The following is a 56,873-nucleotide window of genomic DNA, read 5'->3' on the forward strand; positions in this document are numbered from 1 at the left end:
ACCGGGAGCCGCACCCGCCCCCGAGCTCAGGAGCCCTCATGTCCCTCACCGACGCCCAGACCGCGCGCACAGGTCAGGAGCTGCGCCGCCATCTCGAGGTCTCGGACCTGACGCGTCAGCAGCTGTGCGAGTGGCTCGACCTGCCACCGTCCGAGCTCGAGCACGTCCTGCAGATGGACGGCCACGCCCACCCCGTGACGACCTGGCTGGTCCGCGATGCGCTCGACCAGGCGGTCGCCGAGTCAGGTGCCGACGCCGGCGGCTGGTCGGTGCTCACGGCAGCCCGGCGCCGTGAGGCCCGCCTCTGGTTCCGCCTGCAGGACGTGCCGCCACGGCCCATGACCGGCCAGACATGAGCGGAGGGGGCCGAAAGCCCCAAGGACATGTATCAGCAGGAAAAGGATTGCGGCAGCTGGGGTCCGTCTGTAACTTGCAGCACAAGAAGACTCTTCTCCACCCAGCTGACCCTCGGCTCACGGCCTGATACTCCGGGCGCGGTGCCCGACGGCGGCGGAAAGCCTGATCCCCATGGCACAGGACCACCAACCACCTAGCAGCGTTGCCGCGGTCGGCCAGGCACCCTCTGCAACCCGGGAGCTCGCAGGCCGCCTGCGCACCCCCGAGGTCGCTGCGATATCCGTGGGCTTCATGGGCCCCGTCATGGCCATGAGCCTCAATGGGATCGGTGTCGCAGGCCTCGTGGGCGCAAGCGTCCCCTTCACATTCGCCGTCTCGTTCCTGGGCACCATGCTGGTGGCCTACGCCTTCATCCGGCTCACGGGCTACGTGACCCACGCTGGGTCGGTCTACGCGCTGTCCGGGGTGACCCTGGGCGCCCGAGCCGGCTTCTTCGGCGGCTTCGCGCTGCTGGGCACCTACCTGTTCTTCGCGGTGTGCATCGCCGGGGCCTGCGCCGTGTTCTTCCAGGCCATGATGGCGGAGCTCGGCCTGGCCTTCGCAGACGGGTTGTGGATCCTGATCCCGGTGGTGGTCGGCGCGCTCGTGCTGGTGCTCAACCTGCGCGAATCGGCCGTCACGGCCCGCACTCTGCTGGCCATCGGCATGATCGGCATCCTGGTGATGCTGATCCTGGGCGTCGTCATCGTCGTGCGCGTGGCCTCGGGGAGCGCCCCGGTGTCCACGGGGCTGGACCTGTCCACGCTCGCTCCTGGCGGAGCTCCGCTGTCGGCCATCATGACGGCCTCCGTGTTCGGCTTCCTGTCATGGGCCGGCTTCGAGTCGGGGACGTCGCTGTCCGAGGAGGCCGAGGACCCCAGGAAGACGATCCCCCGCGCACTGGGCGCAGCCGTGGTGCTGGCCGGCCTGATCTACACGTTCATGATGTTCGCCCAGACCATCGGCTTCGGCACCGACGAGGCCGGAGTCGCCGCCTTCGCGGGTGCCTCTTCGACCCTGACCACGCTGTCGTCGACCTACATCGGAGCGTGGTTCGCAGTCCTGATCTCCGTGATCGCGTTCCTGGTGGCCTTCGCCTCTCTGCTGTCCTCGACGGCCGCCGCGGCGCGCCTGCTCTTCGCCCTGGCCCGCGACGGCTTCGGCCCGGCCGTCTTCGCTCGGACCAGCCCGAGCACTGGCGTCCCCGGTCCGGCCGTCGTGCTGGTCACGGTGTTCACGGTCATCGTCGCCTGCCTCTCGGGCGTCCTGGGTGCCGGCTCCGTGGATGTCTACTACTGGTTCGCCACCATCGCCACGCTGTGCATGGTGGTGGCCTACGGCATGACAAGCGTGGGCATCATCCGCTTCATCCTGCGTCCGGGCAGCGCAGTCCCGCGCTGGGAACTCATCCTCCCGGCGCTCGGACTGGCCTACCTGGTCTTCGTCTACGCGGTGCAGATCATCGGCCAGGAGGCGCCGTACACCTGGTTCCCCTGGATGGCCGGGGCATGGTGCCTGATCGGTCTGATCATCGTGATCGCCCGCCCGGCGCTGGCCGAGCGCATCGGCAAGCGCATGACGGCCGAGTACCTGGTCTGAGGTCTCCGGCTGAGGATCTCAGCCGGAGAGCGGACCGCCTCGGCTGAGATCTCTTCAGCGGCAGCCCGGCGACGTCGGCTCACCAGCCCCCGAAGCCGGCCGCAGCCTGAAGGTCAATGCGTCCGTCTTCGACATCCGCGACGGCCTGCCCCAGCAGCTCGATCCCGTGCAGCAGCTGCTCGGCGGTGATCGTCAGCGCCGGGGTGAGCTCGATGATGTTCGACTCCGGACCCACCGGATAGGCCACCGCGCCCAGCTCGAAGGCCCGATGGACGACGGCCGCGGTCTCGGCATCGGCGGCCGACCCGTCTGCCCGGCGCAGCTCGATCCCGGCCACGATGCCGCGGCTGCGCACATCGTGGATCAGCTCGTGACGCCCGGCCAGCCCTGCGAGCGCCGCAGACAGCTCCCGCCCCAGCTCGCCCGCACGCCCGATCAGGCCCTCGGCCTCAAGCGTCTCGAGCACTGCCAGCCCCGCCGCCGCACACACCGGGTTGCCGGCCAGCGTCAGCAGCGAGGCGCCCGGCGCGGCCTCCCACACCTGCCGCGGGGCGATCGCCGCGGAGAGCGGCATGCCGCCACCGAGGCCCTTCCCTAGGGTCACCACGTCGGCGACGACCCCATCGCAGCCGCTGGCCAGCAGGGACCCGGTGCGGCCCATGCCGACCTTGACCTCATCGACCATCAGCAGCGTCCCCGTGCGATCGCACGCCTCTCGCAGCGCAGGCAGGAACGCAGGTGAGGGGACGATCAGCCCGCCGTCGGCCATGATCGGCTCGACCGCAGCGGCCGCGAAGCGCCCGGTCTCCAGCGCGGCCACGGCGGCCTCGACATCGCCGTAGGGCACCTGCTCGACCCCGGGATCCATCGCTATGCCGTCAGCGGCATAGAAGCCGGAAGCATGCTGCGCCGGTCCCAGTCCGCCGTGGTACGAGTTCTCGAAGACCAGGATCCCGGGCCGGTCCGACCAGGCCCGGATCGCCCGCAGGGCAGCGGAGTTGGCGTCGGATCCGCTCAGCCCCAAGTGCACGGCAGCCTGACCGCGCCCTGCGGACAGGGGCACGACCTCGAGCAGGTTCTCGGCCAGCCGCGTGCTCGCGGGGTTGGCGGCCGAGAGCACGCCCACACTGGGCATCCGCGCCGCTTCGGTCGCGATCGCCTCGACGACCCGGGGATGCGCGTAGCCCACCGCGGCTGCGCCCCAGCCCGCCGACAGGTCGATCAGCTCCCGACCCTCCGGGGAGCACAGCACGCTTCCGCGAGCGTCTTGGACCTCGAGCGGGAAGAACCGCAGGTGCTCGGAGACAGCGATGACCGCAGCGTCGCGCGCGTAGAGGGCTCCGTCGGTCAGGCCGACCTCCGTCGAATCCATGCTGCTGCGCGTCATCGTCGCTCCTTCCAGGGCCGGGGGCCCGCGATCAGCTGTGCGATTCAGCTCCCAGATCCATCTCGATCATCTGCGCGGCGGCGAGGTAGCCGGCGCACATGGCCTGGGCGACGTGGCGGACGTCGTCGTCGCCGGGAAGGAAGTCGCTCGTGTGCAGACCGCCACCGGCCCCCGTCCCCACGAACATCATCAGCGCCGGGATCTGCTCACCGTAGAACGAGAAGTCGTCCGAGCCCAGCGAGCGCAGGGAGTCCGAGATCGAATAGCCCCGACTCTCCAGGTGCACGCGCGAGAGCTCGGTGAGCCCCGGGTGGTTGTCCAGCACCGGCTCCCCCGGGGTGATCGTCACCTCGGCCCGGCAGCCATGGGCTGCGGCGACCCCGGTGGCCACGGACTGCAGCTGCTCGCGCAGCAGTCCGCGGGTCTGCGGATCCAGAGCCCGCAGGGTCCCTCGGGCGCGGGCGGTGCCGGGGATGACGTTGGCGGCCTCCCCCGCGATGATCGAGGAGACCCCCAGCACCGCCGAGCGCATGGGATCGACCATCCGGCTGACGACCGCCTGCAGCGCCACGACCACCTGGGCCGTTGTCAGCACCGGATCCACGGCCAGGTGCGGATAGGCGGCGTGACCGGGGGAGCCGGTGATCTCCACGACGAACTCGTCCGAGGCCGCATTGACGCCCCCGGGCACGCACGCCACCTGCTGGTGCCCCAGCGTCGGCTGGATGTGCGCGCCGATCATGGCTGCGCACTCCTGATCGCGCAGCACGCCGGCGGCCATGATGTCCTCCGCGCCGGAGGGATAGGTCTCCTCCCGAGGCTGGAGCACCGCCAGCAGCGAGTGCGGCACTCCGATCTCGTCGACGGCCCCGGCGAGGGCGACCAGAGCGGCCATGTGGACGTCGTGCGCGCACGCATGCATGACACCGCCGTTCCGCGACTCCCATTCCACGCCGGTGGTCTCATGGATCGGCAACGCGTCCATCTCACCGCGCACGCCGATCGCCGGGCCCGGCCTTCCGAGCCGCAGCACCGACCCGGTCCTTGCAACATCCGTTCTGGTCATCCCCTCGGGCAGGGCGGCGACGACGGCATCGCGCGTCGGGGCCTCCTCCCCGGAGAGGCTGGGACGCCGATGCAGCTCATGCCGCAGTTCCACGGCGGCGGGCAGGTGCCGCTCCAGCGCGTCCCACAGGGGTGCGGCGTCCATCGAAGCAGTGCGCTCCTCTCTCATGCGCGGGACTGGGCCTCGCGCGTCTCGTCCAGTCCGTAGACACGGCATGCGTTGTCCCGGCCGATCATCTGCAGGATGCGCTCGGGCTCCTCCTCGGGCCAGTCTCCCTGATCCACCCAGCGATCCATGACGGCGGCGGTGGCCCGACGCCACAGCAGGGAGCCCAGGTAGTGCAGCTCCGGGGGGCCCCAGGCATCGGAGGAGTACAGCAGCTTGGAGAACGGGGTCAGCTCCATGGACTCGGCGACGATCTGGCGGCTGGCCGCCCCCGAGTAGTTGATGCTCAGCCCCACGTCGCAGTAGACGTGCGGGAAGACCTGGGCCAGGTAGCCGGCATTGCGATGGAAGGGGTAGCAGTGCAGCAACATGATGCGGCTGCCCGAGCCCTCGATGTCGCGCAGCCAGCTGGTCAGCAACAGCGGATCGCAGCGGTGGAGGTCCAGATCGGGATCGCCGTAGCCGCAGTGCAGCTGGATCGGCAGCCCGGTGTCGCAGGCGACATAGAGCAGCCATCGCAGCAGCACCGGATCCTCCACGCGCAGCCCCTCGCCCTCGACGAGCTCGCCCAGCCACCGGCGCGCGGCAGCCAGGACCTCGTCGGGGCTGGGACGACGGGGCTCGAAGTCGAAGCCGAAGCGGTAGGCGATGATCGACTTCCAGCCTGCGGCCTTCTCGGCAGCTCGGGCCACAGCCGCCTCGAAGCTCTCCTGCAGCTGCTCCGGCTCGCAGTCCACAGCGACCTGCTCCAGCAGCGCCTCCAGACGCACGATCTCGTGGACGGAGCCGCTGAGGTGCCCGCGCATCTGCTCCGCGCTCCAGATGGAACCGGTGCCGAAGCCCGTGTCGACCACCCAGCCGGAGACGCCGGCGCCCTCCAGGAAGAGCTCGGCCAGCTCATCGGCCGTGCTCTGGCTGCGACGAGCCACGTAGGCCTCGGGCGAGGCCCCTGACTCAAGGCCCAGCAGCGGCGCACAGTGCTGGCGGATCGCGAAGCCCACCTGGGAGTCGAAGACCGTGGTCCCCTCCGGGATCGGGCGATCCGACTCGGTGAGCAGCATCTCGAGCTGCTCGCGCGTGACGTCGCCGGACAGGGGGCCATGCACGTGGTGATCCACGAGCCGGATGCGCTGTGCGGACTCCCAGGTGCCCCGCGGGCTCGCGGCCGAAGTCTCAGTACGCATCGGCGACCTTGGCGCACAGCTGCTCGTCGGTCAGACCCTCGACCGCCCGCAGCTCGGCATGCTTGATGTGCAGGTAGGTCTGCAGCAGATCGGGGTGGAACCACCCGGACGCGATCTCGTCGCTCGCGAGGCACTCAAGCGCCTCCGAGACCGAGGCAGGCAGCCGCGGGACGTCGGCCAGCTCCTCGCTGGCGGTCTCCTCCGGCCACACCCGTTCCGGCTCGTAGTCGCGGGTGATGCCCTCGAGACCCGCGCGCACCAGGGAGCCCAGCACGAGCCACGGGTTCGATGTGGCGTCGGCGGCACGGAACTCCAGGTTGAGCTGCTGGGTGGGATCGCCGCCCCCGATGGTCGAGGTAGGGCATATGCGCAGAAGCGACTCGCGGTTGCGCTCGCCCAGGAAGATCCCGCCCACGCTCCAAGTGTCCGGAGCCAGGCGCAGGTAGGAGTTCGGCCCGCAGGCGCTCAGCGCCGTGAGCGCCTTGGCGTGGCGCAGGATGCCAGCTGCGAACTTCTGACCGATCTGCGAGAGGTTCGCCGGGCCCTCGTCGTCGTACAGGACCGGCGCGCCCGTCTTGGCGTCATGCAGGGAGAGGTGGACGTGGACGCCGTTGCCGCCGGAATCCGGCGCAGACAGCGGCGCGAAGGTCACGCTGCGGCCGTGGCGCTGCGCGAGGTCGTGGATCAGGTCCCTGAGCAGGATCGCCCGATCTGCGGCGACGAGCCCCGGGGCCGGCTTGAGGGTGATCTCGTACTGCTGGGTCCCGTACTCGGGCAGCCAGTTCTCGGGATCGAGCCCCACGGCATCGAGCAGCTCCACGAGCTCGGTGCCGAACGGCTCCGCATCGCGGAAGCGGCGCAGGGAGAACGGGGCGCTGTCCGCGGCATCGCGGATCGTGAACTCGTGCTCGAAGGAGGCGATGATCTCCAGCCCCGTCCGCTCGGTGAAATCCTCGAGCGCCCTGCGGGCGAAAGTCCGGGGACAGCAGTGCCATTCCCTGCCGTCGGGGTGGCGCTGCTCGGCGAGCAGGAGACGGACCTCGGGCTTGTCCTGGCCTGCGGGGATGTCGATCCCCGTCGTCGCATCTGGTACGAGGCGCAGGTCGCCGGTCGAGCCGAAGACATTGCCGTCGGCGATGTGGCCGAAGCAATCGATCGCGAGATTAGCGGGGACCCACCCGACTCCGCGACGAAGGGCCCGAGTGGTGTCGGCGGAGGGCACCGCACGACCTCGGGTGTGCCCCACCAGGTCGTTGGTGGCGATGAAGGTCAGGGTCGGAGCAGCCATGGTTCCTCAGACGGGCCGGGGGTCCGGAACAGCATCCGGACCCATGGGTCATCCTGCGTTTCAGAACGACGTGATCTGTTTCATTCTGTTTCGCACGTTACATCCATTGCCGGTCCGCGTACAGCCCCAGGCCTCATCGGCCGCACCCGCCTCCAGCTCGGCCTGGGCCTCGAACTGCGCGACCCGCTGCATCCCGGCATCGCCCAGGATCTCCGTCACGGCCGCCACCAGGCTCTCGGTGAGCGCTGTGGCCGCCACCGCAGAGTCGAACGGGGAAGCACTCTCCACGCGCGCCGGCAGCACGTGCCGCGCCGCATCCGCGATCGGCGAGAGCCAGCTGTCCGTCATCAGCGCCACGGTCGCACCACGACGGCGCATCTCCGCGGCCAGCTCGTGACTGTCCTGCGAGTACCGGCGGTAGTCGTAGATGACGAGCAGGGTCGACGACGATGCCGAGAGCACCGCGTCTCGGCAGGCGATGACCTCCTGCGGCAGCAGCTGGACCCCCGGGCGCAGCAGCTGGAGGTGGCGGACCAGGTAGTCGGCCTGCAGCCCCGAGAAGCGCCCACCCGCCACCACGATCCGCTTGCCGGGGTCGGCGAGCATCTGGGCCACCGCCGTGAACTCTGATTCCGGCAGCTCGTCATACGTCCTCTGGACGGCCTCCAGCACGGTCCGCGCTGTTCGGGCCAGGACTCCATCACCGCCCTCCGCCGCGCGCTTCTGCTCGTACTGGCGCAAGGGGGAGCCATCGTCATTGAGCTCGGCGATCAGCGCCCGCTGTAAGTCTGCGAAGCCCGAGTAGCCCAACCTGCCGGCGAAGCGCAGCACGGTGGGGGCGCTGACCTGCGCCTCCCCCGCCAGCTGCGCGACAGTGGTCAGCCCAGCGCTCGGATACCGCGCCAGCAGCGCACGGGCGACCTTCCGCTCGGCATTGCTGAGGCTGTCCATGGAGTCCTGGATGCGGAGGCGGATCGATGGCGTGGCAACGGGCATGAGGCGAGACTATCCGCCCTCGGGCCCCTGCGATCTGCGGTGCACAGTCCCTCTCCGCCATGTTCCCGAACCGCGGGCAGCCCCTCCCGGCAGATCACCGGCCCCACGCGATCCACAGCAGCAGGAGCGTCAGCAGGAACCCCGTGACCATGTTCAGCCAAAGGAAGCGCCGCCAACCGCGGCGCGCCACCTCGCAGCGCTCATCAGGAACGTCATGGAACGGGAGGATGCTCACCAGGTACGGCACGGCCAGCAGCCCGGCCAGCGCTGCGGGCCATTCCGCCGCGGCCATCACGAGCCCGGCTGCGGCGTAGAGCCCGAGCGCCAGCCGGACAGTCCTGCGAGCGCCGAGAGCCGTGGCGATCGACCCGATCCCCGCGTCCCGGTCGGCGATCACATCCTGCACCGCCCCAAAGGCCTGGGACGCCATGCCCCACAGGAAGAACGCGAGCAGGGAGACGGCGGCCGTCGTCGTCAGGGGCGCGCCCGTGAGCGCCAGACCGAAGGCCGCCGGGCCCACGAAATGGGCGGACGACGTCATGGAGTCCACCACCGGACGCTCCTTGAACCGCATGCCAGGGGCGGAATATGCCACGACAGCCACCAGGGTGACCACCAGGACCGCCGCTGATGCCCAGGACCCCCACCAGAGCAGCGCGAGCACGAACGGAACCGGCAGCAGGCAGGCCCACCACAGCGTCAGTCGGTGCCAGCGGGAGGCCAGCACGATGCCTTCGACCCCGCCCTTGCGGGGATTGCGCAGATCCGATTCGTAGTCGAAGACGTCATTGATGCCGTACATCAGCAGGTTGTAGGGCACCAGGAAGAAGACGGTCCCCACCACCAGCTCGGCAGTGAGCCCCCCACCGGCCATCAGATAGGCGGCCGCGAACGGGTATGCGGTGTTGACCCAGCTCAGCGGCCGGGACGCACCCACGAGCTGCCGGGCCGCTGCTGCCGTCCCCTCAGTGCGTGTCATCGGCCGCTCCTCTCCCGTTCGCCGTCATCCGCCGGCCGAGCGAAGAGCTCCCACAGGGACGGCAGCAGCAGACCGGCCGCAATCGGCCAGGCCAGGTCCTCGATCGGGGCCAGGCCCACGAACCAGCCGTGCAGCTGCGCCTCGTCGTAGCGGAAGAGGTCCACCGCGATCATGAGGCTGTCGAACACGACGGTCAGCAGCAGCAGGCCGAGGATCGTCAGGGCCGTCGTCGCCCACCAGGCAGACCCGAGCCTGCGTCGCCAGGAGACCAGGACGGCGATGACGGCCGTCGCGGCCACGAACAGCGCGGCGAGGGCGGCATAGGTCATCGCGCACCCTCCTTCGGCAAGGCCCGAGAGCGATCGACGGCCAGCGCGATCAGTCCCCGCAGCACGAGCGTGAGGTAGCAGAGGAAAGTGATGAAGACGATCTCCTCCAGGGGCAGCTCGGGCGCCAGCATGAGCCCGGTCATCGGTCCCTGCCCCTTGCCGTAGTGCCCCGAGGCGATGGCCGCGAGATCCCACAGCAGGAAGACCGCGATCCCTGCGATGACAGTGAGCGCGCCGGCTCGCGGCGCCCGCCACAGCACCAGACGGAAGCGGCGGTCGAGCAGTGCCATGCAGCCGGTCGAGATCAGCAGGGCGCCCAGGTAGATCAGCCCCGTCATGACAGCTCCCGCGCGATCCGGTCTGCGACGATCTCGGCGCTGATCAGGCACATGGGCAGCCCGATCCCCGGGATCGTGCTCGACCCGGCGTAGTAGAGCCCGTCCACCTTCCGAGAGCGGTTGCCGGCGCGGAACATGGCGCTCTGGCCGAGGGTGTGCGCCGGACCGAGCATGCTGCCTCGCCAGGCCCCCAGGTCCTCGGAGAAGTCCGCAGGGCCCACGGTGCGCCGCACCACGATGCGCTGGGCCAGGTCCCCGTGGCCGGACCAGCGGGCCACCTGGTCGATCGCGGCATCGGCGATGGCCTCGATCCGCGGATCACCGCCGCCGTCGATCCCTCCACGTCCCAGCTGAGGGTCGGCGGGCATGGGCACGAGCACGAACAGGTTCTCCTGACCCGACGGCGCAGCCGACGGGTCGGTGGCCGAGGGCCGGCACACGTAGACCGACGCAGGCTCCGGCACTCGACCGTCCGCGATGGCGGCGAAGTTGCGCCGCCAGTCCCGCGTGAAGAACAGGCTGTGGTGCGGCATCCGCTCCAGCGCACCGTCCACACCCAGCATCACGAGCACCGCGCCCGGACCGCTGGTGCGCCGGGTCCACCAGGACTCGGGGTAGGTCTGCAGGTGCTCGGGCAGCATCGTGGTCTCCGTGCGGTGCAGATCGGCCGTGGACACGACGACGTCCGCCTCCAGAACGCGCTCGATGCCCTCGGCATCGCGGAATCGCACCCCCGCCGCCTGCGCACGTGTCCCGCGACGGCCCCCTGCGGCTGTGCGGATCTCGGTGACCTCCGCCCCCGTGTGCAACCGGGCTCCAGCAGCTCGGGCCAGCCGCTCCATGACGGTCATGAGCTCACCGAAGCCGCCCTGCGGGTAGAGCACCCCACCGGTGAGGTCCATGGCGCTCATCAGGTGGTACAGCGCAGGCGTCCTGTCCGGCGAGGACCCCAGGAAGACGGCGGGATAGCCCAGGACCTGACGCAACCGCGGGTCCCGGAATCGTCGCGCCGTGAAGCGCTCGAGTGACTGCAGCAGCAGCGGGCCGAGCCGATGCGCCGATCCCAGGACGCGGCGATCCATGAAGGGCCGCAGCGAATCGAAGGATGTGTAGAGGAAGCGGGCCAGCGCCAGCTCGTAGGTGGAGCGGGCGGAGTCCAGATAGCGCTCCAGGACCTGGCCGGCACCGGGCTCGATCTCCTCGAACCGCTCGATGTTGGTCCGGACATCGGCCGCGATGTCCAGCGGCTCGTCGTGGCCCTCGAAGAACACCCGGTACCCCGGATCGAGCTGCTGCAGATCCAGCTGCTCGTCGACGCTCGTGCCCATCAGCTCGAAGAACCGCTCGAAGACCTCCGGCATCAGGTACCACGAGGGCCCGGTGTCGAAGCGGAAGCCGTCTGCCTCCCATGTCCCGGCACGGCCGCCGAGGGCCCCCCGCGATTCCAACAGGTCCACGGACCAGCCGCGCCGGGCCAGCAGCGCGGCCGTGGCCAGCCCCGAGATGCCCCCGCCGACGACCACAGCCCGACGTTCCCGGCTCATGGGCGGCCTCCCAGCGCACGCAGGATGATGACCGCTTTTCGCGCATCGGGCACCCGGATCCTGGTGCGCCGGATCTGCGCGGCAGGGGTGCGGCGCAGGCGCCGTGAGAGCTCGGCGAACAGCCCGTGCGCAGCACTGACCGCCCGGCGGCTGTCGGGAGGCAGCTGGGCGATCGCCTCGGCGGCCACCGCCAGGTCGGCATCGATGTCATCCAGCAGCTCGTCGCGCCGGCTGTCGGTGAACGCCTCCGGATCCAGGCCGGGGAAGTACGTCCGTCCCAGCAGGTCGTGATCATCGGCCAGATCCCGCAGGAAGTTGATCTTCTGGAAGGCAGCGCCCAGCCGCTGCGCCCCGGGGGCCAGCCGCTCGTAGGCACCGCCGTCCGCCCCCAGGAAGCAGTGCAGGCACATCAGCCCGATCACCTCGGCGGAGCCGTATACGTAGTCGTCCAGGCTCTCGTCGTCATGGGTGCGCAGTCCCAGATCGGCGCGCATGGAGGCGAAGAACGGGCGGATCAGCTCCGGACCGACGCCCCGCCGTCGCGCGACGGAGGCGAAGGCCTGGACCACCAGATTGGCGCTGCGCCCGTGCTGCAGGGCTCGGAGCGTGTCGGCCTCGAGCTCCTCCAGCAGCTCGGACCGCAGCTGCGGGCTCAGGCCCGGATCCGGGTCATCGACGATCTCATCGGCCACGCGCACCAGTGCGTAGAGGCTGCGGATCTCCGAGCGAGTCGGCTCGGCGAGCAGTCGCACGGCCCACCCGAAGGACGTCGAATAGCGGCCGATCACCTCGGCGGCACTCGCCGCGGCCACCCGGTCGTAGCGCGACACCGGCCTCACCGCCGTCATGACGCCTGCTCCCGAAGCGGAGCCGCACCGAACTGACCTTCAGCGCTGTGCGTCGTCATGGCTGAGATCGCTGTCCCCCTCAATCGCTCGATCAGCTGGGCCACCACGGCTTCCAGCTCTGCCGGGACGGCAGGTCGAGCTGCCAGGCGCAGAGACTCGTCGAGCTGCTGGTCGGCCAGATCCTGGACGGCGCGCCGGGCACCGCACCCGGTGAGCAGATCACGGGCTCGATCGGCCTGCTCCTCGCCCAGCTCCGGGTCCCCGATCAGCGCGCTGAGCTCCGTCCAGCACGACGTGCCTCGAGCCAGGGCCAGCAGCGCAGTGGGCTTGGCCTCGCGCAGGTCGGAGATCACGGTCTTGCCGGTCAGCTCCTGGCGGCCGAAGACCCCCAGGAGGTCGTCCAGCAGCTGGAACCCGATGCCGACCAATCGCCCGATCACATTCAGCTTCTCGAGCAGCTCCCACGGAGCATCGGCCAGGACGGCCCCGACCTGCATGGGCAGCTGGAAGGAGTAGGCGCTGGTCTTGAGCTCAGCCACCCGGAGAGCGTCCTGGAGCTGCAGCGCCTGCCCCTCGCCGACCCGGCTCAGGCGCACGTCCGCCAGCTCGCCGGATGCCGTGGCGTGGACCGCCTCCTCCAGCAGCTCGAGCAGCTGCTCGGTCTGGGCGGCCGAGGCGCCGCTGCGGGCCATCAGGCGCAGGGCCGAGACCAGCGCCAGATCACCGGCCAGGATCCCTGCGGCGGAACCCTGCCGCTGTGCCGCTGCCGCGCTCGCACCCGTCCTCCGGGCCTGCACCTCGAAGGCTCCGGAGACGTTCGGCCGCCCGCGGCGAGTGTCGTCGCCGTCGATCACATCGTCATGGACCACGAACGCGGTGTGCAGCATCTCGACCGCCGCGGCAGCACTGGCGACAGACTCGTACCGAGTGCCTCCAAGGGCCGCATGGACGGCGATGACGAGGTCGGGGCGCAACCCCTTCCCACCTCGGGCGGCTTCATCGAGCGCGCCCCACAGCTGTGCGTGCTCAGGCCCGAGACGTGCGGAGCGCTCCCCACCGCGCCTCCACACTTGCTGCAGCTCGCGCTGCACGGTTGCCGGCTTCTGCTGACTCATCACGTGGGCCAGCCTCGCACAGAAAAGCTAGCCTGCCTAGATAACTATTCAGATACCCTTCGCCCATGACCCGGCCCCCAGAGCAGGGGTCGTCGAGCGACTCCTACTGGTACGACGACTCCGCCCCCGAGCGCGAGCTTCTGCGCGCCATGCGACGCCTCCAGCGCGCCCGTCGCCACATGCATCACCGAGCCACCGCCGAGATGGAGCTGAACCCCACCGACCTGAAGGCTCTGCAGCTGATCATCGCCGGCGAGCGCGCCGACGACCCCCTCACCGCCTCCGCCCTGGCCGCCGAGCTGGGGATTTCCACCGCCTCCACCGCCAAGCTGCTCAACCGCCTCACCAACAGGGGCCACCTCCGGCGCATGCGCCATCCCCGCGACGGCCGGTCCGTGACCGTGGTCGCGCAGCCGCTGGCTCACGAGCGGCTGCGAGACGTCATGACACAGCCCCATGACCGGATGCTCGAGGCGGCCCGACGGGTTCCCGAGGAGTCCAGGCAGGCGGTGCTCGATTTCCTGGCGGACATGACTCAGGCCTTCGAAGGGACCGGAGAGCCGCAGCAGGCCACGGACCGCAAGATCTGAGGATCCGGGCTGAACACAGGTCGGCCCTGACCACGGATGACGTCAAGGGCTCCCAGGAGGCGGCCTCCGGGTCAGAACCCCTCGTTCGCCATGTTCGCGAAGCGGGAGTAATGGCCCTGGAAAGCCACCACGATGGTCTTGGTGGGGCCGTTACGGTGCTTGGCCACGATCACGTCCGCCTCGCCTGCGCGCGGCGACTCCTTGTCGTAGACGTCATCTCGGTGCAGAAGGATCACCATGTCGGCATCCTGCTCGATCGAGCCCGATTCGCGAAGGTCCGAGACCATCGGCCGCTTGTCCGTGCGCTGCTCGGAACCACGGTTCAGCTGCGACAGCGCGATCACGGGGACGTCGAGCTCCTTGGCCAGCAGCTTCAGCGCACGCGAGAACTCCGAGACCTCCTGCTGGCGCGACTCGACTTTCTTGCCCGAGCTCATCAGCTGCAGGTAGTCCAGCACCACGAGCTTGAGGTCGTGCTTCTGCTTCAGGCGGCGGCACTTGGCGCGGATCTCCATCAGCGACATGTTCGGGGAGTCGTCGATGAACAGCGGCGCCGAGTCCAGCTTGCCCATGGTGGAGGCGATCTTGCCCCACTGCTCGTCCTGCAACGTGCCCTTGCGCAGGTCCTGCAGGTTGAGGGTGGCTTCGGCCGAGAGGATCTTCAGGGCGATCTCGTTGCGCGCCATCTCGAGCGAGAAGATCGCGGTGGTCATGTTGTGCTTGATAGCAGCAGAGCGAGCGATGTCGATGGCGAACGTGGAGTTGTGCGTGGGGATGAACGTCCGTCCCGCCAGGAACAAGTGCTCCGGATGATCGACCTGCAGGCACCGGACCGGGACCGAGGCCACCGACTCCACGGCGACGATCGCCCGCTCGGTTCCCGGCTCAATGCCGCCGTCATGGCACAGCGGGAGTCGGGCGTCATCCGGAATGCGCACGAGGTGGCGCTGCGAAGAGGCCGCGATCTGCCCCGTGGTCACCACGCTGGCCGAGCCCGCATCAGCCGCACCGGCTCCGACAAGCACGGCAGTCCGCGTATGCGTCAGCCACTGGTGCTCCTCATCGGCGATGATCTCGCTGCCGTCGTCGAAGCTGACCCGGTAGCAGGGCCGGTCGAGCATCACGTCGGTGGCGGCCGTGACCGTGGTGGGTGCGCCATCTGCGGCGAGCACCTGGTCGCCCACGGAGACCTCTCCCATGGTCGTCCACCCGGTGGGCGTGGGGATGGGGGTGTCCAGCGCGAGCGCCTTGCCCATGGCCGGCCTGGCCGCGATCACGATCATCTGCCCGCCCTGCAGACCGTGGGTCAGCTCGTCGAACTCGACGAATCCGGTGGGCACGCCCTGCATGCCGGAGCGGCCGCCAGCGTCCTCGATCTCCTGGACGGTGGACTCCACGACGTCCTTGAGGACCACGTAATCCTCGGAATTGCGCCGCTCGGCCACCGTCATGATCTCGGACTGGGCCTCGTTGACCAGGACCTCAACCTCGCCGTCCTGCGAATAGCCGAGCTGGACGATCTTGGTGCCGGCGGTGACCAGGCGGCGCAGCACGGCGCGCTCCTGGACGATCTCGGCGTAGAACCCGGCATTGGCCGCGGTGGGAACCGACGAGATCAGCGAGTGCAGGTAGGCCGGCCCGCCCGTCCTCTCGAGCTCGCCGCGCTTGGTCAGCTCGTCGGCCACGGTGATGGCGTCGGCGGGTTCGCCCTTGCCGTAGAGGCTCATGATGGCCTCGTAGATGGACTCGTGCGCCGGCTTGTAGAAGTCGTTGCCGCGCAGCACCTCCACGACGTCCGCGATGGCGTCCTTGGACAGCATCATGCCGCCGAGCACGGACTGCTCGGCGACGTTGTCGTAAGGGGGAGTGCGGATCTCTTCGGACACGACGGGGCCTTTCCAGCGCTGACTGCAGCCAGGACGACGACGGCCGCCCGGCCCGCCCATTCTGGCCCACCGAGCCGACGTCATCAGCCGCTCGGCCGGAACGCTTGAAATTACATGCGGGTGCTTTATCCACTGATTGTGGATAACTTGTGGATGCCCTGTGGGGCGCGCCGTGCAGGACTGTGCGCAACCGGTGCAGATCTCCCTGCCCAGCTGTGGATATCCACAGGCTCAGACTTCGTGAACGACGGATGAATCACCAGGTCAGAGTGTGATTCCAGGGTTTCTCCACGGCGTGTGCACAACTCTCCACAGGCCGTGTCCACACGAGACGTGGGCATTCCCACAGGGCTGTGTCGTCGTGCGTCGCGCGGCTCGGCAACCGAGCTCAGGACCCCATGGCCAGCTGCAGCAGCAGCATCAGGGTGGCCGGGCTGATCAGCACCGAGAGGATCATCACGATCACATTCCAGGGCCTGTGCCGCCGATAGGAGATCGTGCTGGCCAGCGCAGTGAGGAACGCCCCCACCTCCGCCAGCGTGGCCACGATCAGCCCCCCGAAGAACGTGAGGGTCATGGCCACGCCGGAACCGGTGTTGCCCAGCCCGAAGCCCGCCACGAAGGCCGCGAGCCCCACGACCCACAGGATGACGGCGATCGGCAGCAGCCGCGGCTCGGCCTTGCCCTTGCGGCGCTTCCGCTGCGCAGAGGCAGGCGCGGCGGAGGAGCGGCCCGCTCCTGACCGGGCCGCGGCGGGCTGACGTCGGGCGCTGCGGGAACTGGGGAACATGGCGGACATGGTGCCATCACCTGCTGGATGCCGGCTCACGTGAAAGTGAGCGGCAACCCGCAGCCACTCACTGATGACGCGTCACGTTTGTCGCTATCCTGGGGGCATGACGACGGCACCCGACACCGACCCCCGCAGCCTCCCCTCAGACGCCGACGAGCCCGGGGGCTCCCCCTCGACGGCAGCTGGCACGGGCGGCTCCGGCGACGGCGTCGACTGGCTGTCCGCGCACGAGGAGACCGTCTGGCGCCGCTGGCTCGCCGTGAGCAGCCGCATCCCCGCCGCCCTGTCCTCGCAGCTGCAGTCCGATTCCGGCCTGTCGCTTCAGGACTACGACGTCCTGGTCATGCTCAACGACAGCGAGAGCTCCTCCTGCCGGATCACCGAGCTCGCCGGGCTGCTGGACTGGGAGCGCTCGCGCATGTCCCATCACCTCACCCGGATGGAGAAGCGCGGCCTGATCGCCCGCTCGGCCGCCCCGGACGACGGTCGGGCGCAGCTCGCGCAGCTCACCGAAGCCGGTCGCCAGGCCCTGGCCGCAGCCGCCCCGGGCCACCTGGGCGCCGTGCGCAGGTCGTTCTTCGACGCCCTCGATGCACAGGACATCGAGGACCTGGACCGCATCACCTCCCGGATCGCCCGCAAGCTCGACATCCGCCGCCCGGACTGCGCACCGATCGACTGACCCGCGCAGGCCGGTTGCCGCCCTGCGCTGACACGGCCTGGCGCATCACGACGACAGCGCGTTCGTCGTTCCCGCCGTCCCTCGAGCACGGCGAACCTATTGGTTGACATGTCACCTACATCGACGCATACTGTTTCGTGAAACGTCACGCGAGTGCCGGAAGACCCCGGGCTCGCGAGTCGCATCCAAGGAGCGAGCACCATGCAGTTCGGCATCTTCACCATCGGCGACGTCACCCCGGATCCCACAAACGGCAAGGCGCCGTCCGAGGCCCAGCGCATCCGGTCGATGACCAAGTACGCCCTCAAGGCGGAAGAGGTGGGACTGGACGTCTTCGCGACCGGCGAGCACCACAACCCGCCGTTCGTGCCCTCCTCACCCACCACGCACCTGGCCTATATCGCCGCCCAGACCGAGCGCCTGCGCTTCTCCACGGCCACCACGCTGATCACCACGAACGACCCCGTGAAGATCGCTGAGGACTACGCCTTCCTCCAGCACCTCTCCGGCGGTCGTGTGGATCTCACCATGGGCCGTGGCAACACCGGTCCGGTCTACCCCTGGTTCGGCAAGGACATCCGCCAGGGCATCCCGCTGGCCATCGAGAACTACCACCTGCTGCGCAAGCTGTGGCGCGAGGAGGTCGTGAACTGGCAGGGCAAGTTCCGCACCCCGCTCAACAGCTACACCTCCACCCCGTGGCCGCTGGATGACACCCCGCCCTTCGTGTGGCACGGCTCGATCCGCTCCCCGGAGATCGCGGAGCAGGCCGCCTATTACGGCGACGGCTTCTTCCACAACCACATCTTCTGGAACATCGAGCACACCGCCTCGATGGTGAACCTCTACCGCCAGCGCTTCGAGCACTACGGCCACGGCGCCGCCGACCAGGCGATCGTGGGCCTGGGCGGCCAGATCTTCGCCGCTGAGACAGAGGCCGAGGCCAAGCGGGTCTTCCGCCCGTACTTCGACAACGCGCCGGTCTACGGCCACGGCCCGTCGCTCGAGGACTTCTCGCGGATGACCCCGCTGACGGTCGGCACCCCGGATCAGATCGTGGAGCGCTACCTGGGCTACGCGGATCAGGTGGGCGACTACCAGCGCCAGATGTTCCTGCTGGATCACGCCGGCCTGCCCGAGGAGATGGTCCTGGAGCAGATCGAGATCCTCGGCCGGGAGATCGTCCCGCGCCTGCGCGAGGGCTTCGAGGCACGTCGCCCGGCGCACGTGCCCTCAGACCCACCCACCCACGAGACCCTGCGCGCCCAGGGCCCGGACTCCAGGCACCGCCAGGTCATCAACGCGCGGCCGCAGGACGAGCAGAAGGAGGATGAGCAGCGATGACCCGGCAGCTCGTCGTCGTCTCGGCGGGGCTGTCCTCGCCGTCGTCCACCCGCCTGCTGGCGGACCAGATCGCCCAGGCCGTCGAGTCCCGGGTCGGCGCCCGGGGCGAGGCCCTGGAGGTCCACCACGTGGAGCTGCGGGACCTGGCCCTGCCGCTGGCGCAGGCCATGACCACGGGCGGGCTGCCCGATCCGCAGCTCGACGACGTCAAGCGCCTGGTCGCCCAGACCGACGGGCTGGTGGCGGTCACGCCGATCTTCCGGGCCTCCTACTCGGGGCTGTTCAAGATGTTCTTCGACGTCCTCGACGACGAAGCGCTGATCGACCTCCCGGTGCTCATCGCCGCGACGGCCGGCAGCCCGCGCCACAGCCTGGTCCTGGGCCACGCGCTGCGCCCGCTGTTCTCCTACTCGCGGGCAGTCGTGCTGCCCACGGGCGTGTTCGCCGCGACCGATGACTTCGGCTCCGGGGACACCGGAGGCCTGGAGTCGCGGATCGCTCGAGCCGCCTCCGAGATGGCGACAGCACTGGTGGCCGAGTCCGCCGGGATGGAGGGCTTCCTGCCCACCGAGCCCGCGCGGGCGCCGCGTCGCAGCGGTGTGGACCTGGGTCCGGTCACGGACTTCGCGAACCTCCTCAAGGGCCACGACGGCTCCTGACGGGCTCGCAGAGCTCTCGAAGGCCCCATAGGCCGCCTGACCTGCTCATATGTCGAATGTGACATATGAGCAGGTCTCGTCTCTCGCAGCGGAACCGGCTGCCGCCCTATCGGCATCCGATCCTGCCGCCTACAGTGGGCTGCGGACACGGGGTGCGCCGCCGGCGCTGAGATCAGACCCGTGGAACCTGCTCCAGCTCGCACTGGCGAAGGGATGTCCCCTGATGAACTCCACCTCGAACATCGCCCCCCAGCCCGCCGTCGAAGCGGCCGGTCCATGGACGCAGTCGCTGTGGGATGCCGGCGCGCAGACGGCAGCCGAGATTCAGGACTCGAGATTCGTGCGCGCCCTGCTGGACGGAACCCTCGACGACGCGCGGTTCACGTTCTACCTCGCCCAGGACGCCCTGTATCTGGCCGGCTACGCCCGGGCCCTGGCGGCTCTGTCCGCACGCTGCGATCACGCCCAGGACCAGCTCGCGTGGGCACAGGCCTCGGTCGGCTGCCTCACGGAGGAGGCCCAGCTGCACCGCACCTGGATGGCCGCCCGTCCGGAGGCCGCCGACGAGCCCGCCAGCACCGTCACCGCGGCCTACACGGACTTCCTGCTGGCCGCCGCCCTGGGACAGGACCGAGCTGTCGGCGCTGCTGCAGTGCTCCCCTGCTTCTGGCTCTACGCCCAGGTCGGAGCCTGTCTGCCGGCCGTGGAGCCGGATCACCCGTATGCCGCATGGCTGGAGACCTACCGCGATCCCGACTTCGTGGCTGCAACCGCTGCAGCCCTGGAGCGCGTCGAGCGGGAGCTCGCACAGAGCTCGGAATCAGGCCGTGCGGCAGCACAGCGGGCCTATCTGGCAGGCTGCCGCCACGAGCTGGCGTTCTTCGATCAGGCCCTGACTCAGGATCAGTCGGAGATCATCCCGCGCTGAGAGCGCGGACCGACTGACGGGGGCCTCCGCCAGCCCGATCCGATCGTGCACCCACCGCAGCGGGGCCGGTGCCCACCAGTTGGCCCGCCCGGCGATCCGCATGAACGCGGGCACCAGGACGCCGCGCACCAGGGTCGCATCGAGCAGGATCGCGAACGCCGCGCCCAGGCCGAACAGCTGCATGAAGCTCACCTGGCTCGTCCCGAAGGCCGCGAACGTCACCGAGAGCACCAGCGCCGCGAGTGTGGTGATGCGCCCGGTGTGCGCGAGCCCCTCCACGACCGCCATGCGGTTGCTGCCCGTCTGCTCCCACATCTCCTTCATGCGCCCGATCAGGAACAGCTCGTAGTCCATCGACAGCCCGGAGGCGATGCAGAACAGCAGCACGGGCATGGACATGTCCAGCGGGCCCTGCGCGAAGCCCAGGAACCCGGAGAGCCAGCCGTGCTGGAACACGAGCGTCTCCACGCCCAGCACCGCCGACAGGGCCAGCACGTTCATCAGCAGCGCCTTGATCGGCAGCAGCACCGAGCCGGTGAACAGGACCGTCCTCCCGGCTGTCTGCAGGGTGCGCCGCAGGGCATCCTCGACGCCTTCGGCCCGTCACGGCGAGCTGCGTTCCAGCCCGCGGCGCCCGAGCTCCTCACGGAAGCGGCTGACGATCAGCAGGAAGTAGTCGATCGCCAGTCCGAGCCCGAGCGCGGTGATGGGGTTGATCGAGAAGATCGACACGTCGGTGAGCTGGGCGATGATCCAGGTCGAGAAGAACGCGCCGAACACCGCGAACGCCCCGACCGCCAGGGGCAGCACCGCAGAGACCACGCTGCCGAAGACCACCAGCAGGAGCACCAGCGTGATGGGCACGGCGATGCCCTCGGCCAGCCCCAGGTCCTTCATCACCTGCTGGCTGTTCGAGGCGATCATGGGCGCGGAGCCGCCCACCGGGACCTCGGTGCCGTCGCTGCGCTCCCCTGTCAGATCCTCCACGAGCTCGGTCGAGATCTCGGTCTGCTCGGCCTCGGAGCCTTCGATGTGCGCCACGACCATGCCCGTGCGGCCATCGTCGGAGCTCAGAGGGTCGGCCATGCCGGGGTCGCTGTACGTGTGGACGGACTCGATGCCGTCGTGCTCGCGCAGATCCGCGGCGATCTCCTCCCCCACGTCAGCGGAGTCGGCCGTCCTGGGGACGGGTCATGCGCCCGCAGCAGATCCGCGCCGCGCCCGGGCCCCGAGGGCCGGGAACAGATGCGAGATCACCGCGCAAGGGACCGCATCAGGGCCTGCCCTGCGTCCCTGCGCAGGGCCGTCGTCGTCATCCGCCGAACGGTGACCTGTCAGGGGCAGAGCCGCCCGCCGGCGCCCGACAGGCCCGGCAACGACGACGAGCCGCCGCCCCGCGTAAGGGGCGACGGCTCGTCGGTCAGGCGTGCCGTGCAGGACGGCTCACCCGAAGGATCAGGCGGGGACGACCTCGAACTCGATGTTCGCATTGACGTCCTCGTGCAGGCGCACGGTGGCCTGGTAGGTGCCGACGGTGCGGACCTGCTCGCGGATCTCGACCTTGCGCTTGTCGATCTCGCCCAGGCCGGCGGCCTTGACGGCGTCGGCGACCTGCTCGGCCTTGATCGAGCCGAACAGACGGCCCTCGGCGCCGGCCTTGGCCGGGACCGTGACGGTGGCCGAGATCAGCGAGGCCGCCAGGGCCTGCGCGTCCTCGAGCGAGGCGAGCTCACGGGCCGCACGAGCGGCCTTGATGGACTCGATCTGGCGCTCGGCGCCCTTGGACCACTGGGTCGCGAAGCCGCGGGGGAAGAGGTAGTTGCGGGCGTACCCGTCCTTGACCTCGACCACGTCACCGGCGGAACCGAGGTTGGAGACCTCGTGCGTCAGGATGATCTTTGCCATGAGTGTGTTCCTTTCCGATCAGCGGCCGGAGCCGGCGTAGGGGAGCAGGGCGACCTCACGGGCGTTCTTGACGGCCTGGGCGATCTTGCGCTGCTCCTGGACGGAGACGCCGGTCACGCGACGCGCGCGGATCTTGCCGCGGTCGGAGATGAACTTGCGCAGCAGCGCAACGTCCTTGTAGTCGATCTCGGTGACGCCTGCGGCCTTGAGCGGGTTCGCCTTCGGCTTGGGCTTGCGAATCTCATGCTTCGCCATCGTGGTGCTCCTTCTGAAGCGTGGAGCCCGCAGTGCTCTGCGGGATGGAAATGTGTTCTGTCTCCCGGTTCTGCGCCGGGTGGGTGCGAGGGCTCAGGCGCTCGGGCCGCCGATCAGAACGGCGGCTCGTCGTCCTGTCCGGTGCCCCAGTCGTAGCTGCCGCCGGCGGACTGGCCCCAGGGATCGTTCTGCGGGGCCGCCTGCTGGCGCCCACCGCCCTGACCGCCCTGGTTGTAGCCGCCGGAGGACTGGCCGCCGCGGTTGCCGCCGAAGCCGCCCCCGCCGCCATTGTCCCAGCCGCCGGACTGCTGTCCGCCGCCGCTGAAGCCGCCGCCGGACCCGCCTCCGCGGGACTGGCGGTTGACCTTCGCCGAGGCGAAGCGCAGCGACGGGCCGATCTCATCGACGTCGAGCTCCATCACGGTGCGGCGGTCGCCTTCCTTCGTGTCGAAGGACCGGGACTTGAGCCGCCCCTGGGCGATGACGCGCATGCCCTTCTGCAGCGTCTCGGCGACGTTCTCCGCCGCCTCGCGCCACACCGAGCAGCGCATGAACAGCGTCTCGCCGTCCTTCCACTCGTTGGACTGTCGGTCGAACTGGCGCGGGGTCGACGCGATCGTGAAGTTCGCGACGGCCGCACCCGACGGCGTGAAGCGCAGCTCGGGCTCAGCGGTCAGATTGCCGATGATGGTGATGATGGTGTCGCCGGCCATGGGACTCTCCTTCCGGAGAACTCGCGGTGATGGGGCTGGTGCTCCCCCATCCTCCTCCGCCGCTCAGGACGGAGTCGGTGGGATCGCACCCGATGCAGCTCGCGCCGTCACCGGCGCCGATCTGCTCAGGCCTCGGCGGTCTCGGCGACGGGCTCGCCGTTGACGTCGTGGTGCGGGTGGATCCGCTGCTCCTCGGGACGGATGATCTTGGTGCGCATGATCGCCTCGTTGAGGTTCAGCACACGGTCGAGCTCCTGTGAGGTAGCGGGCTCGGCGTGGAAGCGCACGACGGCGTAGATGCCCTCGGACTTCTTCTGGATCTCGTAGGCGAGACGGCGGCGACCCCAGATGTCGATGTTGTCGACGGTGCCGTTCTCACGGGTGACGACCTCGAGGAACTTCTTCAGGGTCGGCTCGACCGCGCGGTCGTCGACCTCCGGGTTGATGATGACCATCAGCTCGTATTCGCGCATGGAAAGAACCCACCTCCTTCGGGCTGGAACGGCTGCGGTCTCTCCGCAGCAGGAGGTTCAATGCGAGTCCGTGGCAGTCGGCCCCGACGGGGCCCTGTCCGCACAGACTGATCGACTGTACACCACCGGACATCCGCGGTCCATGGCCGCTGCGGCATGAGACCGGCGATCATCGCCCGCAGGAGGCGGCCCTCAGCGCAGCGCGACGTCGATCTCGGCGTCCCTGCCGTCGGAGGTGACGTCCACATGCACGGGGAAGCTGACGATCTCCTCGACCCTCTTGCCGTCCTCCAGGTAGGACAGCCGAGCCTCCGCCTGCGCCGTCTCGTCGGCGACCCAGTCGAGCTGCGAGTCGGAGTCCTCCTCGGCGACCAGCCACAGCGGCGGCCGCGAGACCAGCTCCCACTCGACCTCGGAGATCTCGGCCCCTGCCTGGGGAGCCTTCAGACCGGATTCGGGGACCTCGATCTCCGCGTTGTCCGCGGCATCGGCGCGGGGCACGCCTCCCTCCGCCCAGCGGCGCGAGGCGGGGCATGCGTCGGGGCTCACGGAGGTCGAGTCCATGCAGCTCTCGACGCTGCGGACGATCTCCTGGTCCACCTCGGCCCACAGCTGCGGGGAGGGCTCCAGCTCCACGACGACCTCCTGCGGCTGCGGATCGCCGAGCAGGACCTCGGCCGGATCGATCGGCTCGGCCAGGACGTAGTCGTCTCCCTCGGGCAGATCCACGGCGAACCTCCCCGGCAGGGCCTCCCACTGCCACTTGCCCCCGGCGCCGTCGGCCACGGTGCGATCTTCGGAGTCCAATCCGATCCGCTCGCCGTTGATCGAGAGGGCCCGGATCCCGGGAGCGGCCACCGTCAGCGTGCTGGCATCCACGCCGTCCATCTCCCAGCTGTCGTTGAGGGGCCCGGTGCGCCGGACCTGGTGCACCGACCAGGTGTGCTCCTCGCCCTGCTCGGCGCCCTCCGGGACCTGCCCGTCCGGCCAGCGCACCGAGGCGGTGACCTGGGCCCGATCGCCGTCGCGCTGGACGTCCACGATCTCCCAGGAGCTGATCCGTCCCTCGGCCTGCCTGTATGCCGCATTCGGCATGCTCTCGGCGCCGGTTCCGCCCCGCGAGTCGCCGAACAGGGCGAGGGCCTGGCGCGAGCGTCCGTCGACCATGGCGTCGAGCCAGTCCTCGACCGGCTCCTCCGGGTCGCGATCCACCATGAACCAGTTCAGGACGGTGCCGCCGGCACTGATGAGCAGGACCACGACGATCAGCCAGGTCCACAGCGACCGGCGCAGGCGTCGGCGGCGCCGCTGCTCGGCGGGACTGAGCTCCTGGACGTCCTGATCGAGCTCGGGCTCTGCCTCTGCGGAGGCGCCGACCTCTTGGCTCATGCGTTCCTCGCGGCCACACCGATCTGGGTCGCACGGCGGCCTCGCTGCATGTCCACGGCGACGATGACGATGAACCAGATCAGGAACAGGTAGCGCGCCGCGGCCAGCAGGGCCTGCGGCGACCAGCCCCAGTCGCCGAACAGCGGCTGGGTCTCCCAGGCCCCGGCCGGGGCGTTCATGGTGGCCCAGTAGCCGATCTCCACGGCCTGCCACAGGAAGAACTCGAGCCAGCTGCGCCTGGCCAGGATCACCAGCGGGACGAGCCACACGGACTGCAGCAGCGACCAGTCCCGGCTGAAGAGCAGGAAGACGGCCAGCAGCATGAGCAGCACCTGGACGATGCTCGGCTCCTTGCCGGCCAGCACGGTCACCAGCAGCACCGCCACGACCCCGAGCAGGATCGCGATCATGGAGATCTGGTCCAGGTTCGCTGAGTCGATCGACAGTCCGGTGGCCGGTGCGCCCAGGGCGTTCCACACGCTCCAGCCGGAGTCGCCCGAGACCGGCGAGCGCACGGTCTCGCCCATGCGCTCGCGCCAGCGGTCGAACTCCTGGACCATGAACGGCCCGTTGACCATGGCGAAGACGATCAGCGAGACCACGAGCGCGCTGATGAAGTCGCCCAGGTAGCGGTAGCGGGCGGCCAGGAACAGGATGGCGATCAGCACGAGCAGCGGCAGGAAGCTGACCGTGGCCCCGAGCCCGACCCACACGCCGGCGACTCCCGGCGAGCCCCGGATGTAGGAGGCGACCGCGAGCATCATGAACATCACGGCCCACAGGTCCCAGGACGTGAAGCCGACCAGCAGGACGGTGGGCGCGAAGGCCAGGACCACGGGATCCGAGGGCTGCTTGCCGGACAGCGAGGCCACCGCGGTGATCGTCACGACCCACACGAGGGCCGTGAGGAAGACGGTGAGGTCCAGGACCGTGTTCGGAGTGATCTCGACGCTGAAGGCCTCGGCGAGACCGGTGGTCATCCAGCCGAGGATCGAGGTGAACATGCCCACGACGATCGGCTGATCGCCCGTGGGGCCTCCCGTGAAGAACCCGGAGAGCATGCCGCCGGGCGTCACGGACAGGTCGCCGGGCTGCAGCTCGGCGGCGCACAGACCCGGGAACCTGTTTTGGACATCCCACTCCGGCACGCGGCACGGGACCCGCAGCAGGAAGGAGAGCAGCACGGCCAGGATGCCGAGCACGAAGAGCACGAGACCGTTGGTCCCGCGCCTGCCGGGGCGTCCGTCAGCCATGGCGTCCTGCCCCTCCTGCTCGGGTGTCTGGTTCCCCGGCGATGATCAGCGGCCGCGCAGGGAAGGATCCGGCACTGCGATCCGCGCTCAGGATAGCCGGGGAGGACCCGGTCTCGGCGGCGCTCCCGCCGATCCGGTCCGGGTCATAGGCCGGCAGGCCGCGCAGGAGGCGCACGACCACCCGGGCGCACAGCCACACCACGGCCAGGATGTGCAGCACGACGGCCGCGGCATAGAAGCGGCCCATCGCCTCCGCATTCGGCTGATCCGCGACCATCGAGTACAGCCAGGTGAAGACCGCGATCCAGTGCACGACCTCGATGACCTGCCACACCGCGTACTCCCGCAGCCGGGGGGCGGCCAGGATCACCAGCGGGACGAGCCAGAGCACGAACTGCGGGGAGTAGACCTTGTTGGTCAGCACGAAGGCGGCCACGATCAGCAGGGACAGCTCCGCGAGGGTGGGCTCGCGCCTGGCTTTCAGCCCGAGCACCAGGACTCCCGCGCAGCACAGGGCGAACACCCCGTAGGCGATCACGTTGAGCGACTCCGCCGCCAGCGGCTGCGCGCCCAGCTCCGGCGCCCACACGACGTTCCACACGTGGTAGATCGACGAGAACCCGGCACCGCGCTCACCCGAGAAGCTCCAGAACCAGCTCCACTGCTGGCGGTCCCACAGGGCGAAGGGCACGTTGACGACCACCCATGCGACGACGGCCGAGACGACCGCCATGACCGCCGGGCGCAGCTCGCGCCGGCGCAGCGCCAGCACGATCACCGCCCCGAGCATCACGAACGGCCACAGCTTCAGAGCCGTGCCCAGTCCCAGCAGCACGCCGCCGACGGCCCAGCGGCGGCGCTGGAAGGCCAGAAGCGCGGCGACCGAGGTCAGCACCGGCCACAGATCCCAGTTGATCAGGGCCGTGGCGGCCACCGCCGGGGAGACGGCCAGCGCCGCGGTGTGGACCGTGGAAGTGCCCATGGCCGCGACCATCACCACGACGGCGAGCCACACGAGCAGCAGCAGCGCGGCATTGAGATCGAAGTAGATGTTCTGCACCGTCGGCACGGGCAGCCCCTCGCCCAGGCCGTAGGCCGCACGACCCGTCGCCGTGGCGATCAGGCTCTGCAGAAGCGGGTACTCCAGCAGCGCGGAGGGATCCTGCGACAGGTAGGCGAAGCTCCCGTCGGACATCCCCCGGGTCGTGAACAGGTAGCCGATGTCGGAGTAGCAGACGAGCTGCTGGGTGTGCGCCCCGTTCCACCCCAGCTGATGGCACGAGAAGCGCAGCAGCCAGGCCACGATCATGGTCCAGGTGCCGAGCCCGAGCAGCAGCCACAGCCACTGCCCGGAGCGCATGCCGCGCGGCGACCGCCAGCCCCTCCGGCCTGTCTCGGACTGCGCGGGTGCGCTCACTGGCTCTCCCACCAAGCCCTCAGCCGCTTCTCGGCCTCCTCCTCGCCCAGAGAGCCCTCGTCCAGGCGCAGCTCGAGCAGGTGCTTATAGGCCTTCCCCACCTGCGGCCCCGGGGGGATGCCCAGGATCGCCATGATCTGCTCGCCGTCGAGGTCGGGGCGCATGGACTCCAGCTCCTCCTGATCGGCCAGCTGCGCGATCCGCTGCTCGAGCTCGTCGTACGTCCGCGCCAGGCGCGCGGCCTTGCGGCGGTTGCGGGTCGTGACGTCAGAACGGGTGAGGCGGTGCAGGCGCTCGAGCTGGGGGCCGGCGTCGCGCACGTAGCGGCGCACCGCGGAATCGGTCCACTCGGCGTCACCGTAGCCGTAGAAGCGCATGTGCAGCTCGACCAGGCGGGTGACGGCGGCGATCGTGTCGTTGTCGAAGCGCAGCGCCTTCATGCGCTTCTTCACGATCTTGGCCCCCACCGTCTCGTGGTGGCGGAAGGTGACCGCGCCGTCCGGGCCGAAGCGCCGGGTCGCTGGCTTGCCGACGTCGTGCAGCAGCGCCGCCAGCCGCAGGACCAGGTCCGGGCTCGGCACGGGGCCGTCGGGGCCGGTCTCCAGCTCCGCGGCCTGCTCCATCACGGTCAGCGAGTGCTGGTAGACGTCCTTGTGATGGTGGGCCTCGTCGGTCTCGAGCTTCAGCGCGGGCACCTCCGGCAGCACGACGTCGGCCAGGCCGGTGTCGACCATGATCTCCACCCCGCGGCGCGGGGCCCTGCCGCACAGGAGCTTGATCAGCTCCTCCCTCACGCGCTCCGCCGAGACGATCTCCAGACGCTGCGACATCTCCGTCATGGCCGCCAGGACCTCCGGGGCGACCTGCAGGTCGAGCTGGGAGGCGAAGCGGGCTGCCCGCATCATGCGCAGGGGGTCGTCGTCGAACGACGAGTGCGGGGAGCCCGGAGTGCGCAGCACGCCGGCGGCCAGATCTCGCACGCCTCCGTGGGGATCCACCAGCTCCATCGACGGCAGCCGCAGCGCCATCGCGTTGATCGTGAAGTCGCGCCGGACCAGGTCGTCCGCGAGGGAGTCCCCGAAGGCGACGATCGGCTTGCGGGAGGAAGGGTCGTAGGCCTCCGCCCGGTACGTGGTGATCTCGAGCTGCTGATCCCCTCGACGCATCCCGATCGTGCCGAAGTCGCGGCCGATCTCCCACGTGGCATCCGCCCACCCGCGCACCGCCGCCAGGGTCTGATCGGGGGTGGCATCCGTGGTGAAGTCCAGGTCCGTGGCGACCCGGCCCAGGAAGAGATCGCGCACGGGGCCGCCCACGAGGGAGAGGTCGTGGCCGGCATCGGCGAAGCGGCGGCCCGCCTCCAGGACGACGGAGGGGACGGCGGAGGTGTCGAGCTGCTGGGTCATCGCGCCCATCATTCCAGACCCCCGGCCTCTGCCCTGCGGGGACGCGTCGCGGACCGCCGGGTGACGTCGGCGGCTCCGCCCGTTCCCAGACTCAGCCGTTAGTGTTGAGCGCATGGCTTTCCCCGTACCCAGCGCACCCAAGAGACGGCCCTCCGGGCCCGTCGCTGCGCTGCCCACGGTGGAAGAGGTCTCGGCCGGCGGCATCGTCGTCGACTTCGACTCACCTGATCTGCCGGTGGCGATCATCGCCCGGATCAACCGCGGAGGGCGCCTGGAGTGGTGCCTCCCCAAGGGCCACCCGGAGAACGAGGAGACGGACGGCGTCGCCGCTGTCCGAGAGATCGAGGAGGAGACCGGGATCGCCGGGAGGGTGATCTCTCCGCTGGGCAGCATCGACTACTGGTTCTCCGTCTCGGGGCACCGCGTGCACAAGACCGTGCACCACTTCCTCCTGGAGGCGGTGGGCGGCGAGCTGACCACCGAGAACGATCCCGATCACGAGGCCGTGGACGTCGCGTGGGTCAAGATCGACGACCTCGGCCGCCGCCTGTCCTTCCCGAACGAGCGGCGCATCGCAGACATCGCCCGCGAGTTCATCATCCACCAGCTCTGAACCCCCGCTTCGGGCGCCTCACCACGGGCTGCCCGGCCCAGCACGGGCCGCCCCCGGCGCCCGACGTCCTCGAAGGAGACCACGTGGCTCGATCCGGCGCCATGTCCAGCGCCATCATGGCCTCCGGCACGCTCGTCTCCCGGATCCTGGGCTTCGTCAAGACCATCCTCATCACGGTCGCGATCGGCTCGCTGACCTCGGTGGCGGACATCTTCCAGATCGCGAACAACCTGCCGAACTACATCTACGTGCTCGTGGCCGGCGGCGTGTTCAACGCGGTGCTGGTGCCCCAGGTGATCAAGGCCTCCAAGGCCTCCGCCGACGACGGCGCCGACTACATCTCCCGGCTGCTGACCCTGGCCGTGATCGCCCTGGCCGGGATCACGCTGGTCGTGGTGGCCTGCACCGTGCCGATCATCCGGGTCATGACCCAGGACTGGTCGGATCAGCAGCTGGCCCTGGGCGTCACGTTCGCCCTGTTCACGTTCCCGCAGATCTTCTTCTACGGCGTCTACACGGTCGTGGGCCAGGTGCTCAACGCCAAGGGCGCGTTCGGCTGGTACATGTGGGCGCCCGTCGTGAACAACATCGTGGCGATCGCCGGCCTGCTGATCTTCATCCGGCAGTTCGGCAGCTTCGCGGAGACAGAGCACTCCCTCGAGTCCTGGACCAGCGCCCAGACCCTGCTGCTGGCCGGGGTCACGACCCTGGGCGTGGCACTGCAGGCTGTCGTGCTGTTCTGGCCCCTGCAGCGACTGGGCCTCGGGCTGCGCCCCAAGTTCGGCTGGCGCGGCATCGGGCTCTCCCAGGCGGCCAAGCTCTCCGTGTGGACGCTTGCCACGGGCGTCGTCGCCAACCTCGCCTTCCTGGCGCTGACCCGCACCGCCTCGATCCCCACGGGCTTCCGCGAGCAGTACCTGGAGATGGACCCGCCGCAGCACATCGCCGGCAGCGCGTCGCTGGACCAGGCGGCCATGCTCTACTCGCTGCCCCACGGCGTCATCGGCCTGTCGATCGCCACGGTCCTGTTCAACTCCATGGCAGCGGCCTCCGCCCAGGGCGACGACGAGACCCTCAAGGCCTCGCTGTCCCAGGCCCTGCGCTACTCGGGCATCGCCACGATCTTCTGCACGATGGCCATGATCGTGTTCGCCGGCCCGCTGGGCATGCTCTTCTCCGGCGGCGTCCCCGAGTCCGGTGCGGTGATCGGGCAGGTCTTCGCGGTGATCGCGATCGGCGCCCCGTTCTTGACCACGGCGTTCATGCTCGGCCGCCTCTTCTACTCCCGCGAGGACGCGCGCACCCCGTTCATGGTCCAGCTGGCTGTCTCGATCCTCACGGTCGCGGCCGCGGTGATCATCAGCCAGACCATGCCTCCGCACCTGGTCGTCTTCGCCGTGGCCGCCTGCTACGCCGGGCAGAACATCCTGATGACGCTGCTGTACCACGTGATCGCGGTGCGCACGATCGGCGACTACCGCACCGTCGAGGTCATCGACACCCACATCCGCGCGATCGCCGCTGCTCTCGTCACCGCCGTCGCGGCGACCGTCGTCCTGTACGCCATGGGCGGCTGGGACCCCGAGGGCTGGCCGTGGTCCTCGCAGCTCAGCGCCATCGGCACCCTCGCCATCGGCGGTCTCGTCAGCGCCGTGATCTACCTGTTCATGCTCAAGGTCTTCAAGCTCAAGGAGCTGCCCGAGCTGATGGCCCCCCTCACGGCGCGCCTGCGCCGCTGAGGTCCTCATCGGCTCGCATGGACCCCCGAGTACACTGCGACTGACCCGCCGCTCCCTACCCCGTTCTGCCGCTGACTGCGGCGGACCCGCAGATCCACAGGAGACCTCGTGGCCCAGCCCATCAGCCTCGGCACCGTCCTGGGTGGTCGCTACATCGTCCTCGACGAGGTGCAGACCACTTCCGACGGCGATCACGTGCTCGGCGGCAAGGACCAGATCCTCGGCCGCGAGGTCACCATCCTCGTGCCGTCGGAGGCGCACACGGCCCGCGTGGTCGAGAACGCGCGCACCATGGCCATCGGCGCCGTGGATGCCGATCTGCACATCCTGGACCTCGGCCAGTCCGGAGCCACGCCGTACCTGGTGACCTCGTTCGCCGCTCCCGCGGTGCTGCTCGAGGAGCTGCTGGCCGAGCCGGGCACCGTGGACGACGACACCCTCTCCGACGACATCTTCGGCCGCCCCCGCTCCTCGAGCTCGGCCGGCGCCTACGTCCTCGACGACGGCGAGCCGGATGCCCCCGAGTACGAGGACACCGCCGAGCAGGACTTCGGGCGCTGGGACGATCAGGACGACATCGAGACGGCCCCGGCCGCGCCCAAGGTCGAGAAGCGCCTGGGCCGCCCCCGGCGCGCCTCCGAGGCCTCGACCCGCGCCACGCTGTTCGACCGCGCCGCCGCGGGCCGCGGCACGGAGCCGCAGCAGCGCACGCAGTCGGCCAACGGGTCGATCGACCCCAGCTACGACGGCGACAACCGCTTCGACTCCTACGAGTACGACTACCAGAGCGCCCCCGCCGGCGCGTCGCGGCCCAAGTCCGAGGAGCCCAGGTCCTCGCGGCGCTCCGGGGCCTCCTCGCGCTCGGGCGCTGCGGCTGCCGGGACGGGTGCGGGAGCCGCAGCTTCGTCGTCCAGCGGCGGCTCGTCCGCCGCGCGCGGCTCGAGCTCCTCGCGCTCCGGCCGCTCCGGGGGCAAGGGACGGCTCGCGCTGATCTTCGCGCTGCTCCTGCTGCTCATCCTCGTGGGCGCGGGCATCGTGTTCGGCGGACTCGGCAATGTCTTCGACTCCGGGAAGGTCTTCGGCCCGGAGGAGGAGCCCTCCGCGTCGGCCTCGCCCACGGAGCAGGCGGTCCCCGCTCCCACCACCGTCACGCGCCTGGTCCCGGACGACCCCACTCTGATGGCCGATCAGGACGCCACCCTGAACCAGGCCATCGACGGCGATCCCGAGACCTCCTGGGTCAGCTACGGCTTCTCCGCCGCGGACTACGGCCAGCTCGTGTCCTCCGTGGCCCTGGCGGTGCGCTTCGAGGAGTCCACCCCCATGCACGAGCTCACGATCCAGCAGACCAGCGGCACGGGCGGCTCCTTCACGGTCTACGCCGCGGACAGCCCGTCGCTCGACGGCGCAGTGGAGATCGGCGAGGGCTCCTTCGACGGCCCGGAGACCACGGTGGAGCTCTCCGACGAGGCCGCGCAGGACGATCACCCCTACCTGATCGTCCAGTGGACCGAGCTGCCGTCGCTCGAGGAGCCGATCGCCGACTACCCCTACGGTCTGCGCATCGCCGAGATCGAGGTCTCCTGAGCTCGCAGCTCAGCCCAGCTTGCTGACACATCGTCAAGTCAAGTTGCCGCGGTTGCCGGAATAGTTCCTGCTGTCCCCTGGTTATTCGGGCAGACGACGGATCGCAGCGCCTGTCACACGCGCACGATCCGCACCCGGTCCGTCCGGCAGCCGTCGGACCGCAAGCACCGCACACGAAGGAAGAAGGACCGCGAACGTGAGCCCAGACTTCAGCCCCGCGATCAGCCTCGACCTCTCCTCGAGCACCCCGGAGACGTCCGCGGCTCAGTCCGTGGCTGCCGATCCGAGCGCCACGGTGCACGACGTCGTCATCGTGGGCTCGGGGCCGGCGGGCTACACCGCCGCCATCTACGCAGCGCGCGCGAACCTCAAGCCCATCGTGCTCGCCGGCTCGGTCACCGCCGGCGGCGAGCTCATGAACACCACCGAGGTCGAGAACTTCCCAGGATTCCAGGACGGCATAATGGGCCCCGAGCTCATGGGCACCATGCAGGCCCAGGCCGAGCGCTTCGGCGCCGACGTCCGCTACGAGGACGCTCTGTCGCTGAAGCTCGAGGGCGACATCAAGGAGATCACGGTCGAGGGCGGCGAGGTCCTGCGGGCCAAGGCCGTCATCCTGGCCACCGGCTCCGCCTACCGCGAGCTCGGCCTGGAGGACGAGAAGCGGCTGTCCGGCCACGGCGTCTCCTGGTGCGCGACCTGCGACGGCTTCTTCTTCCGCGAGCAGAACATCGCCGTGGTGGGCGGCGGAGACTCCGCGATCGAAGAGGCCACGTTCCTGACCAAGTTCGCCTCCAAGGTCACGATCATCCACCGCCGCGACGAGTTCCGCGCTTCCGAGATCATGCAGCAGCGCGCCTTCGAGGACCCCAAGATCGAGATCCTCTGGAACAAGGAGGTCATCGGCATCTCGGGCGAGTCCAAGGTCGAGGAGCTGACCCTGCGAGACACCGTCACGCAGGAGCCATCCGCGCTTCCGGTGACCGGCCTGTTCGTGGCGATCGGCGCCGATCCCCGCACCGGCCTGTTCGCAGACCAGCTCGCGATCGATCCCGACGGCACCGTCCAGGTCGACGGCCGCTCGTCCCGGACCTCGCTGCCGGGCGTCTTCGCCGCCGGCGACGTCCTGGATCCCACCTACAAGCAGGCCATCACGGCCGCCGGCTCCGGCTGCGCCGCGGCGATCGACGCCGGGCACTACCTGGACGCCCGCGCCGGCTGATCCCAGGCCCTCCCACAGACCCTCCCACCCCAGAGAAGGAGCACACCATGAGCAACGCAGCAGCCGTCAACGAGTCCGACTTCGAGGCCGAGGTCCTCCAGTCCGACAAGCCCGTCATCGTCGATTTCTGGGCCGAATGGTGCGGCCCCTGCCGCATGGTCGGCCCGGTCCTGGACTCGATCGCCGAGGAGCACGACTCCGTGAAGGTCGTGAAGGTCAACGTCGACGACAACCAGGCCATCGCCGCCAAGTACGGCATCACGTCCATCCCGGCCGTGTACGTCTTCAACAACGGCGAGGTGGCCAAGCAGTCCATCGGCGCCAAGCCCAAGTCAGCTCTCGAGAAGGAGTTCGCCGAGTTCCTCGGCGCCTGATCCGCTCACCTGCCGAACGGCCCCGGAAGCCCGCCATCGCGGGGGCTTCCGAGGGCCTTTCGGGTGCCTCTTCCCGCTGGTGAGATGCACACACGCACCGAGTGCCTCTAGTATTCAAGGAATTTCCGTCGCCCCCGACTCCGTAAGGTCTCCATGTCCGACTCCTCTGCCGCCTCCCTGGGCCGCGGCCACAGCGACCGCCGCGTACGGGTCCTGCGCGAGCGACTCGTGCGCGCCGGCCAGCTGCCCCAGGACACCGACCTGGACGGCCCTCAGGCCACTGAGTTCGACGCCGCCCTGGAGACGGCGGTCAGGGCCTTCCAGCAGAGCCGGGGACTGATCGTCGACGGCGTGGTGGGCCCGGAGACCGAACGACGCCTCAGCGAGGCCCAGTACACCCTGGGGGACCGTCCGTTGCAGTGGGACCGTCAGGAGCCCATGCGGGGTGACGACGTCGAGCGCCTCCAGCACAATCTGTCCCTCCTCGGTCTGTACTACGGCCATCTCAACGGCGCGTTCGAGGAGAAGACCCACCTCGCTGTGCTGGAGCTGCAGCAGAGCCTGGGACTGGAGCGCAGCGGCCGAGTGGATCACCGCACCATCGAGGCCCTGGCCCGGATCAACAAGAACATCACGAACTCCAAGGCGTTCTCTCTGCGCGACTTCCACAATCTGGAGTCCGCCAACGGCGCAGTGCGCTCGCGCCGCATCATCCTGGTGCCCAGCGCCATGATCGGGGAGCACCCCAGCCCTGCGGAGGCTCCCCCTGCGGATCGGCAGCGCAGTCGGGACCTCTCCTTGGATGTCGCAGCTCGTGCCCACGAGCTGCTCGCCGACATCGGCGCACATCCCGTCGTCGTCTCCGACCAGCCGCTCCAGGCCGCCGACGGCACGGTGATCGAGACTCCCGGCACCCTGGATGAGGCCCTCGAGGGCGTGCGCCAGCCCGTGGTCGTCGTGCTCGGATGCGATTGGAACCGCTCGGAGAAGGCCAGCGGCATGGCCTCGTACTTCTGGGGGAATTCCGGCTCCGAGCAGGACGCCCTCTCCCCGATCGGCCAGCGCGGCGCCTCGCTGATCCAGCGCGAGATGGTCGCACGCACGGGTGCACTGGATCTGGGCTGCCATGGCCGTCAGTGGATCGTCCTGCGCACCACGCCTGCGCCCACGATCTACCTGGACATGGGCTACCTCTCCAACCCCGGGGAGTCCGAGGATCTGGAGCGGGGGGAGTACCGAGCGCATATCGCTCAGGCGATCGCCGTGGGCCTGCAGCGCATGTTCGCGCAGTCCTCCCAGGATCACCCCACAGGGACGCTGAGCACCTCGGATATCGCTCGAGAGCTGGCACGACGACCCAAGGCCTGACCTCGTCCAGAGCGACGAAGAGCCCCTTTATGTGATGTACCTCACATAAAGGGGCTCTTCTGCATGCTCAGCGCAGTACCAGACGGTCAGGGAGCGAGGCGGTGCCGCACCCCGCCCGGAGCTGTCTCACGACCGATCCGGGCGAGGTGCCAGCAGGCGCTCAGTCCTCCTGAGCCGCATCCTGCGTCTGCGGATCCAGCACCGAGATGATGCGATTGAGATCCTCGACGGAGGCGAACTCGATCGTCATCCGTCCCTTGCGGGCACCCAGGTTGATCTTCACGCTGGTGTCCAGCTTGTCGGAGAAAGCGTCGGCGATATAGTCCAGACGCTCCCTGTGGCGCTCCTGGGCCCTGGCCGCGGGTCGACGCCCCGGCTTGCCGCGCTTGGACAGCGATGCTGCCTCCTCGGCAGCGCGCACCGACATGCCTTCAGCAACAATGCGCTGGGCCAGCCGCTCCATCTCGGCAGGATCCTCCAGCGCCAGCAACGCACGAGCATGGCCGGCCGAGAGCACACCTGCCGCCACCCGGCGCTGAACCAGCGGTGGCAGGCGCATCAGACGCAGCGTGTTGGAGATCTGCGGACGGGAGCGCCCGATGCGTCGAGACAGCTCCTCCTGAGTGGCCCCGAACTCCTCGAGCAGCTGCTGATACGCCGCAGCCTCTTCCAGAGGGTTCAGCTGGCTGCGATGCAGGTTCTCCAGCAGTGCATCGCGCAGGAGGTCATCATCTGCGGTGTCGCGGACGATGGCGGGCACAGTGTCGAGGCCCGCGCGCTGAGTGGCCCGCCAACGGCGCTCACCCATCACCAGCTCGTAGGGCCGACCATCCGGCTCTCGGGACGGCCGGACGACGATCGGCTGAAGGACTCCGAGCTCGCCGATGGAGTAGGCGAGCTCCGCCAGCTCGTCCTCGTCGAAGACCTGACGCGGCTGCTTCCGGTTGGGGTGGATGCTGCCTACGGGGACTTCCGCGAACGCCGCGCCGGGGACCGAGGCGAGGTCCGACGTGTCGGGATCCGCAGGCAGTTCCGCAGCGGTCGCAGGGGTTTCCGCGGCTACGGCATCTGGTTCGACGCCTTCCGCGTTAGCCCCCGACGTTCCACGTGAAACATCAGCCGTCCGATCAGCGTCCGTCGCGCCCTCTGAGGGCTCGGTGACGGAAGTGTGCACCTCCGTGGTGGCGTCCGAGGCGGCGGGAGCAGCCGACTGCACGGACTCCTGCTGATCCGAGGCCTCGTCCGGAGAATCGGCAGATTCCGCTGATTCCGCGGACGAGGGAGTAGGGGTGAAGAACATGTCGGACGGGCGGCCGCTTCCTCCGCGGTTCTGCAGGGCTGCCCCCATATCCATCCGGGACTTCATGGCGCTCTGTCGAGCACTGGCCGAGACCGGGCGGCGACGGCCGCCCGTTCCACGTGAAACGGACGATGTCGTCTCCTCCGCAGAACCACTCGACTCCGCGTGCTTGGGGTCCACTGCAGTTGCCTTCGCATCCGCCTCGGAGACGGGGGCTCCGGCCGCAGTCGTCGCTCCGCTCTCCTTCTTCTTTGAGGACTTGGGGGCGGTGGATGCCTTTCCACTCCGCGAGGCGGCAGTTCCAGACTTCGAGGACGCTCCTGTCGCCGCTCCGGTCTTGGAGCGAGCCCCCTTGGGAGATGACGAATTGGACTCCTCAGGCTGGGGTGCTCGCGTCCCGGAACTTCCAGCCTCCGACTTGACTCGCCCAGATCGATCCGTACGGGAGTCGTTGCTCTCCGTCGCACCGGACGCATTCACCGCTGCGGTATCAGCTGCGACGGTCGACTCCGACTGCGCTGCCGCGCTACCGGCCTGCGGCGCCTCTGCACCCCCAGCGTTGTTTCTCTGGACACTCGACTCCGAAGACGGCTTCTCGACAGGTGCACTGGGAATCAGGGCTCCGAGGCCTCTACCGAGCCCCCTCTTGCGCTCCGCCATGGACAACACTCCTCTACTGGACGACCCCGACAGTCTACGGAGCATCGACAGAGATTCGCGCGTTTCACGTGGAACCACCCGGAGTTCCGGGCCACATTGTGACCGATCTGGCCTGGCTGGACGCACTCTAGTCGCGAAGGCATGGTCTTTGCGACCGTTCCACGTGAAACATCGCGCGCCCATGGGCGCTATCCACTCCCGAAGCGGACTGCAGCTAACGGTCAGGTGTTCGTTTCACGTGGAACATCGCTCAGTCGCAAGGCCGTCCATGCGCACGTCCCGAAGAGAATCCATGAATTTCGCCGCGACTGTTACGACGTTGAAGACACGCGCCCATCACCCGACTAGTCGTCCAGACAGTGCCCTAGGGGGTCATTCCCGCAGCGTTCCACGTGAAACATCACGGCATGCGCACGCCCATTGCGCAGTCGGTACGAGGAGGACCCCACGCATCTTGCATTCCGTCCAAGTCCATGGCGTGTGCGCCTCACACCTGAATCACCTCTGCGTGCTGCAGCCGGTCTCCGTCTCCGGGCCGTGGATCGCGTGGATCACCCGCATGTCGCCTCGTACCGCACACCGGCCGGTTTTTGCCTTTTGGCACTCGCGTACCAGTGAGCTGACTACCGCGCGCAGACCCTGGCTTTCAGAGCTGTGGCCTTCGGCCATTGCCCTTGGCCTCCGCTCTGGACACAGATCATCGCATCTCGTGAGCTGCTACGGGTTGATAAGACCCGTCCTCATTCCTGACAACGCTCGCACAGTAGGACCCCTCAGTTCGCATAGCGTCGTCGCCACACAGAGGCAGTACTTGTCCCATGATCAATGGTGCACTCGCCTGGCGGCATCGCCAGCATGTACGGTGACTCGCCATCGCGATCCCGCCGCCCACCGCGGAGACTCTCGCCGTCGCGATGCGCTCCGCAGCACCCGCCGATCGAGGCATGGAGAGCAGACGGACACCAGAGATGATGCGTTCCACGTGAAACATGGACTCGCGCACTGACCGAAGACGGCCACCATGCCACCGACGAGCCGTCGAGGGTCCTGACGTCGGATCCAGCCGTCAGCTGGACCTCCTTCCGTAGCGTTTCTCACGTTCCGTCATGCGTCGCCCATCGCGCGCTGCAGACCAGGGCATGCAGAGGCGTCTACCACGGGAAGAGCTTTTCCGCCTCTCACTTGCCCGCTGTGTGCCTTGGGACGACGGACAGCGGGCAAGACCCGGAGTTCGTCCGAGCCATCGGGATCCGATTCCTGCTGCGCTTCCTCGGACAGCCGTCGCGCATGGTCGACCGCCGGCGCGCTTCGCAATGTTGAGTCAAAGACAGTCTGGAGAAGGACGAACCGCACGTTCCACGTGAAACATGCCGACAGAAGACGAGCGGCTGCAGTCGACATCCGCCGGCCGACGATGACAGCACCGTCTCACTCTTGCAAGCGCTGAAATGACAACGGGCCCCGTTCCACGTGGAACGGGGCCCGCTTCGACCTGCAGAGCAGGCCCGATCGATGGATCATTTGCGCTTCGGCACACCTCGCGCTGCGATCTCAGCGGCTGCCTCCAGATAGGACAGCGCGCCCGTGGACTGCGGATCGTAGTTCAGCACCGACTGCTGATAGCTCGGCGCCTCGGAGATCCGCACGGACCGGGGGATCATGGTCTCCAGCACCTGCTCCGGGAAGTGCGCCCGCACCTCATCCGCCACCTGGGAGGACAGGTTGGTACGGCCGTCGTACATGGTCATGAGGATGGTGGACACGACCAGATCCGGGTTGAGGTGCTTCTGGATCATCTCGATGTTGCGCAGCAGCTGGCTCAGGCCCTCGAGCGCGTAGTACTCGCACTGGATGGGGATCAGGACCTCGCTGGCGGCCACGAAGGCATTGATGGTCAGCAGGCCGAGGCTGGGCGGGCAGTCGATGAAGACGTAGTCGAGACGCTCCAGGCCCTGCTCCTCACGAGCCTCGGCGTACTGGTCCAGAGCACGGGACAGCCTCTGCTCGCGCGCCACCATGGACACGAGCTCGATCTCTGCACCGGCCAGGTCGATGGTCGCCGGCGCCACCACGATCCGATCCGACTCGGGGGAGGGCGCGACCACCTGAGCCAGCTCCATCTCATCGACGAGGACGTCGTAGACGCCGTCGACCTCCGAGCTGTGCGGGACGCCCAGGGCGGTGGAGGCATTGCCCTGCGGATCGTTGTCGACCACCAGGACGTTGAGACCCTGCTTGGCCAGGCCCACTGCCAGGTTGACGGCGGTGCTCGTCTTGCCCACGCCGCCCTTCTGGTTGCTGACCGTGATCACGCGAGTGCGCTCAGGCCGCTGAAGCTGCACGTGCTCGAGTCGGCGACGTCGCTGATTCTCTTCCACGAGCTTCCTTCCGAGGGGGGTATCTCCCGCGCCTTGTGCGGCGTCTGTCGCGCCGGCGTCCTGTCCTGCAGTCAACCGCGATCCGCGGTCCGGCTGCACTGCCGAATCCTGCGAGACCGGATCAGGGGGAAGACCGAAGTCATAGCCGTGAGGCCTGTCGTTCTGGGTCATCACGTCGCCTTCCTCGGTCCTTTGTGACCTGCATCACATTACATGTCGCGGCCACTGAGGGCCTGCCCCACACTACCCAAGACGCTTCCCCGGACCGTCGACCGAGGTCAGCGCCTCGAGACCGATTCAGAGGACGACTCGTACCACGGTGGTCGGCTCCTCGAGCAGCTCAGAGCCCAGGGTGAGCACCTCGGTCTGCGCGACGCGGTGCCGCTTGAGCTGCTTGCGCGCCTTATCGATCTCCTGCTGCGCCGACCGGCCCTTGAGCGCGAGCAGCTCACCGGAGCCCTGCAGCAGCGGAAGCGTGAAGTCCAGCAGACCGCCGAGCGCGGAGACAGCGCGGGCCGTGACCACGTCCGGCGCGGAACCGCCCGGCAGCTCTTCGACCTGCTCGCCGCGCGCACGAAGGACCTGCACGTTCTCGAGCTGCAGATCCTGGACGATCTCGTTCAGCCAGGTCACGCGGCGCTCGAGCGGCTCGATCAGCGTGAGCTCCAGATCGGGGCGTGCGATCGCCAGGCACAGCCCGGGAAGTCCCGCCCCGGAGCCCACATCGGCCACACGGGCGTCCTGCGGGATCAGTTCCTCCACCACGGCGCAGTTCAGGACGTGACGTCCCCACAGCCGCGGAGCCTCACGCGGACCGATCAATCCGCGCACGATGCCCGATGAGGCAAGGTGCTCCACATAGCGCTGGGCTAGCTCGAGCCGGTCGCCGAACAGGCTCTGCGCGGCCTCGGCCTCACGCCCCTGCAGCTCGGGAGCCGGCTGGGCGACGGCGCCGTCGGACTCCGCCTGCCTGCTGCGATCAGAGCGTTCGCCTGGGTGCTGCTCCGTCATGCCTCAGCCGTTCGCCGAGACCACGATGTGGCGTCCGGGGCCCTCGCCCTCCGACTCGGAGTGCATGCCCTCCTCCGCCACGACGTCGTGCACGATCTTGCGCTCGTAGGGGCTCAGCGGGTCCAGGTGCACCGGCTCACCGGAGTCCCGCACGCTCTGCACGGCACGACGGGCCAGCTCCCGCAGCTGCTCGGCACGGGCCAGCCGGTGCCCGGCGATATCGAGCACCAGCCGGCTGCGCTGCTCCGTGCCGGCCAGCACGGCCAGCCGCACGAGCTCCTGGAGAGCCTCGAGCACCTCGCCGTCCTTGCCGACGAGCATGTCGAGGCCGTCGTCGCCCTCCTCCTCCGTCACCACGGAGAGGTAGGTGCGGCCGTTGCGGACCTCGATGTCGATGTCGCCGTCCAGATCGGCGAGATCCAGCAGCTCCTCGAGGTAGTCCGCAGCGACTTCGCCCTCCTCCACGAGGGGGTCGAGCTCGTCGTCATCCTGGTCGCTCGGCTCGGCAGAGGCCACAGCGGCCTCGTCGCCCTGCGGGACGTCCACACCGGCGACGACCGCCGAGGCGTCGACCTTCTGGCCGGGCTCCAGGTCCTGGATCTGCACGCCCTCGGGCGCGGAGTCCTGAGCCTGCTCGCTGTGCTGGTTCTCGCTCATTCGTCTCTCCTGACGGAAGTGGTGCAGCAGCCGTCTCGACAGTATGACCCGAGCGGCGCCCTGAGGGGTTCGGTCTCAGGACCCGGACTTGCCCTTGCCCTTGCCGGACTTCTTGCCGCCCGACGAGCCCTTGGAGATCGGCGACGACGAACCGGTGGTCGGCTCCCCGTTGACCCCCGGCCCCTGAGCCTTCTCCGGCTGCTGGACATCGTCCTGGCCGGTCTCGAGCGGGCCCTGGCCCTTGATGCCCTTGGCCTTCTGGCGCTTCTTGCTCATGGGCTGCTGGCGCTGACCGGCGGCAGCCTTGGCGCGAGCCTCCTCGATCTCGGCCTGGTGCTCCTCCTTGGTCTTGCCGACCGGGGGAAGGCCCTTGGCCTCGCGGCGCTCGTTGAGCTCGCGCTCGGCCTGCGAGCCGGGAGTGGGGTTGTTGCGGATGACCCAGTACTGCTGGCCCATGGACCACAGGTTGGAGACGGTCCAGTAGATCAGCACGCCGATCGGGAAGTTGATGCCCGTGATGAGGAAGATGATCGGGAAGATGTAGATGATCATCTGCTGCTGGCGGTACATCGGAGAGTTCTTGGTGGCCTCCGAGACGTTCTTGGACGCCAGCTGCTTCTGCGAGATGAACATGGTGACCGTCATGGCCACCACCAGCAGGGCCGCGATGATGATCGTGGCGGTGTGGTTGCCGTCGCCGGGCGAGCGCAGCGTGGAGAACAGCGGGGCGCCGAACAGGGTGCCGTCGTAGAACTGGTGGATCTTGTCCGAGGACAGGACCAGGATCCCCTCGTCCCGCTCGGCAGCGCCGGTCACGCCGTTGAGCACCTGGAACAGGCCGAAGAAGATCGGCATCTGGGCGATGATCGGCAGGCAGGAGGCCAGGGGATTGACCCCGTGCTCCTTGTACAGGGCCATCTGCTCCTGTGCCATGGCCTGGCGCGAGACCTGGTCCTTCTTGCCCTTGTACTTGGCCTGCAGCTTGGCCATCTGCGGCTGGATCTCCTGCATGCCGCGCATGGAGCGGATCTGGCGCAGGAACAGCGGGATGGTCAGGGTTCGCATGACCAGGGTCAGGCCCACGATGGCCAGGACCCAGGTCCATCCGCTCGCCGCATCCAGCCCGATGAGGGTGAACAGCTCGTGGAAGAGCCACAGGACCGCCGAGACGACCCATTTGAAGGGCCAGAGGATGATGTCGAAGATGTTCATCGTGAGGAAGCTCCTTGAGCCGTCTGCGCGGCAGCCGGGTCTGCGCCGTGCTGGCGCGCGGACGTGGTCTCGTGTGCCGGATCGCGGGGTGTCAGCACCGCTGCGCGATCGGCGGGTGTGGGGTGGTTGAGCAGGATGATCCGCGGCAGCTCGGTCTCCGAGGAGAACCGGCGGCCGCCCTGCGGCACCCTGTCGATTCCACCCGCCGCCCAGGGATGGCACCTGAGCAGTCGTCGCACGGTCAAACCTAGGCCCCGGACCGCCCCGTGGCGAACCACGGACTCGAGGCCGTAGGCCGAGCAGGTGGGGAAGTGCCTGCAGACGTCCCCGTAGAGCGGGGAGATCAGCATGCGGTAGAGCTTCAGACCCGCGATGATCAGGTTCTGCGGCAGCAGCCACACCGCCTGGACCGCACCCCGGGGGCGCACGAAGTCCGACGGTGCCTGCTCCCAGAGCTTCTCCTCATCCAGGACAGGATGCTGATGGCCGAGGCCCTGCGCGGTGCTCATGCCGGCACCTCGGCCTTGCTCGCGGCCTTGCGCCAGGCGGATTCCCAGTCCCGCCGCAGCTCGGCGAAGTCGGCCTCTGCCGAGGCGGGCAGGGCCCGCACCACGACGTCGAAGCCGGCTGGGCTGCCCTGGATCGTCATCCCGACGAGCTCCCGCAGCCGCCGCTTCACGAGATTGCGGCAGACCGCATTGCCGACCCGCTTGGATACCACGAAGCCCGCCCGGGACGGCTGGTCCCCGGACGTGGCGCGCACATAGACGACGACGTTCCGGCGCCCCTGTCGGGCACCGGAACGTGTGGTCGCTGCGAAGTGCGTGGAGGTGCGCATCCTGTGCTGTGCGGGAAGCACGCGCTCACCCCTTCGGTCTCGGCGGCGTCTGCGGACCGGGGCTCTGCTGAGCAGAGGCCGTCGGATCCGCGAGGGCGACGAGAGGGCTCAGGCAGAGAGGGAGGCGCGGCCCTTGGCGCGGCGCGCCGAGAGGATGCCGCGGCCGGCGCGGGTGCGCATGCGGGCGCGGAAGCCGTGCTTCTTGGCGCGACGACGGTTGTTCGGCTGGAACGTGCGCTTGCTCATTGATCTTCTCCGGATGCAGGACGGGCGTGCCCCTGCCCTGTGCGGATCCGGCGCACGCTGCCCGTGCAGAGCACGAGCGCGCAGCAGGCCGTCCGCCTGAGGAAGGGGTCCACCGCTGTGGTGGTCGATGGCTGTGCCGCCGCGAGGCGCATGGCGCCGGGCGCAGGTCAGACACAGGACTGATCGATTGTAGGCGCGGCGAGTGGGACGGTCAACCGAACCGTCGGTGACCGCCTCTCGCCCACATGCTGTGCACGTCTTCCGGAAATTCCTGTGGATAACCGGATCCCCGTCCTTGCCAGCAACGGTGCGCTCTCGCTCGTGTAACTACACGATTGTAGTTCTTTTCGGCCCCGATCGGGGCTAGGTCGGGGCTTCGAACGTGCTCTACGCTGAACCCTCGCGCTCGACCCCCGAGCCGCTGTCCACCGCTGTGAACAACTCTGTGGATGACCGGTCGCGAGCGCACCCGGGCACCCGCCCGGAGCCGACATCGCCCCCGAATCCCGGAGTCCCCGCCACTGTGAGTCCTCAGCAGAATCCGGAGCTCGACGCCCGTTGGGCCGAATGCGTCCGCACCATGACCGAGGACCCGCAGATCTCCCCGCGCCACCGCGGCTTCCTGCGCCTGGCCAAGCCCCGGGGCCTCATGGGCACCACGCTGCTGATCGCCGTGCCGAACGAGCTGACCCGCGAGGTCCTGCAGTCCAAGATCGCGCCGGCCTTCAACCAGGCCGTCACGAACTCCTTCGGCAAGGACACCCTGGTCGCACTCGTGGTGGACACCGACCTGGAGGAGGTCTCCGAGCAGGAGATCGAGTCCGCATCCCGGGCCTCGCTGCCGCCGCTGAGCGAGCTCGAGGCCGAGCGCGGCCACACCGCTCCGCCGGCTGCCCAGGAGGAGACCGAGCAGGACTCGCTGTCCACCACGAGCTCCGAGTACTCCGGGGCCGTGAACACCTTCCGCTCGCCGTCGCCGCGACCGGCGGCGCCGCGGCCCTCCGCACCGGAGCCGGCCCGACGCCCCCTGCCCGAGCAGCCCGCGCCGCAGGACACCGCCTCTGCGCAGAGCACCGGCGAGGCCGCAGTCGAGGAGACCGGCCCTCAGGACACCTTCGTCCCCGCCGCTGCCCCGGGCCGCTCGGCTGCGGAGGACCACGGCACGGCCGGTGCGGCCTCGGCCGAATGGGATTCGAGCGCTCGGCTGAACCCCAAGTACGTCTTCGAGTCGTTCGTCATCGGCCAGTCCAACCGCTTCGCCCACGCGGCGGCCTTCGCGGTCTCCGAGACGCCGGCCAAGGCATATAACCCTCTGTTCATATACGGGGATTCAGGGCTCGGCAAGACCCACCTGCTGCACGCGATCGGGCACTACGCCAAGCGGCTCTACCCCGGCATCGCGGTGCGCTACGTGAACTCGGAGGAGTTCACCAACGACTTCATCAACTCGATCCGCGACGACGAGGGCTCCTCCTTCAAGGAGATCTACCGCAACGTCGACATGCTGCTGATCGACGACATCCAGTTCCTGGCGGGCAAGGAGCACACGCAGGAGGAGTTCTTCCACACCTTCAACGCGCTGCACAACCACGAGAAGCAGATCGTGATCACCTCCGATCTGCCGCCGAAGCAGCTCACGGGATTCGCCGATCGCATGCGCTCGCGCTTCGAGTGGGGACTGATCACCGACGTCCAGCCGCCCGAGCTCGAGACCCGCATCGCCATCCTGCGCAAGAAGGCCGATGCCGACGGCACCCAGGCACCGCCCGAGGTCCTGGAGTACATCGCCTCGCACATCTCCACGAACATCCGCGAGCTCGAGGGCGCCCTCATCCGCGTCACGGCCTTCGCCTCCCTGAACAAGCAGGACGTGGACCTGCCCCTTGCCGAGCTCGTGCTCAAGGACCTGATCACCGACGACGACGGCGAGATCACCGCCGCCACGATCCTGGGGCAGACGGCCGCCTACTTCGACATCTCGCTGGACGAGCTGAAGTCCAAGTCCCGCACGCGCACGCTGGTCACGGCCCGGCAGATCGCCATGTACCTGCTGCGCGAGCTCACGGACATGTCCCTGCCCAAGATCGGACAGGAGCTCGGCGGCCGCGACCACACCACGGTCATGCACGCCGATCGCAAGATCCGGACGCTGATGGCCGAGCGCCGGCAGATCTTCAACCAGGTCACCGAGCTCACCAACAGGATCAAGCAGCAGCGCCACAGCTGATCCGCAGCGCAGCCCATGCGCTGCGCTCTGCCTCATCCCTTCAGGCCCCGGGCCCGCACGAGCGGACCCGGGGCCTGCGTCGATCTCCGGTCATCCACAGGACGGCGCGGCGCGGATGCGGGCTGCGAGACCCGTTCTCCACAGCTGTGGGAAGCCCTGTGGACAGGCTGTGCACGACACGATTCCACCGGTTGTGGACAGCGCTGTGGAGAGAACCGCGATCGCGGTGGACAGTCGAGGCGGATCCGGGGATCGGCCTGTGCACGGGCCCGGAATGACAAGAATGTGATTACACAGGCACGGGGCGGTCCGTGGATGGCGGTGCACAGCCGACCCACAGCCATGATCCGCGCCAGATCAGCCGATCAGGCTCTTTTCCACAAGATCCACAGCGGTTATGAACACTACTGTCCATTAATACCTCCCGCCGGACAACGAATGCCCTGACGCCCGATCCGGACCCGGCGAGCTCGTGTAATTACACGTTCAGCCGCTCCGAGAGCTGTTCGCTGCCCGCCCTCGAGCAGGGCATGAGGCTCCACGCCTCCAGGATTCTTGGAATTACAGAAAGCCGGATCCACCGAAGCGCCTCTGCGACTCCCCGGTCTGCTCGAGCAGATGGCACAGGGCACAGCGCGCCGATAGCATGCTGTCGTCGTCTGTCCGGACCTCCGCACCGGACGCCGCGCGGACGACATCTGCGAACGAAAGGCGCCCCCACCGTGAAGTTCTCCGTCGAACGCGACGTTCTGGCCGAGGCCGTGACCTGGACCGCCCGGTCACTGTCCCCTCGCCCGCCCGTCCCGGTGCTCTCCGGTCTGCTGCTCAAGGCGGATAACGGGCAGGTCTCCCTGGCCGGATTCGACTACGAGATCTCCTCTCGGGTCTCGATCGACGCCCAGATCGAGGAGGAGGGCACCGCTCTGGTCTCCGGCCGCCTCCTGGCAGACATCTGCCGCTCGCTGCCCTCGGCTCCCGTGGATGTCATCACGGATGACGGCAAGCTGACGCTGATCTGCCGCTCGTCTCGGTTCAACCTGGCGGCCATGCCCGTGCAGGACTACCCCGAGCTGCCCGGCCTGCCCGAGGTCTCAGGCGTCATCGACGGCGCTGAGTTCGCCCAGGCCGTCGCGCAGGTCAACATCGCCGCCTCCAAGGACGACACCCTGCCGATCCTCACCGGCGTCCGGATCGAGATCGACGGCGAGCGGATGACCCTGCTGGCCACCGACCGCTACCGCCTGGCCATGCGCGAGCTCACCTGGCGCCCCAACAGCAGCTCGCTGCAGACGGCTGCGCTGATCAAGGCCAAGACGCTCAACGACGTCGCCAAGACCCTCGGCCCGGCCGGCGAGCTGAACCTCGCCCTGTCGGACAGCACGGAGCTGGTGGGCTTCGAGTCCGGCGGCCGCCGCACCACCTCGCTGCTGATCGACGGCGAGTACCCCAAGATCCGCTCGCTGTTCCCCGAGTCCACGCCCATCACCGCCTCGGTGCGCACCTCCGAGCTGGTGGAGGCCGTGCGCCGCGTGTCCCTGGTGGCCGAGCGCAACACCCCGGTCCGTCTGGCCTTCACGGACGGCCAGGTGGCCCTGGATGCCGGCACCGGCGAGGACGCCCAGGCCTCCGAGGTCATCGAGGCCAACCTCCAGGGCGAGGACATCACCGTCGCCTTCAATCCCACGTACCTCTCGGAGGGCCTGCACGCCTTCCACTCCGAGTACGTGCGCTTCTCCTTCACCGCTCCGCCCAAGCCGGCAGTGCTCTCGGCGCAGAAGGAGCAGGACGGGGACGACGACGTCGCCTACCGGTACCTGCTGATGCCGGTCCGCCTCCCCAGCTCCTGAGCCCCGGACCTGCGTGCACGTCGACTCCCTCTCCCTCGCGGACTTCCGCAGCTATGAGCAGCTCCAGCTCGAGCTGACCCCCGGGATCACGGTCCTGCTGGGGCCCAACGGGGTGGGCAAGACCAACGTGGTCGAGGCGATCGACTACGCAGCCACGCTGGCCTCGCATCGGGTCAGCGGCAATGCCCCGCTGCACCGAGCAGGCACCGAGCGCGCCATGATCCGCACGGGGATCCGCAGGGCCGGGCACCGCACGAACCTCGAGTTCACTCTGAGCGAGGGCCGTGCTCCCACGGTGCGGATCAACCGAGGCGGCTCGGTCCGCGCCCGAGAGGCCCTGGGCATCCTGCGCACCGTGCTGTTCTCCCCGGAGGACCTCGCGCTGATCAAGGGCGAGCCCTCCGGGCGCCGGGCGTTCCTGGACGTGCTGGGCTCCTCCATGCGTCCGGCCCTGGCCGGGGTCATCTCCGACTACGAGAAGACCGTGCGCCAGCGCAACGCCCTGCTGAAATCGGCGCGGAAGGCCGGGCGCTTCACCCAGGCGCACGAGGCCACTCTCAGCGCGTGGAACGACCAGCTGGCGACCTATGGGGCCGCGGTCCTGCAGTCTCGTCTGCAGCTCGTCCTCGCTCTCGAGCCCGAGGTCCGCCGCGCCTACAGCAGCCTCTCCGACGGTCCCCGGATGCCCCAGCTGCGGTACCGCTCCTCGATCCTCCCCGAGAGCGCAGACGGTCGGGTCGATCAGCTGGCCCATTTCAGCACCGCGGATCTGCGCGAGCTGATGCTCCAGGCCTGCGCGCAGGCCCAGGACCAGGAGATCGAGCGGGCGGTGTCCCTGGTGGGACCGCATCGCGACGAGCTCGAGATCCAGCTCGGCGATCTGCCGGCCCGCGGCTACGCCTCCCACGGCGAGATGTGGTCCTGCGCCCTGTCCCTGCGGCTGGGCTCCTGGTACGTGCACCTGGACGACGACCGCTCCGAGGGCTCCTCCCCCGTGCTGATCCTCGACGACGTCTTCGCCGAGCTCGACGCCCAGCGCCGCAGCCGCCTGGCCGACATGGTCTCGGAGGCCGAGCAGGTGCTGGTGACCGCCGCCGTGGAGGAGGACGTCCCGCAGGAGCTGCTGGATGCCGATTCGGGGCTCACCCTGGTGCGCGTGAGCCCGGGCAAGGCCGTCGTCGATCCCGGATCCCGCCCGTGATCCCCGCCCAGCAGCCGCGCGCCGAGCGCGACCGCGACATCGTTGATCCGGCCGCCGCCGCCCTGATGCGCGTGCGCCGGGGCGCCGAGGCCCGCGGCGAGGGACGGCTGCACGGCGCTGCGGCCAAGGCCAACCTGCGCAGCTTCGGCGCTGCCATGGAGGCTCTCACCGCCAGTCCCGTGCGCCGCCGGGACGCCGAGCGCGATCCGCGGCAGCTGGGCGGCTATTCGGGCGCCGGAGCCTCGCCGCGGGATCCGCAGGGCATCGGCGGGGTCATGGATCGCCTGGTCTCCGGACGCGGCTGGCGCACCCCGGTCGCCGTCGGGTCGGTCATGACCCTGTGGCCGGAGCTGGTGGGGGCGTACGTGGCCGAGCACTGCGTGCCGGAGTCCTTCGAGGACACCGTGCTGCGCGTGCGATGCTCCTCCACCGCCCAGGCCGCCAACATGCGGATGCTGCAGTCCCAGGTGCTGTCGACCATCGAGAAGCGCCTGGGCCCGGGCATCGTCACGCGCCTGGACATCGTGGGCCCGGCGGCCCCCAGCTGGCGCAAGGGCCGGCGCTCGATCCGCGGCCGCGGCCCCCGCGACACCTACGGCTGATCCGGACCGCCGTCGATCGGCATCTGCCTCGAGACCGTGGACGGCCTGCAGAGTGCTCAGCACCTCCGGAGACGACTTCCGGGTCAGCGAGCACCCCCGGAGGCACTCCTAGGGGCGTTCTCGTGCCGCTGACAGCGGGTTCAGGCCGTCCCGCACCCGGCATCTGCGCAGATCCGGTATGATGGGCCCGGATTATCGACGCAGCGCATCGAGCGCGCAGACCCCGCGGCCCCCCGAATGCTCCGGTGCGTCCCGCTCGCTCGCTGTCGTCGGGAGTGCTGCCTGCGCCCCGGACCCCGTGCTCCAGGACCCTTGCGGCCTCCACCATGACCATCAGGAGGAACCAGCAGCCCGTGTCAGAGGACAAGAGCACCGAAGGCGGCTACGGCGCCAGCGACATCACCGTCCTGGAGGGCCTCGAAGCGGTCCGCAAGCGCCCAGGCATGTACATCGGATCCACCGGACCGCGGGGCCTGCACCACCTGGTCTACGAGGTCATCGACAACTCCGTGGATGAGGCCCTGGCCGGCCATGCGGATCACATCGAGGTCGTGTTGCGGGCCGACGGCGGCGTGAGCGTCACCGACAACGGCCGCGGCATCCCGGTGGACATGCACCCCACGCAGGGCCGTCCCACGGTCGAGGTCGTCATGACGATCCTGCACGCCGGCGGCAAGTTCGGCGGGGGCGGCTACGCGGTCTCCGGCGGTCTGCACGGCGTGGGCATCTCCGTCGTCAACGCGCTGTCATCGCGCGTGGAGACCGAGATCCGCCGCCAGGGCTACGTCTGGCGCATGGAGTTCGCCGACGGCGGCCGCCCCCAGGGCGAGCTCGAGCGCGGCGAGCAGACCGAGGAGACCGGCACCACCCAGACGTTCTGGGCTGATCCGGAGATCTTCGAGTCGGTCGAGTACGACTTCGAGACCCTGCGCGCCCGGTTCCAGCAGATGGCGTTCCTCAACAAGGGGCTGCGCATCACCCTGACCGACCAGCGGCGCCTGGACGAGTCCGGCGACGAGGTCGCCGGCGAGTCCGCGCGCACCGAGATCATCACCGAGGTCGAGGGCCAGGACGCCTCCGAGGTCCCCACCGCGCAGTCCCCGGAGGCCGAGAGCGGCGCCGAGCAGGCGGCGACGGCCAAGGCTCCGGCGCTGAACACCGTGGGCGTGACCGCCGAGGGCCACCGCCGGGTCATCTACTGCTACGAGCACGGTCTGCTGGACTACGTCCGCTTCATCAACAGCGGCAAGAAGGCCGAGCTGGTCCACGACGAGATCATCGACTTCGAGACCGAGGACGTCGAGCGCTCCATCTCCGTGGAGATCTCCATGCAGTGGACCACCGCCTACAGCGAGTCGGTGCACACCTACGCGAACACGATCAACACGCACGAGGGCGGCACCCACGAGGAGGGCTTCCGCACCGCGCTGACCACGGTGATCAACCGCAAGGCCCGCGAGTTCAAGCTCCTGCGGGACAAGGACGACAACCTCACCGGCGAGGACGTCCGCGAGGGCCTCACCGCGGTCATCTCGATCAAGCTCGGCGACCCCCAGTTCGAGGGCCAGACCAAGACCAAGCTGGGCAACTCCGAGGCCAAGCCGTTCGTGCAGCGCGTGGTCGCCGACGAGTTCGGGGACTGGATCGAGCGCAACCCGAACTACGCCAAGGACATCATCCGCAAGGCCATCGGCGCCTCGCAGGCTCGTCTGGCGGCGCGCAAGGCCCGCGAGACCACCCGGCGCAAGGGGCTGCTGGAGTCCGGCGGCATGCCGGGCAAGCTCAAGGACTGCTCGTCCAAGGACCCGTCGAAGTCCGAGATCTACATCGTGGAGGGCGACTCGGCAGGCGGCTCGGCCGTGCAGGGCCGCGATCCGGCGCACCAGGCGATCCTGCCGCTGCGCGGCAAGATCCTGAACGTCGAGCGGGCCCGCCTGGATCGTGCGCTGTCCAACGCCGAGGTCCAGTCCATGATCACGGCTTTCGGCTCGGGCATCGGCGACGACTTCGACATCGAGAAGGCGCGCTATCACAAGATCGTGCTCATGGCCGATGCCGACGTGGACGGCCAGCACATCACCACGCTGCTGCTGACGCTGCTGTTCCGGTTCATGCGCCCGCTGATCGACCACGGCTTCGTGTACCTGGCGCAGCCGCCGCTGTACCGCATCAAGTGGTCGAACGCGCCGCACGACTACGTCTACTCGGATGCCGAGCGCGATCGCGCCCTGGCGGAGGGCCAGGCCTCGGGCAAGCGGATCCCCAAGGACAACGGCATCCAGCGCTACAAGGGCCTGGGCGAGATGTCCTACACCGAGCTGTGGGACACCACCATGGATCCTGAGCACCGCACGCTGCTGCAGGTGACCATGGAGGACGCCGCCGCCGCCGAGCAGGTCTTCACCATGCTCATGGGCGAGGACGTCGAGTCCCGCAAGGAGTTCATCCAGCAGAACGCCAACGACGTCCGCTTCCTCGACATCTAGTCGCAACGGAGCATATGCCGACTGCGGCATATGTGCCCGTCGCCGCCTCCATGGTGGTGACCGGCGGATCAGTCTCGAGCACCACGGCCCAGCGGCCGAGCAGACGCACAGACGCCCGCGGGCGTCGGGAGAAGGACGGGAAGCGCACGAATGAGCGACGACAGCCAGGTCACCCCGGAGGAGCCGGAGAACCAGCCGGGCACCGAGGTCGAGGCCGCCACGATCACCGGCGATCGCGTGGAGCAGGTCGACCTCCAGACGGAGATGCAGCGCTCCTACCTGGACTACGCCATGGCGGTGATCGTCGGACGAGCCCTGCCGGACGTCCGCGACGGCCTCAAGCCGGTGCACCGCCGCGTCATCTACACGATGTACGACGGCGGCTACCGCCCGGACCGGTCCTTCAACAAGTCGGCCCGCGTGGTCGGCGACGTCATGGGCCACTACCATCCGCACGGCGACTCGGCGATCTACGACGCCCTCGTCCGCCTGATCCAGGACTGGGTCCAGCGCTACCCGCTGGCCCTGGGCCAGGGGAACTTCGGCTCCGCCGGCAATGACGGCGCCGCCGCCCCGCGATACACCGAGACCAAGATGGCTCCGCTGGCCATGGAGATGGTCCGGGACATCCACGAGGAGACCGTCGACTTCCAGGACAACTACGACGGCAAGTCGCGCGAGCCCACCGTGCTGCCGGCGCGGTTCCCGAACCTGCTGGCCAACGGCTCCGCCGGCATCGCCGTGGGCATGGCCACCAACATCCCGCCGCACAACCTCCGTGAGCTCGCCGACGGCGTGCAGTGGTACCTGAAGAACCCGGAGGCCAGCCGCGAGGAGCTGCTCGAGGCGCTGCTCAAGCGCGTCAAGGGCCCGGACTTCCCGGGCGGTGCGCAGATCCTCGGCCACAAGGGCATCGAGGACACGTACCGGACCGGTCGCGGCTCCATCAAGATGCGCGCGGTCGTCTCCGTCGAGGAGATCCACGGCCGCACCTGCCTGGTGGTCACCGAGCTGCCGTACATGGTCAACCCGGACAACCTGGCCATCAAGATCGCGGACCTGGTCAAGGAGGGCAAGATCGGCGGCATCGCCGACATGCGCGACGAGACCTCCGGGCGCACCGGTCAGCGCCTGGTGATCGTGCTCAAGCGCGACGCCGTGGCCAAGGTGGTGCTGAACAACCTCTACAAGCACACCCCTCTGCAGGAGAACTTCTCCGCGAACATGCTGGCCCTGGTGGACGGCGTGCCGCGCACGCTGTCGCTGGACGCCTTCATCTACCACTGGGTGCGCCACCAGATCGAGGTCATCGTCCGGCGCACCACGTTCCGTCTGCGTCAGGCGCAGGAGGAGGCGCACATCCTGGTGGGCCTGCTGAAGGCCCTGGATGCCCTGGACGAGGTCATCGCCCTGATCCGCCGCTCGCCCACCCCGGACGAGGCCCGCACCGGGCTGATGGAGCTGCTTGGGATCGACGAGGAGCAGGCCCAGGCCATCCTCAACATGCAGCTGCGGCGCCTGGCGGCGCTGGAGCGGCAGAAGATCCAGGACCGCTTCGCCGAGCTCGAGCAGATGATCGCTCGCTTCGAGGCGATCATCGCCTCCGAGGACCTGCAGCGCCAGATCGTCTCCGAGGAGCTCGAGGAGACCGTCGAGAAGTACGGCGACGACCGCCGCACCGAGATCCTGTGGGGCTACGACGGCGACATGTCCATGGAGGACCTGATCCCCCAGGAGGACGTGGTCGTCACGATCACCCGCGGCGGCTACGTCAAGCGCACGCGCATCGATCAGTACCGGGCCCAGCGCCGCGGCGGCAAGGGCATCCGCGGAGCGAATCTGCGCGGCGACGACGTCGTCGAGCATTTCTTCACCACCACCACGCACCACTGGATCCTGTTCTTCACGACCCACGGCCGCGTGTACCGCACCAAGGCCTACGAGCTGCTCGAGGCCGGTCGCGACGCCAAGGGCCAGCACGTCGCCAATGTCATGGCCTTCCAGCCCGGCGAGCAGATCGCCCAGGTCATGGAGCTGTCGACCTACCAGGACGCCCCGTACCTGGTGCTGGCCACGCGCAGCGGCCTGGTGAAGAAGTCCCGGCTCGAGGACTACGACACCAACCGCACCGCCGGCGTGATCGCGATCAACCTGCGCGAGGGCGACGAGCTGGTCTCGGCCAAGCTCGTGGACTCCGACGACGACATCTTCCTGGTCTCGCGCAACGGCCAGTCCCTGCACTTCCAGGCCGATGACGAGGCGCTGCGACCCATGGGCCGCGCGACCTCCGGCGTGACCGGCATGAAGTTCCGCGATGACGACGAGCTGCTGGCCGCCGACGTCGTGGCGAAGGGCACCGAGAGCTACGTGTTCGTGGTGACCGAGGGCGGCTACGCCAAGCGCACGGCCATAGAGCAGTACCGGCGCCAGGGCCGCGGCGGGCTCGGCATCAAGGTCGCCAAGGTCGGGGATGAGCGCGGCAAGCTCGCCGGCGCCTTGATCGTGGGAGAATCCGACGAGGTCATGGTCGTCATGGCCTCCGGCAAGGTCGTGCGCTCTGCGGTCTCGGAGGTCCCCGCCAAGGGCCGCGACACCATGGGCGTCATCTTCGCCAAGCCCGCCCCCAAGGACTCGATCGTGGGTGTGGCCTGGAATGCCGAGCGCCACATCGAGGACGCGGTCGAGGAAGCCGTCGAGAACGGCACGGCTACGATTGCGGATCCGACAGCCGATGCTGCGGATGAGGATGTCGTAACGTTGGACGAAGTCAACAACGGAGGTAACGAATGAGCCCCGAGGCACGCTCTGGTGCGGCTGGACGTTCGAAGTCCGGCGGCGCTGGTCGGGGATCCTCTCCCAGCCAGGCCAAGAAGGCGGACAGCGCCAAGGCGTCGTCGTCCAGCAGCCGCACGCCCCAGCGGTCCTCGACCAAGGGACTGGTGCGGCCCGCACCGCGCGCCAAGGTGCGCCGCGCGCGCCTGGTCGTGTCGCGCGTGGACACCTGGTCGGTGCTCAAGCTCGCGTTCCTGCTCTCGGTTGCGCTGGGCATCGTGGTGGTCGTCGCGGCCGTGCTGATCTGGATCCTGATGGACATCACGGGTCTGTTCAACGGCATCAACGAGCTGGCAGCCATGCTGGCCGGCCCGGGCGGCAGCACAGAGGTCCAGGAGATCGTCTCCCTGGGACAGGTGGCGATCTTCGCGACCATCCTCTCGGTGATCAACGTGATCCTGCTGACGCTGCTGTCGGTCATCGCCGCGATGCTCTACAACCTGGCCGCCGGCCTGATCGGCGGCATCGGGGTCACGCTGACCGACGACTGATCTGCTCGGCGCTGCCGACCGGGATCTCGGATTGGTCCCGGTCGCGGCGATCGTGTAGAGTCCCTATTCGTTCCGCGACGGACAGACCGCCAGGTCGCCCGAGCGGACGTGACCGGTTCGCTGGTCACGGGCGTATAGCTCAGACGGTTAGAGCGCTTCGCTGATAACGAAGAGGTCCCAGGTTCAATTCCTGGTACGCCCACGGTTCAACGGCATCCCAGTGCATCGGAGACCGGCATGAAGAACGCTGTCACGGCGATCGTGCTGGTGTTCGGTGCCGCCGGAGCAGGAGTCGCCGCCTGGCGGCTGCGCTCCGCAGATGCCGATCGCGCCGCTTGGCGCGAAGCCGCAGATCCCGTCGACTGAGTTCAGCTCGACAGGATGCTCCGGGGGCATGGCGCAATTGGTAGCGCATCTGCTTTGCAAGCAGAGGGTTAGGGGTTCGAGTCCCCTTGCCTCCACCGGATTCCATATCGACGACGGCCCCGCCTGATGGCGGGGCCGTCGTCGTGCGCCCGCCACTGATCTCAGGAGCTGCCCCGCCATGGCCGTGATCGTCTTCCTCCACGCCCACCCGGACGACGAGTCCTCGCAGACCGCCGGCACCATGGCTCGTGCCGCGGCGGAGGGGCATCGCGTGGTCGAGATCTTCGCGACCAACGGGGACTTCGGCACACCGCTGGAGGCTGCAGATGACGCCCAGGAGGTGCTCTCCGTCGCGGATCACCGGCGCACGGAGGCAGCTGCGGCAGCACGGGTGCTGGGCATCTCCCGGGTGGAGTGGCTCGGCTACCACGACTCCGGGATGACCGGCTGGGAGCAGAACGACGGCGAGGCCTGCTTCCACCGCGCTGACGTCGACGAGGCCGCCCGGGCCGTCGCCGCGATCCTGGACGACGAGGGCGCCGACGTGCTGGTGGGCTACGACTGGCACGGCGGCTATGGGCATCCCGATCACGTGAAGGTCCATCAGGTGGCCCACCGCGCGGCAGAGCTCGCCGCCGAGCGGCCCCGGCTGCTGGAGCAGTCCATGAACCGGGATCGCCTTCGAGCGC

53 protein-coding genes, 2 tRNA genes and 1 riboswitch (1 of these 56 running past the window's edge) are annotated in these 56,873 nt (G+C 69.0%); of the genes, 24 read left to right on the top strand and 31 right to left on the bottom strand.

The window, feature by feature from the left end; all coding sequences use genetic code 11:
- The first annotated feature begins 38 nt into the window (after positions 1-38).
- On the top strand, positions 39-356 hold the full coding sequence (locus tag FFS25_RS08715) for a DUF2316 family protein (RefSeq protein WP_206390518.1): 318 nt from the start codon (positions 39-41) through the stop codon (positions 354-356).
- A gap of 172 nt (positions 357-528) precedes the next feature.
- Positions 529-1,995, top strand: coding sequence for an APC family permease (locus FFS25_RS08720; protein ID WP_249933836.1), 1,467 nt, complete (start codon positions 529-531; stop codon positions 1,993-1,995).
- 79 nt (positions 1,996-2,074) lie between these two features.
- Here the strand turns inward: FFS25_RS08720 and FFS25_RS08725 are convergent, their stop codons facing one another.
- The 11 genes from FFS25_RS08725 to FFS25_RS08775 all read right to left on the bottom strand — a co-directional run bounded on the left by FFS25_RS08725 (position 2,075) and on the right by FFS25_RS08775 (position 13,234).
- Positions 2,075-3,382 (bottom strand): aspartate aminotransferase family protein, encoded by a 1,308-nt coding sequence (locus FFS25_RS08725; RefSeq protein WP_212742738.1) that lies wholly within the window; start codon positions 3,380-3,382, stop codon positions 2,075-2,077.
- Between the two features lie 31 nt (positions 3,383-3,413).
- The gene (locus tag FFS25_RS08730) at positions 3,414-4,592 is read right to left on the bottom strand and encodes a M20 metallopeptidase family protein (RefSeq protein ID WP_137802614.1); all 1,179 of its coding nucleotides are present in this window, start codon (positions 4,590-4,592) and stop codon (positions 3,414-3,416) included.
- A gap of 20 nt (positions 4,593-4,612) precedes the next feature.
- Positions 4,613-5,797, bottom strand: coding sequence for an amidohydrolase family protein (locus FFS25_RS08735; RefSeq protein WP_137802615.1), 1,185 nt, complete (start codon positions 5,795-5,797; stop codon positions 4,613-4,615).
- The gene (locus tag FFS25_RS08740; protein ID WP_053448121.1) at positions 5,787-7,085 is read right to left on the bottom strand and encodes a type I glutamate--ammonia ligase; all 1,299 of its coding nucleotides are present in this window, start codon (positions 7,083-7,085) and stop codon (positions 5,787-5,789) included. Before FFS25_RS08740 ends, FFS25_RS08735 begins: the two co-directional genes overlap by 11 nt.
- 60 nt (positions 7,086-7,145) lie before the next feature.
- A complete protein-coding gene (locus tag FFS25_RS08745; RefSeq protein ID WP_137802616.1) occupies positions 7,146-8,081 on the bottom strand; it encodes a MurR/RpiR family transcriptional regulator in 936 nt (311 codons plus the stop codon).
- A gap of 94 nt (positions 8,082-8,175) precedes the next feature.
- Positions 8,176-9,060, bottom strand: a complete 885-nt coding sequence (locus tag FFS25_RS08750; protein WP_137802617.1) for a prenyltransferase — start codon at positions 9,058-9,060, stop codon at positions 8,176-8,178.
- Complete coding sequence (locus FFS25_RS08755) at positions 9,057-9,389, bottom strand: lycopene cyclase domain-containing protein (RefSeq protein ID WP_006214345.1); 333 nt, start codon at positions 9,387-9,389, stop codon at positions 9,057-9,059. The genes FFS25_RS08750 and FFS25_RS08755 overlap by 4 nt, the downstream gene beginning before the upstream one ends.
- Positions 9,386-9,727, bottom strand: a complete 342-nt coding sequence (locus tag FFS25_RS08760; RefSeq protein ID WP_006214346.1) for a lycopene cyclase domain-containing protein — start codon at positions 9,725-9,727, stop codon at positions 9,386-9,388. The genes FFS25_RS08755 and FFS25_RS08760 overlap by 4 nt, the downstream gene beginning before the upstream one ends.
- The gene (gene crtI, locus FFS25_RS08765; RefSeq protein WP_171004151.1) at positions 9,724-11,271 is read right to left on the bottom strand and encodes a phytoene desaturase family protein; all 1,548 of its coding nucleotides are present in this window, start codon (positions 11,269-11,271) and stop codon (positions 9,724-9,726) included. The genes FFS25_RS08760 and crtI overlap by 4 nt, the downstream gene beginning before the upstream one ends.
- Positions 11,268-12,119 carry a phytoene/squalene synthase family protein gene (locus tag FFS25_RS08770; protein ID WP_137802618.1) on the bottom strand — a complete coding sequence of 284 codons (852 nt, stop codon included), beginning with the start codon at positions 12,117-12,119 and terminating at the stop codon, positions 11,268-11,270. Before FFS25_RS08770 ends, crtI begins: the two co-directional genes overlap by 4 nt.
- Complete coding sequence (locus tag FFS25_RS08775) at positions 12,116-13,234, bottom strand: polyprenyl synthetase family protein (protein ID WP_283957210.1); 1,119 nt, start codon at positions 13,232-13,234, stop codon at positions 12,116-12,118. Before FFS25_RS08775 ends, FFS25_RS08770 begins: the two co-directional genes overlap by 4 nt.
- Positions 13,235-13,299: 65 nt before the next feature.
- Here FFS25_RS08775 and FFS25_RS08780 point away from each other — a divergent pair, with 65 nt between their 5' ends.
- The gene (locus FFS25_RS08780) at positions 13,300-13,824 is read left to right on the top strand and encodes a MarR family winged helix-turn-helix transcriptional regulator (RefSeq protein WP_137802619.1); all 525 of its coding nucleotides are present in this window, start codon (positions 13,300-13,302) and stop codon (positions 13,822-13,824) included.
- A 71-nt stretch (positions 13,825-13,895) separates the two neighbouring features.
- On the opposite strand, the gene dnaB is transcribed toward FFS25_RS08780, so the two are convergent.
- The gene (gene dnaB / locus FFS25_RS08785; RefSeq protein ID WP_137802620.1) at positions 13,896-15,710 is read right to left on the bottom strand and encodes a replicative DNA helicase; all 1,815 of its coding nucleotides are present in this window, start codon (positions 15,708-15,710) and stop codon (positions 13,896-13,898) included.
- Positions 15,711-16,098: 388 nt separating this feature from the next.
- Positions 16,099-16,500 carry a YfhO family protein gene (locus tag FFS25_RS08790; RefSeq protein WP_137802621.1) on the bottom strand — a complete coding sequence of 134 codons (402 nt, stop codon included), beginning with the start codon at positions 16,498-16,500 and terminating at the stop codon, positions 16,099-16,101.
- A 106-nt stretch (positions 16,501-16,606) separates the two neighbouring features.
- On the opposite strand from FFS25_RS08790, the gene FFS25_RS08795 reads away from it, so the two are divergent.
- The 4 genes from FFS25_RS08795 (at position 16,607) to FFS25_RS08810 (ending at position 20,116) form a co-directional block, all read left to right on the top strand.
- Positions 16,607-17,185, top strand: coding sequence for a MarR family winged helix-turn-helix transcriptional regulator (locus FFS25_RS08795; RefSeq protein ID WP_137802622.1), 579 nt, complete (start codon positions 16,607-16,609; stop codon positions 17,183-17,185).
- Positions 17,186-17,386: 201 nt separating this feature from the next.
- A complete protein-coding gene (locus tag FFS25_RS08800; RefSeq protein WP_137802623.1) occupies positions 17,387-18,529 on the top strand; it encodes an LLM class flavin-dependent oxidoreductase in 1,143 nt (380 codons plus the stop codon).
- Positions 18,526-19,188 carry an FMN reductase gene (locus tag FFS25_RS08805; protein ID WP_137802624.1) on the top strand — a complete coding sequence of 221 codons (663 nt, stop codon included), beginning with the start codon at positions 18,526-18,528 and terminating at the stop codon, positions 19,186-19,188. The genes FFS25_RS08800 and FFS25_RS08805 overlap by 4 nt, the downstream gene beginning before the upstream one ends.
- A gap of 138 nt (positions 19,189-19,326) precedes the next feature.
- Positions 19,327-19,419, top strand: a riboswitch (TPP riboswitch).
- Entirely contained in the window at positions 19,412-20,116 is a 705-nt protein-coding gene (locus FFS25_RS08810) for a thiaminase II/PqqC family protein (RefSeq protein WP_137802625.1), read from the top strand. (Overlaps the previous riboswitch by 8 nt.)
- On the opposite strand, the gene FFS25_RS08815 is transcribed toward FFS25_RS08810, so the two are convergent.
- The 10 genes from FFS25_RS08815 to FFS25_RS08860 all read right to left on the bottom strand — a co-directional run bounded on the left by FFS25_RS08815 (position 20,009) and on the right by FFS25_RS08860 (position 28,927).
- Positions 20,009-20,644 carry an MMPL family transporter gene (locus tag FFS25_RS08815; protein ID WP_137802626.1) on the bottom strand — a complete coding sequence of 212 codons (636 nt, stop codon included), beginning with the start codon at positions 20,642-20,644 and terminating at the stop codon, positions 20,009-20,011. The two genes, FFS25_RS08810 and FFS25_RS08815, sit on opposite strands and share 108 nt — an antisense overlap.
- Before the next feature lie 75 nt (positions 20,645-20,719).
- Positions 20,720-21,277, bottom strand: coding sequence for an MMPL family transporter (locus FFS25_RS08820; RefSeq protein WP_137802627.1), 558 nt, complete (start codon positions 21,275-21,277; stop codon positions 20,720-20,722).
- 294 nt (positions 21,278-21,571) lie between these two features.
- A complete protein-coding gene (gene rplI / locus FFS25_RS08825; protein ID WP_137802628.1) occupies positions 21,572-22,021 on the bottom strand; it encodes a 50S ribosomal protein L9 in 450 nt (149 codons plus the stop codon).
- Between the two features lie 18 nt (positions 22,022-22,039).
- A complete protein-coding gene (gene rpsR / locus FFS25_RS08830) occupies positions 22,040-22,276 on the bottom strand; it encodes a 30S ribosomal protein S18 (RefSeq protein WP_006214361.1) in 237 nt (78 codons plus the stop codon).
- Between the two features lie 113 nt (positions 22,277-22,389).
- Positions 22,390-22,989 (bottom strand): single-stranded DNA-binding protein, encoded by a 600-nt coding sequence (locus tag FFS25_RS08835; RefSeq protein WP_137802629.1) that lies wholly within the window; start codon positions 22,987-22,989, stop codon positions 22,390-22,392.
- Positions 22,990-23,114: 125 nt separating this feature from the next.
- Complete coding sequence (gene rpsF / locus FFS25_RS08840) at positions 23,115-23,462, bottom strand: 30S ribosomal protein S6 (RefSeq protein WP_024289509.1); 348 nt, start codon at positions 23,460-23,462, stop codon at positions 23,115-23,117.
- A gap of 192 nt (positions 23,463-23,654) precedes the next feature.
- A complete protein-coding gene (locus FFS25_RS08845; protein ID WP_137802630.1) occupies positions 23,655-24,851 on the bottom strand; it encodes a hypothetical protein in 1,197 nt (398 codons plus the stop codon).
- Positions 24,848-26,104: a glycosyltransferase 87 family protein gene (locus FFS25_RS08850; RefSeq protein ID WP_249933838.1), complete on the bottom strand. Its 1,257-nt coding sequence runs from the start codon at positions 26,102-26,104 to the stop codon at positions 24,848-24,850. Before FFS25_RS08850 ends, FFS25_RS08845 begins: the two co-directional genes overlap by 4 nt.
- A complete protein-coding gene (locus tag FFS25_RS08855; RefSeq protein ID WP_137802631.1) occupies positions 26,097-27,464 on the bottom strand; it encodes a glycosyltransferase family 87 protein in 1,368 nt (455 codons plus the stop codon). Before FFS25_RS08855 ends, FFS25_RS08850 begins: the two co-directional genes overlap by 8 nt.
- A 53-nt stretch (positions 27,465-27,517) precedes the next feature.
- A complete protein-coding gene (locus FFS25_RS08860; protein ID WP_137802632.1) occupies positions 27,518-28,927 on the bottom strand; it encodes a CCA tRNA nucleotidyltransferase in 1,410 nt (469 codons plus the stop codon).
- A gap of 112 nt (positions 28,928-29,039) precedes the next feature.
- Here FFS25_RS08860 and FFS25_RS08865 point away from each other — a divergent pair, with 112 nt between their 5' ends.
- The 6 genes from FFS25_RS08865 (at position 29,040) to FFS25_RS08890 (ending at position 35,830) form a co-directional block, all read left to right on the top strand.
- Positions 29,040-29,540: an NUDIX hydrolase gene (locus FFS25_RS08865; RefSeq protein ID WP_024289504.1), complete on the top strand. Its 501-nt coding sequence runs from the start codon at positions 29,040-29,042 to the stop codon at positions 29,538-29,540.
- Between the two features lie 83 nt (positions 29,541-29,623).
- The gene (gene murJ, locus FFS25_RS08870) at positions 29,624-31,279 is read left to right on the top strand and encodes a murein biosynthesis integral membrane protein MurJ (protein ID WP_137802633.1); all 1,656 of its coding nucleotides are present in this window, start codon (positions 29,624-29,626) and stop codon (positions 31,277-31,279) included.
- A gap of 108 nt (positions 31,280-31,387) precedes the next feature.
- Positions 31,388-32,866, top strand: coding sequence for a hypothetical protein (locus FFS25_RS08875; protein WP_137802634.1), 1,479 nt, complete (start codon positions 31,388-31,390; stop codon positions 32,864-32,866).
- Positions 32,867-33,062: 196 nt separating this feature from the next.
- Positions 33,063-34,088, top strand: coding sequence for a thioredoxin-disulfide reductase (gene trxB / locus FFS25_RS08880; protein ID WP_137802635.1), 1,026 nt, complete (start codon positions 33,063-33,065; stop codon positions 34,086-34,088).
- 47 nt (positions 34,089-34,135) lie between these two features.
- Positions 34,136-34,462, top strand: coding sequence for a thioredoxin (gene trxA, locus FFS25_RS08885; RefSeq protein WP_006214374.1), 327 nt, complete (start codon positions 34,136-34,138; stop codon positions 34,460-34,462).
- Positions 34,463-34,615: 153 nt separating this feature from the next.
- Positions 34,616-35,830, top strand: coding sequence for an N-acetylmuramoyl-L-alanine amidase (locus FFS25_RS08890; RefSeq protein WP_137802636.1), 1,215 nt, complete (start codon positions 34,616-34,618; stop codon positions 35,828-35,830).
- A gap of 160 nt (positions 35,831-35,990) precedes the next feature.
- On the opposite strand, the gene FFS25_RS08895 is transcribed toward FFS25_RS08890, so the two are convergent.
- The 8 genes from FFS25_RS08895 to rpmH form a co-directional block, all read right to left on the bottom strand.
- Complete coding sequence (locus tag FFS25_RS08895; protein WP_137802665.1) at positions 35,991-37,178, bottom strand: ParB/RepB/Spo0J family partition protein; 1,188 nt, start codon at positions 37,176-37,178, stop codon at positions 35,991-35,993.
- 2,129 nt (positions 37,179-39,307) lie between these two features.
- Positions 39,308-40,168 (bottom strand): ParA family protein, encoded by an 861-nt coding sequence (locus FFS25_RS08900; protein ID WP_311200017.1) that lies wholly within the window; start codon positions 40,166-40,168, stop codon positions 39,308-39,310.
- 297 nt (positions 40,169-40,465) lie between these two features.
- On the bottom strand, positions 40,466-41,179 hold the full coding sequence (gene rsmG / locus FFS25_RS08905) for a 16S rRNA (guanine(527)-N(7))-methyltransferase RsmG (RefSeq protein WP_249933840.1): 714 nt from the start codon (positions 41,177-41,179) through the stop codon (positions 40,466-40,468).
- A 3-nt stretch (positions 41,180-41,182) separates the two neighbouring features.
- Positions 41,183-41,836 (bottom strand): Jag family protein, encoded by a 654-nt coding sequence (locus FFS25_RS08910; protein ID WP_137802637.1) that lies wholly within the window; start codon positions 41,834-41,836, stop codon positions 41,183-41,185.
- A 75-nt stretch (positions 41,837-41,911) separates the two neighbouring features.
- Positions 41,912-43,048: a membrane protein insertase YidC gene (yidC, locus tag FFS25_RS08915; RefSeq protein ID WP_137802638.1), complete on the bottom strand. Its 1,137-nt coding sequence runs from the start codon at positions 43,046-43,048 to the stop codon at positions 41,912-41,914.
- A complete protein-coding gene (yidD, locus tag FFS25_RS08920) occupies positions 43,045-43,557 on the bottom strand; it encodes a membrane protein insertion efficiency factor YidD (protein ID WP_137802639.1) in 513 nt (170 codons plus the stop codon). Before yidD ends, yidC begins: the two co-directional genes overlap by 4 nt.
- Positions 43,554-43,907: a ribonuclease P protein component gene (gene rnpA / locus FFS25_RS08925; protein WP_006214383.1), complete on the bottom strand. Its 354-nt coding sequence runs from the start codon at positions 43,905-43,907 to the stop codon at positions 43,554-43,556. Before rnpA ends, yidD begins: the two co-directional genes overlap by 4 nt.
- A gap of 87 nt (positions 43,908-43,994) precedes the next feature.
- The gene (gene rpmH, locus FFS25_RS08930) at positions 43,995-44,132 is read right to left on the bottom strand and encodes a 50S ribosomal protein L34 (RefSeq protein WP_006214384.1); all 138 of its coding nucleotides are present in this window, start codon (positions 44,130-44,132) and stop codon (positions 43,995-43,997) included.
- Between the two features lie 523 nt (positions 44,133-44,655).
- Here rpmH and dnaA point away from each other — a divergent pair.
- The 11 genes from dnaA to FFS25_RS08980 all read left to right on the top strand — a co-directional run.
- Positions 44,656-46,359 (top strand): chromosomal replication initiator protein DnaA, encoded by a 1,704-nt coding sequence (dnaA, locus tag FFS25_RS08935; protein ID WP_137802640.1) that lies wholly within the window; start codon positions 44,656-44,658, stop codon positions 46,357-46,359.
- A 722-nt stretch (positions 46,360-47,081) separates the two neighbouring features.
- The gene (gene dnaN, locus FFS25_RS08940; RefSeq protein WP_006214386.1) at positions 47,082-48,206 is read left to right on the top strand and encodes a DNA polymerase III subunit beta; all 1,125 of its coding nucleotides are present in this window, start codon (positions 47,082-47,084) and stop codon (positions 48,204-48,206) included.
- A 13-nt stretch (positions 48,207-48,219) separates the two neighbouring features.
- A complete protein-coding gene (gene recF / locus FFS25_RS08945; protein WP_137802641.1) occupies positions 48,220-49,407 on the top strand; it encodes a DNA replication/repair protein RecF in 1,188 nt (395 codons plus the stop codon).
- Entirely contained in the window at positions 49,404-50,009 is a 606-nt protein-coding gene (locus FFS25_RS08950; RefSeq protein ID WP_137802642.1) for a DciA family protein, read from the top strand. The genes recF and FFS25_RS08950 overlap by 4 nt, the downstream gene beginning before the upstream one ends.
- A 326-nt stretch (positions 50,010-50,335) precedes the next feature.
- Positions 50,336-52,495 carry a DNA topoisomerase (ATP-hydrolyzing) subunit B gene (gene gyrB, locus FFS25_RS08955; protein WP_171004152.1) on the top strand — a complete coding sequence of 720 codons (2,160 nt, stop codon included), beginning with the start codon at positions 50,336-50,338 and terminating at the stop codon, positions 52,493-52,495.
- 150 nt (positions 52,496-52,645) lie between these two features.
- Positions 52,646-55,285, top strand: coding sequence for a DNA gyrase subunit A (gene gyrA / locus FFS25_RS08960; protein ID WP_053446627.1), 2,640 nt, complete (start codon positions 52,646-52,648; stop codon positions 55,283-55,285).
- The gene (locus FFS25_RS08965; RefSeq protein ID WP_137802644.1) at positions 55,282-55,818 is read left to right on the top strand and encodes a DUF3566 domain-containing protein; all 537 of its coding nucleotides are present in this window, start codon (positions 55,282-55,284) and stop codon (positions 55,816-55,818) included. The genes gyrA and FFS25_RS08965 overlap by 4 nt, the downstream gene beginning before the upstream one ends.
- 128 nt (positions 55,819-55,946) lie before the next feature.
- Positions 55,947-56,020, top strand: a tRNA-Ile gene (locus tag FFS25_RS08970).
- A gap of 35 nt (positions 56,021-56,055) precedes the next feature.
- Positions 56,056-56,184 (top strand): hypothetical protein, encoded by a 129-nt coding sequence (locus FFS25_RS13945; RefSeq protein ID WP_283957211.1) that lies wholly within the window; start codon positions 56,056-56,058, stop codon positions 56,182-56,184.
- Positions 56,185-56,206: 22 nt separating this feature from the next.
- A tRNA-Ala gene (locus FFS25_RS08975) sits at positions 56,207-56,279 on the top strand.
- Positions 56,280-56,362: 83 nt separating this feature from the next.
- On the top strand, positions 56,363-56,873 hold the 5' portion of the coding sequence (locus FFS25_RS08980) for a PIG-L family deacetylase (RefSeq protein WP_137802645.1). Its footprint extends 296 nt past the window's final position; only the first 511 of its 807 coding nucleotides appear in the window; it begins with the start codon at positions 56,363-56,365; the stop codon falls past the right edge of the window.

Origin of the sequence: Kocuria sp. 2SI, assembly GCF_005502825.1 — a bacterium.
Classification (GTDB): Bacteria; Actinomycetota; Actinomycetes; order Actinomycetales; family Micrococcaceae; genus Kocuria; species Kocuria palustris.

Excerpts from the sequence above, each read along its gene's own strand:
- FFS25_RS08770 (WP_137802618.1), bottom strand. The coding sequence starts at position 12,119 with ATGACGGCGGTGAGGCCGGTGTCGCGCTACGACCGGGTGGCCGCGGCG.
- FFS25_RS08890 (WP_137802636.1), top strand. The coding sequence starts at position 34,616 with ATGTCCGACTCCTCTGCCGCCTCCCTGGGCCGCGGCCACAGCGACCGC.
- yidC (WP_137802638.1), bottom strand. The coding sequence starts at position 43,048 with ATGAACATCTTCGACATCATCCTCTGGCCCTTCAAATGGGTCGTCTCG.
- FFS25_RS08775 (WP_283957210.1), bottom strand. The coding sequence starts at position 13,234 with ATGAGTCAGCAGAAGCCGGCAACCGTGCAGCGCGAGCTGCAGCAAGTG.
- rpsF (WP_024289509.1), bottom strand. The coding sequence starts at position 23,462 with ATGCGCGAATACGAGCTGATGGTCATCATCAACCCGGAGGTCGACGAC.
- rplI (WP_137802628.1), bottom strand. The coding sequence starts at position 22,021 with ATGGCAAAGATCATCCTGACGCACGAGGTCTCCAACCTCGGTTCCGCC.
- trxA (WP_006214374.1), top strand. The coding sequence starts at position 34,136 with ATGAGCAACGCAGCAGCCGTCAACGAGTCCGACTTCGAGGCCGAGGTC.
- FFS25_RS08910 (WP_137802637.1), bottom strand. The coding sequence starts at position 41,836 with ATGAGCGAGAACCAGCACAGCGAGCAGGCTCAGGACTCCGCGCCCGAG.
- FFS25_RS08730 (WP_137802614.1), bottom strand. The coding sequence starts at position 4,592 with ATGGACGCCGCACCCCTGTGGGACGCGCTGGAGCGGCACCTGCCCGCC.
- rpsR (WP_006214361.1), bottom strand. The coding sequence starts at position 22,276 with ATGGCGAAGCATGAGATTCGCAAGCCCAAGCCGAAGGCGAACCCGCTC.
- FFS25_RS08800 (WP_137802623.1), top strand. The coding sequence starts at position 17,387 with ATGCAGTTCGGCATCTTCACCATCGGCGACGTCACCCCGGATCCCACA.
- FFS25_RS08760 (WP_006214346.1), bottom strand. The coding sequence starts at position 9,727 with ATGACGGGGCTGATCTACCTGGGCGCCCTGCTGATCTCGACCGGCTGC.
- FFS25_RS08845 (WP_137802630.1), bottom strand. The coding sequence starts at position 24,851 with ATGAGCCAAGAGGTCGGCGCCTCCGCAGAGGCAGAGCCCGAGCTCGAT.
- FFS25_RS08740 (WP_053448121.1), bottom strand. The coding sequence starts at position 7,085 with ATGGCTGCTCCGACCCTGACCTTCATCGCCACCAACGACCTGGTGGGG.
- FFS25_RS08725 (WP_212742738.1), bottom strand. The coding sequence starts at position 3,382 with ATGACGCGCAGCAGCATGGATTCGACGGAGGTCGGCCTGACCGACGGA.
- gyrA (WP_053446627.1), top strand. The coding sequence starts at position 52,646 with ATGAGCGACGACAGCCAGGTCACCCCGGAGGAGCCGGAGAACCAGCCG.
- FFS25_RS08805 (WP_137802624.1), top strand. The coding sequence starts at position 18,526 with ATGACCCGGCAGCTCGTCGTCGTCTCGGCGGGGCTGTCCTCGCCGTCG.
- FFS25_RS08860 (WP_137802632.1), bottom strand. The coding sequence starts at position 28,927 with ATGACCCAGCAGCTCGACACCTCCGCCGTCCCCTCCGTCGTCCTGGAG.
- FFS25_RS08895 (WP_137802665.1), bottom strand. The coding sequence starts at position 37,178 with ATGGGGGCAGCCCTGCAGAACCGCGGAGGAAGCGGCCGCCCGTCCGAC.
- gyrB (WP_171004152.1), top strand. The coding sequence starts at position 50,336 with ATGACCATCAGGAGGAACCAGCAGCCCGTGTCAGAGGACAAGAGCACC.
- FFS25_RS13945 (WP_283957211.1), top strand. The coding sequence starts at position 56,056 with ATGAAGAACGCTGTCACGGCGATCGTGCTGGTGTTCGGTGCCGCCGGA.
- FFS25_RS08850 (WP_249933838.1), bottom strand. The coding sequence starts at position 26,104 with ATGGCTGACGGACGCCCCGGCAGGCGCGGGACCAACGGTCTCGTGCTC.
- FFS25_RS08750 (WP_137802617.1), bottom strand. The coding sequence starts at position 9,060 with ATGACACGCACTGAGGGGACGGCAGCAGCGGCCCGGCAGCTCGTGGGT.
- FFS25_RS08865 (WP_024289504.1), top strand. The coding sequence starts at position 29,040 with ATGGCTTTCCCCGTACCCAGCGCACCCAAGAGACGGCCCTCCGGGCCC.
- FFS25_RS08835 (WP_137802629.1), bottom strand. The coding sequence starts at position 22,989 with ATGGCCGGCGACACCATCATCACCATCATCGGCAATCTGACCGCTGAG.
- yidD (WP_137802639.1), bottom strand. The coding sequence starts at position 43,557 with ATGAGCACCGCGCAGGGCCTCGGCCATCAGCATCCTGTCCTGGATGAG.
- FFS25_RS08745 (WP_137802616.1), bottom strand. The coding sequence starts at position 8,081 with ATGCCCGTTGCCACGCCATCGATCCGCCTCCGCATCCAGGACTCCATG.
- FFS25_RS08720 (WP_249933836.1), top strand. The coding sequence starts at position 529 with ATGGCACAGGACCACCAACCACCTAGCAGCGTTGCCGCGGTCGGCCAG.
- FFS25_RS08780 (WP_137802619.1), top strand. The coding sequence starts at position 13,300 with ATGACCCGGCCCCCAGAGCAGGGGTCGTCGAGCGACTCCTACTGGTAC.
- FFS25_RS08965 (WP_137802644.1), top strand. The coding sequence starts at position 55,282 with ATGAGCCCCGAGGCACGCTCTGGTGCGGCTGGACGTTCGAAGTCCGGC.
- FFS25_RS08735 (WP_137802615.1), bottom strand. The coding sequence starts at position 5,797 with ATGCGTACTGAGACTTCGGCCGCGAGCCCGCGGGGCACCTGGGAGTCC.
- rpmH (WP_006214384.1), bottom strand. The coding sequence starts at position 44,132 with ATGAGCAAGCGCACGTTCCAGCCGAACAACCGTCGTCGCGCCAAGAAG.
- FFS25_RS08790 (WP_137802621.1), bottom strand. The coding sequence starts at position 16,500 with ATGTTCCCCAGTTCCCGCAGCGCCCGACGTCAGCCCGCCGCGGCCCGG.
- FFS25_RS08715 (WP_206390518.1), top strand. The coding sequence starts at position 39 with ATGTCCCTCACCGACGCCCAGACCGCGCGCACAGGTCAGGAGCTGCGC.
- rsmG (WP_249933840.1), bottom strand. The coding sequence starts at position 41,179 with ATGACGGAGCAGCACCCAGGCGAACGCTCTGATCGCAGCAGGCAGGCG.
- FFS25_RS08795 (WP_137802622.1), top strand. The coding sequence starts at position 16,607 with ATGACGACGGCACCCGACACCGACCCCCGCAGCCTCCCCTCAGACGCC.
- FFS25_RS08810 (WP_137802625.1), top strand. The coding sequence starts at position 19,412 with ATGAACTCCACCTCGAACATCGCCCCCCAGCCCGCCGTCGAAGCGGCC.
- FFS25_RS08855 (WP_137802631.1), bottom strand. The coding sequence starts at position 27,464 with ATGCGCTCCGGGCAGTGGCTGTGGCTGCTGCTCGGGCTCGGCACCTGG.
- crtI (WP_171004151.1), bottom strand. The coding sequence starts at position 11,271 with ATGAGCCGGGAACGTCGGGCTGTGGTCGTCGGCGGGGGCATCTCGGGG.
- FFS25_RS08755 (WP_006214345.1), bottom strand. The coding sequence starts at position 9,389 with ATGACCTATGCCGCCCTCGCCGCGCTGTTCGTGGCCGCGACGGCCGTC.